Origin of the sequence: Vibrio sp. SALL6 (assembly GCF_002002385.1) — a bacterium.
Classification (GTDB): Bacteria; Pseudomonadota; Gammaproteobacteria; order Enterobacterales; family Vibrionaceae; genus Vibrio; species Vibrio parahaemolyticus.
The window spans coordinates 57,030-98,088 of record NZ_MQVK01000021.1 but is presented as its reverse complement, the minus strand read 5'-3'; the positions used below and the strand labels follow the sequence as shown (position 1 = coordinate 98,088).

40 protein-coding genes are annotated in these 41,059 nt (G+C 44.6%); 18 read left to right on the top strand and 22 right to left on the bottom strand.

Features of this window, described 5'->3' with window-relative positions:
* Window positions 1-198: 198 nt before the first annotated feature.
* Complete coding sequence (locus BIW15_RS13785; RefSeq protein ID WP_025526521.1) at window positions 199-819, top strand: LysE family translocator; 621 nt, start codon at window positions 199-201, stop codon at window positions 817-819.
* 16 nt (window positions 820-835) lie between these two features.
* Window positions 836-1,102, top strand: a complete 267-nt coding sequence (locus BIW15_RS13780) for a hypothetical protein (RefSeq protein ID WP_005477321.1) — start codon at window positions 836-838, stop codon at window positions 1,100-1,102.
* 61 nt (window positions 1,103-1,163) lie between these two features.
* On the opposite strand, the gene secF is transcribed toward BIW15_RS13780, so the two are convergent.
* The 4 genes from secF to BIW15_RS13760 form a co-directional block, all read right to left on the bottom strand.
* Window positions 1,164-2,066, bottom strand: a complete 903-nt coding sequence (secF, locus tag BIW15_RS13775; protein WP_005463489.1) for a protein translocase subunit SecF — start codon at window positions 2,064-2,066, stop codon at window positions 1,164-1,166.
* A 2-nt stretch (window positions 2,067-2,068) separates the two neighbouring features.
* A complete protein-coding gene (gene secD, locus BIW15_RS13770) occupies window positions 2,069-3,907 on the bottom strand; it encodes a protein translocase subunit SecD (RefSeq protein ID WP_005373570.1) in 1,839 nt (612 codons plus the stop codon).
* 164 nt (window positions 3,908-4,071) lie between these two features.
* Entirely contained in the window at window positions 4,072-4,551 is a 480-nt protein-coding gene (locus BIW15_RS13765) for a hypothetical protein (RefSeq protein ID WP_005477272.1), read from the bottom strand.
* A 168-nt stretch (window positions 4,552-4,719) separates the two neighbouring features.
* Complete coding sequence (locus BIW15_RS13760; protein ID WP_005477076.1) at window positions 4,720-5,391, bottom strand: SH3 domain-containing protein; 672 nt, start codon at window positions 5,389-5,391, stop codon at window positions 4,720-4,722.
* A gap of 76 nt (window positions 5,392-5,467) precedes the next feature.
* Here BIW15_RS13760 and BIW15_RS13755 point away from each other — a divergent pair, with 76 nt between their 5' ends.
* Together BIW15_RS13755 and BIW15_RS25425 are read left to right on the top strand one after the other, a co-directional pair.
* Entirely contained in the window at window positions 5,468-6,016 is a 549-nt protein-coding gene (locus tag BIW15_RS13755; RefSeq protein ID WP_015313424.1) for a hypothetical protein, read from the top strand.
* 176 nt (window positions 6,017-6,192) lie between these two features.
* Window positions 6,193-6,423, top strand: a complete 231-nt coding sequence (locus tag BIW15_RS25425; protein ID WP_025621960.1) for a hypothetical protein — start codon at window positions 6,193-6,195, stop codon at window positions 6,421-6,423.
* Between the two features lie 24 nt (window positions 6,424-6,447).
* Here the strand turns inward: BIW15_RS25425 and BIW15_RS13745 are convergent, their stop codons facing one another.
* Together BIW15_RS13745 and BIW15_RS13740 are read right to left on the bottom strand one after the other, a co-directional pair.
* On the bottom strand, window positions 6,448-7,071 hold the full coding sequence (locus BIW15_RS13745) for a bifunctional 2-polyprenyl-6-hydroxyphenol methylase/3-demethylubiquinol 3-O-methyltransferase UbiG (protein WP_077281174.1): 624 nt from the start codon (window positions 7,069-7,071) through the stop codon (window positions 6,448-6,450).
* A gap of 39 nt (window positions 7,072-7,110) precedes the next feature.
* A complete protein-coding gene (locus tag BIW15_RS13740; protein ID WP_005485150.1) occupies window positions 7,111-7,560 on the bottom strand; it encodes an Lrp/AsnC family transcriptional regulator in 450 nt (149 codons plus the stop codon).
* Window positions 7,561-7,709: 149 nt separating this feature from the next.
* Between BIW15_RS13740 and BIW15_RS13735 the strand changes: the two genes are divergently transcribed.
* Window positions 7,710-8,636: a DMT family transporter gene (locus BIW15_RS13735; RefSeq protein ID WP_179115289.1), complete on the top strand. Its 927-nt coding sequence runs from the start codon at window positions 7,710-7,712 to the stop codon at window positions 8,634-8,636.
* A 95-nt stretch (window positions 8,637-8,731) separates the two neighbouring features.
* Window positions 8,732-9,394 (top strand): flagellar brake protein, encoded by a 663-nt coding sequence (locus BIW15_RS13730; protein ID WP_005499292.1) that lies wholly within the window; start codon window positions 8,732-8,734, stop codon window positions 9,392-9,394.
* A gap of 25 nt (window positions 9,395-9,419) precedes the next feature.
* On the opposite strand, the gene BIW15_RS13725 is transcribed toward BIW15_RS13730, so the two are convergent.
* The 8 genes from BIW15_RS13725 to BIW15_RS13690 all read right to left on the bottom strand — a co-directional run bounded on the left by BIW15_RS13725 (window position 9,420) and on the right by BIW15_RS13690 (window position 17,613).
* A complete protein-coding gene (locus BIW15_RS13725; RefSeq protein WP_077281172.1) occupies window positions 9,420-10,457 on the bottom strand; it encodes a DUF2955 domain-containing protein in 1,038 nt (345 codons plus the stop codon).
* A gap of 12 nt (window positions 10,458-10,469) precedes the next feature.
* Window positions 10,470-11,525 carry an HlyD family secretion protein gene (locus tag BIW15_RS13720; protein WP_045604125.1) on the bottom strand — a complete coding sequence of 352 codons (1,056 nt, stop codon included), beginning with the start codon at window positions 11,523-11,525 and terminating at the stop codon, window positions 10,470-10,472.
* A gap of 37 nt (window positions 11,526-11,562) precedes the next feature.
* Window positions 11,563-12,018, bottom strand: coding sequence for a MarR family transcriptional regulator (locus BIW15_RS13715; protein ID WP_005477342.1), 456 nt, complete (start codon window positions 12,016-12,018; stop codon window positions 11,563-11,565).
* A 211-nt stretch (window positions 12,019-12,229) separates the two neighbouring features.
* Entirely contained in the window at window positions 12,230-14,806 is a 2,577-nt protein-coding gene (gene luxQ, locus BIW15_RS13710) for a quorum-sensing autoinducer 2 sensor kinase/phosphatase LuxQ (RefSeq protein WP_045626465.1), read from the bottom strand.
* Window positions 14,806-15,903 carry an autoinducer 2-binding periplasmic protein LuxP gene (locus tag BIW15_RS13705; RefSeq protein WP_021484469.1) on the bottom strand — a complete coding sequence of 366 codons (1,098 nt, stop codon included), beginning with the start codon at window positions 15,901-15,903 and terminating at the stop codon, window positions 14,806-14,808. The genes luxQ and BIW15_RS13705 overlap by 1 nt, the downstream gene beginning before the upstream one ends.
* A 350-nt stretch (window positions 15,904-16,253) precedes the next feature.
* Window positions 16,254-16,574, bottom strand: coding sequence for a GIY-YIG nuclease family protein (locus BIW15_RS13700; RefSeq protein ID WP_005463466.1), 321 nt, complete (start codon window positions 16,572-16,574; stop codon window positions 16,254-16,256).
* The gene (locus BIW15_RS13695; protein WP_017447360.1) at window positions 16,571-17,221 is read right to left on the bottom strand and encodes a YceH family protein; all 651 of its coding nucleotides are present in this window, start codon (window positions 17,219-17,221) and stop codon (window positions 16,571-16,573) included. Before BIW15_RS13695 ends, BIW15_RS13700 begins: the two co-directional genes overlap by 4 nt.
* Window positions 17,222-17,397: 176 nt before the next feature.
* Window positions 17,398-17,613, bottom strand: coding sequence for a hypothetical protein (locus tag BIW15_RS13690; RefSeq protein ID WP_005477197.1), 216 nt, complete (start codon window positions 17,611-17,613; stop codon window positions 17,398-17,400).
* A 326-nt stretch (window positions 17,614-17,939) separates the two neighbouring features.
* Here BIW15_RS13690 and BIW15_RS13685 point away from each other — a divergent pair, with 326 nt between their 5' ends.
* Window positions 17,940-18,254 carry a DUF496 family protein gene (locus BIW15_RS13685; protein WP_005453573.1) on the top strand — a complete coding sequence of 105 codons (315 nt, stop codon included), beginning with the start codon at window positions 17,940-17,942 and terminating at the stop codon, window positions 18,252-18,254.
* Between the two features lie 122 nt (window positions 18,255-18,376).
* Window positions 18,377-19,714, top strand: a complete 1,338-nt coding sequence (locus tag BIW15_RS13680; RefSeq protein WP_025521024.1) for an MATE family efflux transporter — start codon at window positions 18,377-18,379, stop codon at window positions 19,712-19,714.
* A gap of 73 nt (window positions 19,715-19,787) precedes the next feature.
* Here the strand turns inward: BIW15_RS13680 and BIW15_RS13675 are convergent, their stop codons facing one another.
* Both BIW15_RS13675 and BIW15_RS13670 read right to left on the bottom strand, forming a co-directional pair.
* Window positions 19,788-20,765 (bottom strand): Gfo/Idh/MocA family protein, encoded by a 978-nt coding sequence (locus tag BIW15_RS13675; protein ID WP_015313433.1) that lies wholly within the window; start codon window positions 20,763-20,765, stop codon window positions 19,788-19,790.
* A gap of 58 nt (window positions 20,766-20,823) precedes the next feature.
* Window positions 20,824-23,460: an ATP-binding protein gene (locus BIW15_RS13670; RefSeq protein ID WP_179115287.1), complete on the bottom strand. Its 2,637-nt coding sequence runs from the start codon at window positions 23,458-23,460 to the stop codon at window positions 20,824-20,826.
* A 613-nt stretch (window positions 23,461-24,073) separates the two neighbouring features.
* Here BIW15_RS13670 and BIW15_RS13665 point away from each other — a divergent pair.
* Together BIW15_RS13665 and BIW15_RS25140 are read left to right on the top strand one after the other, a co-directional pair.
* Entirely contained in the window at window positions 24,074-25,507 is a 1,434-nt protein-coding gene (locus tag BIW15_RS13665; protein WP_005463456.1) for a glyceraldehyde-3-phosphate dehydrogenase, read from the top strand.
* Window positions 25,508-25,742: 235 nt separating this feature from the next.
* A complete protein-coding gene (locus tag BIW15_RS25140; RefSeq protein WP_029559601.1) occupies window positions 25,743-25,970 on the top strand; it encodes a hypothetical protein in 228 nt (75 codons plus the stop codon).
* Window positions 25,971-26,088: 118 nt separating this feature from the next.
* Here the strand turns inward: BIW15_RS25140 and BIW15_RS25135 are convergent, their stop codons facing one another.
* The 4 genes from BIW15_RS25135 to BIW15_RS13640 form a co-directional block, all read right to left on the bottom strand.
* Window positions 26,089-26,430, bottom strand: coding sequence for a hypothetical protein (locus BIW15_RS25135; protein ID WP_025500360.1), 342 nt, complete (start codon window positions 26,428-26,430; stop codon window positions 26,089-26,091).
* Between the two features lie 347 nt (window positions 26,431-26,777).
* On the bottom strand, window positions 26,778-27,392 hold the full coding sequence (locus BIW15_RS13650) for a LysE family translocator (RefSeq protein ID WP_077281170.1): 615 nt from the start codon (window positions 27,390-27,392) through the stop codon (window positions 26,778-26,780).
* A 93-nt stretch (window positions 27,393-27,485) separates the two neighbouring features.
* A complete protein-coding gene (locus BIW15_RS13645) occupies window positions 27,486-28,400 on the bottom strand; it encodes a LysR family transcriptional regulator (RefSeq protein WP_017447356.1) in 915 nt (304 codons plus the stop codon).
* A 19-nt stretch (window positions 28,401-28,419) separates the two neighbouring features.
* Window positions 28,420-28,875: an Lrp/AsnC family transcriptional regulator gene (locus BIW15_RS13640; protein WP_005463448.1), complete on the bottom strand. Its 456-nt coding sequence runs from the start codon at window positions 28,873-28,875 to the stop codon at window positions 28,420-28,422.
* A gap of 212 nt (window positions 28,876-29,087) precedes the next feature.
* Here BIW15_RS13640 and yjeH point away from each other — a divergent pair, with 212 nt between their 5' ends.
* Complete coding sequence (gene yjeH, locus BIW15_RS13635) at window positions 29,088-30,350, top strand: L-methionine/branched-chain amino acid transporter (protein WP_021484454.1); 1,263 nt, start codon at window positions 29,088-29,090, stop codon at window positions 30,348-30,350.
* A gap of 2 nt (window positions 30,351-30,352) precedes the next feature.
* Here yjeH and BIW15_RS13630 read toward each other — a convergent pair whose 3' ends face one another.
* Window positions 30,353-31,789, bottom strand: a complete 1,437-nt coding sequence (locus BIW15_RS13630; protein WP_025540887.1) for a PLP-dependent aminotransferase family protein — start codon at window positions 31,787-31,789, stop codon at window positions 30,353-30,355.
* A gap of 110 nt (window positions 31,790-31,899) precedes the next feature.
* Between BIW15_RS13630 and BIW15_RS13625 the strand changes: the two genes are divergently transcribed.
* The 5 genes from BIW15_RS13625 to BIW15_RS13605 all read left to right on the top strand — a co-directional run bounded on the left by BIW15_RS13625 (window position 31,900) and on the right by BIW15_RS13605 (window position 38,900).
* Window positions 31,900-32,571, top strand: coding sequence for a pyridoxamine 5'-phosphate oxidase family protein (locus BIW15_RS13625; protein WP_021821859.1), 672 nt, complete (start codon window positions 31,900-31,902; stop codon window positions 32,569-32,571).
* 141 nt (window positions 32,572-32,712) lie between these two features.
* Window positions 32,713-34,035 (top strand): AarF/ABC1/UbiB kinase family protein, encoded by a 1,323-nt coding sequence (locus BIW15_RS13620; RefSeq protein ID WP_077281168.1) that lies wholly within the window; start codon window positions 32,713-32,715, stop codon window positions 34,033-34,035.
* Between the two features lie 186 nt (window positions 34,036-34,221).
* The gene (locus tag BIW15_RS13615; protein ID WP_077281167.1) at window positions 34,222-35,568 is read left to right on the top strand and encodes a magnesium transporter; all 1,347 of its coding nucleotides are present in this window, start codon (window positions 34,222-34,224) and stop codon (window positions 35,566-35,568) included.
* An 806-nt stretch (window positions 35,569-36,374) separates the two neighbouring features.
* A complete protein-coding gene (gene codB, locus BIW15_RS13610) occupies window positions 36,375-37,613 on the top strand; it encodes a cytosine permease (RefSeq protein ID WP_020838069.1) in 1,239 nt (412 codons plus the stop codon).
* A gap of 9 nt (window positions 37,614-37,622) precedes the next feature.
* Window positions 37,623-38,900: a cytosine deaminase gene (locus BIW15_RS13605; protein WP_025542104.1), complete on the top strand. Its 1,278-nt coding sequence runs from the start codon at window positions 37,623-37,625 to the stop codon at window positions 38,898-38,900.
* A gap of 59 nt (window positions 38,901-38,959) precedes the next feature.
* On the opposite strand, the gene BIW15_RS13600 is transcribed toward BIW15_RS13605, so the two are convergent.
* A complete protein-coding gene (locus BIW15_RS13600) occupies window positions 38,960-39,142 on the bottom strand; it encodes a hypothetical protein (protein ID WP_005463425.1) in 183 nt (60 codons plus the stop codon).
* 433 nt (window positions 39,143-39,575) lie between these two features.
* Here BIW15_RS13600 and BIW15_RS13595 point away from each other — a divergent pair, with 433 nt between their 5' ends.
* Window positions 39,576-40,214, top strand: a complete 639-nt coding sequence (locus tag BIW15_RS13595; protein ID WP_025503715.1) for an HD domain-containing protein — start codon at window positions 39,576-39,578, stop codon at window positions 40,212-40,214.
* The gene (locus BIW15_RS13590) at window positions 40,215-40,973 is read left to right on the top strand and encodes a helix-turn-helix transcriptional regulator (protein ID WP_015313448.1); all 759 of its coding nucleotides are present in this window, start codon (window positions 40,215-40,217) and stop codon (window positions 40,971-40,973) included. It begins immediately after the preceding gene.
* Window positions 40,974-41,059: the final 86 nt, after the last annotated feature.

The window sequence follows — 41,059 nt, the reverse complement described above, 5'->3', positions numbered from 1 at the left end:
ATATAAGAGTTTGTCTCATACTGGTGCAATACGCACTATTATGACGCAGAGATTAAAATATAATTTCATTTTAATTTTAAATATCCGAATAACATCAGCTAACTAACACAAAAAGCAACCGTTCGCTTTGTAGTAGCATCCTCTCCCGCTTTGCACTATCTTTGTGGCTTCTCTTTAATCACTAAGTCATCAACAGATATGAATCTTGCATTGCTCAGTATGTTCATCCCCACTTTCTTTTTCGTCTCGATTACTCCAGGAATGTGCATGACGTTGGCACTCACATTGGGAATGAGTGTCGGCTATCGCCGGACACTGTGGATGATGATTGGAGAGTTAGCCGGGGTAGCTCTGGTTTCCGTCTCTGCGGTACTCGGCATCGCCGCAGTTATGCTCAATTATCCGTGGCTATTTACCGTCCTCAAATTTGCCGGCGGTGCGTATTTGCTCTATTTAGGTATCGAAATGTGGCGATCTCGAGGCAAACTCGCGATCAATTTGGAGAACTCAACTTCACCACCTAAAGGTAACTGGAATTTGGTTCTGCAGGGCTTCGTTACCGCCATCGCGAACCCTAAAGGTTGGGCGTTTATGATCTCGCTTTTGCCTCCATTCATCGACCAAAGCAAAGCCTTGGCGCCACAGCTCATGGTTTTAGTCTCGATCATTCTGCTGTTCGAGTTCATCTGTATGTCACTTTACGCGACAGGCGGTAAAGGGCTTAAACGTGTTTTAGGCCAATCAAAAAATGTACGTTTGATGAACCGTTTCGCAGGCACGTTGATGATGGGCGTTGGTATTTGGCTGTTTGTGAGTTAGAGCGGAACTAAAAGCAATGAAAAACCTCTTTCAAAAGTTCACGCAAGTGATGAGTGAAGTACTAGATTTTCAGGCCCGAATTTGGGTTGTGAACGTCTATGCAGGAGAGCATAAAGGCGAGTCTTATGTCGTTAATGAAGATGCTTTCTCTGAACCTCTTCAGTGGATGAAGAAAAAAGGCTACCAAGAGTCGATGTTGAATAAAGTCGAAGCAATGAAGCGCTCACAGATCTTAGAGTTCGATTTGGGACGGGTAAAACATCGCCTGATGCGCGTGAAATAAGCACAAAAAAAGCGCCACTCAAAATGAGTGGCGCAAGCACTTTTACCTTAAAAGAACGATGCTATGGCGCAGCGTCGATCTCAACAGGCAGATAATGTTTCGGCTCCAGTTTCAACCACTCTGGCAGCACGGTACCAATCGAAATCGATGACCATGTACCAGACAGAACGCCAATAAACATCGCGGTTGAGAAACCAGCCAAAGGCGCTCCTCCCATAATCCACAATGCTCCAACGGTGATCAGTGTTGTACCAGATGTCACCATGGTGCGTGAAAACGTCGCGATAACAGCTTGGTCATTGATGTCTTCTGTTTTCCAACTCTGCTTCGCAATCAACAGCTCACGGATTCGGTCTGCAATGATGATCGAGTCATTCAATGAGTAACCTAAAATCGCCAGCACAGCAGCAAAAACGGTTAAGTTGAACTCCATTTGAGTAATTGCAAAGAAGCCAAGCACTAAGATCACATCATGGGCCAAAGCAAACAGTGAACCGCTTGCTAAACGCCACTCAAAACGGAAACACAAGTAACCAAGAATACTCAACACACAAATCAACAGTGCTAAGCCACCTTGTTCAAACAAGTCTTGGCCAACTTGAGCGCCAACAATACTGTTGCTGACAACATCAACTTGGTGAGAGATTGGCTTAAGTACATCTGCCACGCTTGGTAATGTCTGCCCTTCTTCCGGCGCAGAGTAACGGATCACCCAACGGCCATCTTCACCAGAACGTGTTACTGACGTTGACTCACCAAGTTTTGGTTGCAGTACGTCAAGCAGATCATGGTTAGTTAGCTGCTTATCTACCTTTACTTCTGTCACCATACCACCAGTGAAATCCAAGCCGAGGTTCAACCCTTTAAAGCCTAGAGCGACTAACGCGATCACCGTCAAAATGATGGAAACTAGCGTAGTAAAGTAGCGAATTTTACGAATATTTTGTTTTAGCATTTCGACCATGATTAAACCCTCACATCACGACGGGCATCGCGGCCCCAAATTAAATTGATCATTGCTCGAGAGGCAAATACGCCTGTAAACATACTGGTTAACAAACCTAATCCGAGTGTTAAGGCAAAGCCTTGGATTGGGCCATTACCGATGGCGTACAAAATCACGGCGGTGATCATAGTAGTAATGTTGGCATCAAGGATGGTCGAGAACGCGCTGTCAAAGCCCAGATCAATCGCTTGAGCGAAGCTGCGGCCTTCACGCATTTTGTCCTTAATACGTTCGAAAATAATAACGTTGGTGTCCACTGCCATACCGACGGTTAACACTAAACCTGCAATGCCAGGAAGTGTTAACACAGCGCCTGGTAACAAAGCAATTAGGCCAAGCAAACAAAGCATGTTGGCACAAAGCGCCACGTTTGCTACCCAACCTAATCGGCGGTACCAAAGTGCCATAAAGGTCAGTGTTAAACCCATACCCAAAGCCAGTGCTGCAAAACCGTTTTCAATGTTTTCCGCACCCAGAGAAGCACCGATAGTACGCTCTTCCACAATAGTAACCGGCGCGGTTAGTGAACCCGCACGAAGCAATAGCGCTAACTGCTGCGCATCGTCCATGCTACCTGCTCCGGTAATACGGAACTGGCTACCAAGTTGAGATTGAATAGTCGCGACGCTGATAACGCGCTCACTACGCTCGGTTACACCGCGATCGTTTGTCTTGTACTCTCGGTAAACGGTCGCCATTGGCTTGCCGATGTGAGTTGCTGAGAAGTCGCTCATTTTCTTACCACCAGCGTGGTCAAGAGAAATATTTACTTCTGACATACCCATTTTGTCGACACCAGCACGAGCGTTTACGATATGCTCACCCGTTAGGACTGGTCGTTTTGCCAAAATCACCGTACGACCGTCATTGTCTTGAAGAACAAGATCTTGGCTGCTGTGTGCTTGGCTCGCATCTTTCACTTCATAAAACGCCAAGCTTGCTGTTGCACCAATAACGTTTTTCGCTTGAGCAGGATCTTGTACACCAGGGAGTTCAATTCGAATGCTCTCTTTACCTTGGCGTTGCACTAGTGCTTCTGTGATACCAAGTTCTTCAATACGACCACGCATGATCTTCAGGTTTTGTTGAAGAGTCGACGATTGAAATTCTTGGATATTTTGTTCACTCGGTTCAAGCACAAAGCCACGAGATGAACTTTTTGAAATCCAGCCAGGGTAGTTTTGACGCAAGAACTTGTTCACTTCCGACAATGCTTGCTCGCTGTCACTGTTTACCGTAATTCGGTTGCCGCTTTCTGCTCGAACTTGCACACCACGAACACGCTGATCACGTAGATTCGCTTTGATTTCATCAATCAACGCATCACGTTGCTCTTCAAACGCTTTATTCACATCAACATTCAACAAGAACTGAACGCCACCACGAAGGTCAAGACCGAGTTTAATTGGGCTAAAGCCCATCTCATTCAACCATTCTGGCGCAACCGATACGTATGAGAAAGTGATGCTGTCGTCTTTATTTAGCTCTTTGTTTAACAACGCACGAGCTTTACTTTGCGCATCTTCACCATCGAATACAATGGTTGTTTTGCCGTCTTTTTCGATGATTTTGTCGGCTGAAATATGGTTGGTTTTTAGCAGTTGATTCAGATGAACAACCGACATTTCACTGTTGTTTTGATCCGCAAACGTCAACTGGATAGAAGGCTGTTCGCCAAACCAAGTTGGGATCGCACTTAAGGTTAAGATAATGACCGTCGTGATTAATACGACATATTTCCAAGCTGAGTAGTGATTCATCAGCTTTCTGTTCTTTTGCTGCTTTGGTGTTTTTTTCATGTAAACATCATCCCTTCACGATGAGGTGAAGCTTTTAATAACAAGGCTTAACACACGACAGATGCTCCCAGAATAAATTCAGGGTATGAAATGCTCAGAACGCTCGCGCCCTGTCGAATACAATCGTCGTGTTAAGAGTGCACAATGGTGCAAATAGATGGTGTTTAGGCAGAGAACTGACTATTGAGTGCGACGTACATGGCATTGGTCTCTTTCCAACCAGAAATGCGATGATCGCTTGTGAAATGATAAAATGTGGACTGGTTGTGACGCCAGTTAATGTCCATCAAGCTGTATGCGTAACCCGCATCAGCGTAAAACGGAGTCGTGAGATCGCCGACAAAATCTACGTGCTCGTCATCAAGCCCTTCTCGTAAGTAAGACGTCCAGCGTTGAGAGTTAAACAAAGCAACGGAATCAAGACTTGCATGGCCTTCAGATACTGGAGATTGAGAACTTTCTTCTGAAACTTCAGAGAAATCGACGGAAGAGTTTGGCGATACACTTGCAGCTACAAAAGGTTGTAGCTTAGAAAAGTGCGGTACGTGAGCCTTGTGATCGATTTGCGCAGCAGATACATGCACTGGTAGCAATACCATTGCAAATAGCAGCAAAATCAATTTTCTAAGGTAAATCCAAGGCATAGGAACTCACTAAAAACACAAAGAGCCAAGTTAGGTCACTTGGCTCAATGATAGTATTCCTATTGATTATGGTTCACAACTAAAAAGTTATAAATCTCTGATTTCAGGTTTGTATCGTCATTGCTTTTATCAAAACGTCTTTAGAGAACCAATGTAATCGGTTGTAAGTTACCGATAAAAGAGCTCACCCTTATCAACATCTAAGTAGATCTTGTTCTCTTGCTCCAAACCGCCGCAATAGATGAAGTAAACATTGCGCTTTTTGAACGTCACAGAACGAACCCAACCACCGAGCTCTTCAAAATCACTAGGATCACACGTTTCATCTTTCAGCAATTGCTGGGTTTTGTTTCGGAACATATCTAAATGCTCCTTCAAGTCGTCTGACTTTTGCAGATAACCATCCAAGATCTCTAATCGCTCTTGCTCTTTGATGACTGGCTCAGCGTCAGAGAGACCTTTCGAGTTGACCCATTCCGCAGTCTCTTCTCCACCATCTTCGTAAACGATGTAGTCAGATAGACGAAACCAACCCTCGACCTTTTCCAGCACAGACACTTTTTCGCCTTTGTAAAGTGCATCAACTATCAAAGACTTATCATCAGGCTTGTTGTAAACGTTAACGCGACGCTCGATAACGTAATATTCCGTGATTTCAGGAGCTGGCGCTTCTAAATCCATGATGGGTTTGGAGGCATCCCCTTTATCTACAGGCGCCTTTTCCGTTTTAGCCGCAACAGGCTTTTCAGGTTCGTCTTTTTGCATAAAAAAGAAATAGTAACCAGCACCCGCGCCACCCAGCAGCAGAAGAATCAACACTGCGATGAGAACTTTTTTCATGTTCTTTTCCTTTTTATTCTTTGTGCTTATCTCGCCATCTATACTGTTTAGAGACGGTTAACTTACGTGAGCAATCATGATCAACAAACACTACTGGATGCTGATACTTATCTTGTTCCCTTTGCTAGGGTTCGCCAATGTTCAATGTAATCCATCTTCTTGGGATGACAATCTTACCCAATTCAACCGTTTAGAGTCCAACTACAATCAGCATGTTAAGGTGTTCAATACCTTGTTAAGTGAACACAAGCAGCGCCAACTGCTTTCGCAAACTTTTTCCACAGATGAACTCAGTTTGTTATGGCGCGCTAAGTACAATCAAAACCTGTTCCAAAATCAGCTAAAAGCCTCGGTTCAGTACAAAGAAGAGTTAACGCAAAAAGCAAATGAGCTTATCAAGCTTAGTACCGAGTCGCAGTGGGCAGCGAATGGCTGGGAAAAGCTCGCTCAAAGTTGCAGACATAATAATGAAACAGCGAACCAAATCAGTGCAGAATGGTATCGAGAAAACGCTCAACAACTGGCTAAAGACTATACGACCCTCTCCTCGCAATTTCTGGGATTAGCCCATCTTTATGACAAAGAAGCGAGTGCATTAAAATACGCCCAAGGCTCTCGCCATTAAACTGTTACAAAATGGGACTGTTCCCCTTAATAAAATTGATTAACCAATAACCAAACCAGCTATTTTATAGAGACATACGTCACAATAATGCTTTACTTACGCGCATTTTTTGGTTAATTTACCCATTAACAAAATTTAATAAAAAGTCACATTTGGCTGGAGATGATGCTACAAAAATGGTTATCAATCGATTAAGTAACAGGGATTGTCCTAATGCTACCAAAGCCAAGTTTTTGTCAGTAGTTAGGCACGTAAAAGAGTTCGGTTCAATTAGCGATTTGGACCTATGTAAAATCTTCGGAGAAACAATTTGGAGTGATGGAAGGGAATACCATTCAGCCGCGTTCTCATTTAAGGTTGATAGACAAACTGGTGACTGTAAGATCTCACAGTACAAACACCAATAAGGCTTAAAAGTTTATGAAGCGGAGTTAGGAAACTGGCTCCGCTTTTTTGATCATGATAATCGTGAAGTCGTGGTCGGAGTACCCCTCGATTAATTGTGCATCTGGGCATAGCCATCGGCAATAGCGCAACACCCCCACTTTGTTATGCGATTCTAGAATTCTCATGCTCGGCAGCTTTTCTTCATCGAGTAAGTTAAACACACAGCCTATTCGAGCCGCTCGATACATCTTCTCAATCATTTCAATCGTATGATTGGCATTGCTCGATTTGTAGTTTAATGAACCTGACGCGAACACATAATCACTTTGAGGAAGAACAAGCTTAGAAAAGTCGCCACAAATGAAATTAACAGGCGTTTTAAAGGCTTTCTTTCTGGCCTTTGTGATGAACTGCTTCTGCAGATCAATGCCGACATAGCGCGCTGGATATTGATTCTGGCTCTCAATATATTCAAGCAGATCACCAAAGCCACAGCCAATATCGAGAATACTAACTGCCTCTAAACAAAGGCTACGAGTCAGCGCTTCAAATCGGCTGATTTGGCTATATTCGTCCTGCCAACCCAGCGTACGCGCTTTATCATTACCGAATTGTTTACAACGCTTGCGGTGGTAGTTGGCAATCTTCAATCTATCGAGCCACTTCATTCATCTCCCCTCTTGCTCACTACAGGCACAATGATCAAATTAAATGGGTAAACAGCCATTTCCTTTTACCTGCCGAATAGCAAGGTGTGTGTGGATGTCTTTGACGTTTTCTAACCTTTGCAACTTTCTCGTGAAGCTTTCGTATCCGGGAAGATCTTTACTGACCACTTCCAATAAATAATCGTAAGCGCCAGATACGACGTGACAAGAAATCACCTCATCCATATCGACGATTGCGGTTTCAAACTCATCGATTGACGACGCTTGGTGGTTATTCAAACTCACTTCAACGAACACCGTCATCGCAATACCTACTGCGCCACGTGAGATCATTGCTCGATATCCGCTGATAACCCCCTCTTGTTCAAGACGTTTTAAGCGCCTCGCACATGGTGAAGCAGATAGCCCTACTTGGTCAGCAAGCTCCGCTGTCGTTAATGTGGCGTCTTTCTGTATGAGATGAAGTAACTGCCTATCAATTTTGTCCATGCCAACTCCCTTTGCCAAAAATCACTAAATTTAATTAATTAAACGCAGTTTAACACCAATACTGAAACAAAGTACGTCACATCTTGCCAACATGATGCGTCAGTTTCGTTCAATAATTACAGCGAACTTTACACATGGACGCGACAACGATGATTTTGGGATACGCTGCAATTTTAGTGACCGTACTGCTTTGGTCTGGTTTTTTCATTTCGCTCAAAGGTGGGGCAATTTCGGCACTACAACCTGCTGATATTGCTTTGGTGCGCTTTCTCGTTCCTAGCCTAATCTTGTTGCCTTTTGTAATGAAACATAAAGCCGCCCTAAAAGCCGTTCCCAACAAATACCTTACTGGTATTGTCTTGGGTAGCGGTTTACCTTATTTACTTGTAGCGGGCACTGCCATGCATTTCGCTCCCGTCGCGCATGGTAGCGCCTTAATACCTGGCACGTTACCATTGTTTGTTTCTGCCATTGCAGTCTTGTTCTATCAACAATCGCTGAGTCATCACCGCATTATTGGTCTTTCCACCGTACTGCTGGGTATTTTTGTGTTTCTGCTATCTAATATCGGGGAGGAATACAACTGGTCTCAACTTCAAGGGCACGCGATGTTTTTAGTTGGCAGCTTGATGTGGGCGGTTTTTACTATCAGTGCACGCGTAGCTAACCTCAACGCTTATGTATGCGCGGGTTTTGTCGCCATCGTCTCGTTACTTATGCTTATCATCGCAGTCGGGTTCGGTTGGATAGACAGTTATTTAGCGGTAACGCCTATCTCCAATTGGCCTTGGAAGGAGCTGTTTAGCCATGCAATGTTACAAGGTGTCGGCGCAGGGCTTATCGCATCGTTTACGTTTATCTATGCCATAAAAATCATTGGCGCCGAAGCCAGCGCCGCATTTGGGTCTCTCACTCCCGTTGTCGCAACGTTGCTTGCCGTTCCAATCTTTGGCGAACAACCGGATTCGCTAACTTGGATCGCGTTAATTCTGGTGACTTGCGGTAGCGTGGTCGCCAGCCAAATCTTTATGAAGCATGAACTTACTCAAACTTATCGCCCACCACTTCACAGATAGCGATTAATTGACAAAAACTTTTATAAACCACACTTGATGAGTAAAACGGCGTTTTGGTAGCCTCTTTTCAATCAGAAATTGGAACCTCAGATCTTATGCCAGCAACTCATACGAAAGATGTACTGCATAAATTCCTCAAACCAGGGATGAAACTCTCGATTAACTTCGAATTTGGACCAAAAGATAAATTCAGCTACTCAACCGTTTATTTAGGAATAAAAGAAAATTCTTATTTGATCCTCGATATTCCGATGCGATTGCTCGAAGATCAAGTGATGAGAAAACTGCATAACGCCGATGTGATTGTGCGCGGCGTTTCCGACACTGAGCTTGGTCACGTGTTGGCTTTTAAATCCAGTGTACTAATGACAGCCGTTCGTCCTTCCCCTCTGCTCTTTATTCGCATACCCGGTACGTTCGCAACTAAGCCTGTTAGAGAGCACGAGCGTTACAAGCTACAAATGGACTGTACCATCGATCACAGCGGCAATATTTATGACGGCAGTTTGGTTGATTTTTCACTGGCAGGCGTCGGTGTTCAGACCTTTATTGAACCTGAGTTTAAGGTTGGAGACCGAGTTTCGGTGGTATCACCTCTTAGCATTCATATAGGAGAGGAAAATCCTTGCTTGATCGCCAATATAAAGAAGCAACCCAAAGGCTGGGTGATAGGCATTCGATTCGAGCAACCCATTACTATGACTGAAGATTTGAAAACCAAGTTGCTGGAACAGTCCTTTCTGACCAGCAACGTATGATTTAGTGAACTGAGACGCATCAAGGCTATGATTGGCTAAAGCGCGTCGCGGCAAAACTGTTGAGTAACCGATGTACGGCATAAGTAACAAGCAAAGTGACCACGATGGCAAACAGTATGCTGCTGACTCGATACAAAGCACTAAAGATCAGATCACCATCGGGGGTGAGATACTGTCCAAATAAGATCCCTAAAGTAGTGAGGCCGCCAAAGCCTGCACCTGAACCACTGGATTCTTTCACATGCATGTAACTGAAGATCATCGCGCCAATCCAAAGTAACGGCACAATAAACAGCAAAGTATCTGACCAATCATACAAAATGAGCTGCCCGACGATACCAAAGGTCACGCCTAGCAATGTGCCCATCGCCCGTTTACGAGCGTAACCTAAGGCGCCATTCCAGTGCATTGGAAACAGGAGCAACAAGGTTGTCGCCTGCGCTGACATGGAATCGTTCAAATCAAAGATCTGAAACACCAAAAAGGACATGGTTGCAATACTCGCCCCCATAAGAGCCTCATGTCGCATCCGATGGCTTTGTTTGGCTTGTGAAGGCTTTGGCAGCGGTTGACGAGGTTCCGAATCTGGAATCAAAAACGTCACCAAATACGCCACAATGATGGACAAAACGTTCGCCTGTAAGTTACTAAAAATAAGATCATTCAGATCCGTTGTCGGGTAACTAGCAAAGTGCAGCATGATACTCAAGCTAAGCACACTGTTCGCGCCAAATAGAAACAAACTCCCTTTTGACATACAAGCAAACTTGTAAAGAAACAAGCCGAACGCAATCAAGGTCATCAACACCGGATGGCTACCAAACAAGCCCCCCAAAATGCCAACCTCTAGCCCACAAACAACAGCGGAGAAGATTAACTGTCTTGATGCATGCAAGTTCACTACTGGTACCATACCGAGCAAAAGCATGGGTGTTACGGTGAAAAACACACCGTAGTTCCAGCCAAACAGCTTACACAGTGTAAAGCCGGTGGTTGCGCCAGTTGCTATGCGTAGGCATTGTCTGAAATCGTTCTCAGACATGGGGTGGTCCCATAATTTCATACCACCTCCCAATTAATAGATGTAATGCAAAGTGCTCAAAAAACGAATTTGCAGACGAGCCAGCCAACCTGAAATCGTGCTATCAGGCAATAGTTGTACCGTCGCACGAGCACCCGCCGGGAAAGCTTGTGGCTGTTCGTTGATAGACAAATGCAATCTCAAACGCTGAGCATCCCTCACCCAGCGGTTGGAATCTGTTGGTGTCGCGAGGCGGCCGTCTGCATCAAATTGACCCGAGCTTACCCCGGCATCCAAGCTGGTAATGCGGGCTTCAAAAACCTCTCCTGGCAAACTATCAAAGGCCACCAGTGCTCGACTATCACGGTTAAAATGACGCAAACTTTTCTCGCGAAAGTCCGCAATAATATCAACTTGATCCGAAACCAGTGCGATAAGTGGCGTCCCCGCAGCGGCGTAAGCACCTGTCTCTAACTGCAAGTTCGTGATAACACCATCGTGCTCGGCACTCACTTGAGTGTAAGAAAGGTTAAGCTCAGCTTGTTTTAGCTGGTTCTGAGCAACACGCACGTTGACGTTAGCTTCGCCGAGCTCGCCGCGGCTTACTTCTAGCTCTTTCAGGCGGGCTTTTGCTGCTAGCAAATTCGCTTTTGCCGCTGTTGCACTACTCTGCGCATCATCACGTTGTTGTTGAGACGTACCGTTTCGGCTGAACAATGTATTCAGTCGATTGGCTTCACGGATTTTTTGCTCAGCGACGATTTTACTCGCTTCCACATCCGCTTTGGCTGCCGTGATAGAGGCATCCAACTGCTCATTGTTTTGGATCACTTGTTGTAAGTTTAATTGCGCTTTTTCTACCGCTAACTTGTATGGCTGCGGATCGATTTGGAACAACAAGTCGCCTTTTTGAATGTCTTGGTTATTTGCCACATAAAGATGGGTGATTTGTCCATTAACACGGGGGGCGACCTTAGTTACCACTCGGGTAGCCATCGCCTGAGGAGTTAACGGCATTGCTAAATCAGCAACAAGAAAATAGGCAAAGACAAGGACAAACGCGACGCAAGAATATTTGATCCAACGCGCGAACTTTTGGTCTGGAGTCATAGGCGTTTACTTCTCTTTTTTATTAGGATTTCTGACTTTATTCGCCAAGTGAATCGAGCGCATTGTGAGCAATTTGCTCTAGGATCAAGCCCAATTTCTTTAGCTCTTGGTCATTGATTTCTGAGAGCAGTTTTCGACGAACCTGCAAGATGCGTTCTTCCATTTGTATCAACAGCTCTTTGCCTTCGTCCGTTAAGCTGACAATTCGTGCTCGCTTGTCATGCTCACAACAACGTCGCGTAACGAGCGATTGCTCTTCGAGTAGTTTTAGCGTGCGCATCAACGAGGCAAGCTCAATCTCAAGCGCTTCAGCAAGTTGCTTTTGACTGATGTTGTCGCCCATTCGATACAGCTTCCAAAGCGCCGTCCAGCGCGGGTAAGTTAGGTTTAGCGGTTCGAGCTCACGGTCGGCAACCATCTTCCATAAACGAGCGACACGAGACAGTTTTTCGGCAAGGGACAGATCTCTCAAAATGTTGATGTCTTGAATCATAAGATGCACTCTATTACTTAGCGTGCTAAGTAATATAATTTAGTTAGCACGCTAAGTAAATATTTTTGTGATTTAAATCACAATGAATTTTTGCGCATTTAAAAGGTTGCGAAGAATTAAGATCTTCAGATTGCAGGAAAGAAAAAGCCCAACTCAGAAAAGCTAAGTTGGGCTAGGTAAACAAAGAAACTACCGTAAATGTGGCAGCAGACTATGTCCGTTCAATCAAGAAGCGCTGCTTGAAGTCAACAAAAGCCTCGTGGAGTACATTTTCTTTAATGGGTTTCAGCAAAACATAGTTCGCGCCTGCTTCCATAAATGCATCACTGGTTTCTTGCGCAGTGTCGGCGGTGCAGGCGTAAATTGGCGTCCCCAATTTCAAGTTTTGACGAATCTCTTTCGTGGTTTCGATGCCACCAAGATGCGGAAGTTGGTTATCCATCAAAATCAAATCATAAGAGTGATCTTTTAAGAACTCCATGGCTTCTAGCCCATCCTTCGCCCAATCAACCTGCATCTTGTATTTGGTACAAAACGCTTTAAGAATAAAGGCGTTAGTATGGTTATCTTCCACCAGCAACACTTTCAGACTTTCATCAAACAACTCTGCAGGTTTTACGCGTTGGCTCGAATCCAACGGAGCCAGAACTCGCTCACGATCTTTTACTGGCAGCGTAACAACAAATGTGGTTCCTTGCCCTTTTTGACTGCGAACTTGTACATCCCCGTCGAGCATATCGACCAAGTTTTTCACGATGGTCAAACCAAGGCCACTGCCACCGTATTCGCGAGTTGTGGTCGCTTCTTCTTGAACAAAAGGTTCGAACATTTCATCCAACTTGTCGGACTCAATACCGATACCCGTATCGCTGATTTCAACCACTAGCACACTATTGTCTGCGCCATAAAACTGCTCTAACTCGGCATGTAAACGCACGCAGCCCGATGGCGTGAACTTCACCGCGTTACTGACTAAATTAAACAGAATTTGATTCAGACGAACTTGGTCGGTGAAAATCTCTACATTGCCATCAAGCCGGTTTTCAATGACAAGTTCAACCCCTTTGTTTTCACAAATAGGGCGATAGATGTTTTCTAGCGTTCGCATGGTATCAGCGAAGGAGAAAGGATGTTTTTGGATATTGAACTTGCCTTGTTCAATCTTTGAGAAATCCAAAATATCATTCAATACAGCAAGTAAGTGCTCACCACTGTGGCGAAGAACATCGATTTGATTCTTCTGCTCTTCCGCTTCCACGGAATCTTTGAGTAGCTGCGCAACACCCAAAATACCATTAATTGGTGTGCGAATTTCATGGCTCATTTTAGCCAAGAAGTCAGCTCGCGCTTGCGCGGATTTTTCGGCTTCTCTGCGTGCTAAGTTACTTTGCTTTTCTGCTTCGATCAGCGTTGTAATATCTTGCCCTTGAACAATGATGCCGCTGATATCACCATCGACGCGAATTGGCGATAAGTTCCAACGAAAGACTTTATCACCAATAGGCACGTTCACTCCCGTCAGTGTCGCGCCCTGCGCTGCCATTCTTAAATGTGGTACCAGTTTGTCTTTGAATCCTTTAAATACAGGATGCATGGTTTCGATGTCATTTTCGATAACCAGTTCTTTGCGAGCTGCGGGGTTGATTTGGATCAGCACGCCCGCTTCTGACCACACCATGATTGGCGATAACGCGAAGTTAAACAGGTCTCGAAACGATCGCTTTTGAGCTTCTAATTCTTCAAACGTGCTTTCCAGCGTCGAACCAATGTGGTCAAACTCTTCAATATCCGACCCACCAAAACGCTCAAAGCCTTTTTCTTCCCGAGCAGAACGCGTGTAAGACATGAGCGAACCCAGCTCTTCCACAACTCGGTTTTCAATCCACTCTTTGGTCATCAGCGCAATCATAATCATGCCAATAACAGATGCTAACATCGCCAAAAAGTGTTGAATTTGCAGCGTAACAACACTCTGGTTGTCTTGCACGGTAAGTAACTTCAAGTTGGTGATGGCCGCGTTCACTTCAATCGGTGTTTGGATGATCAACAACTGATCTAACTTCTTCTGGGTCTCTTTGCGTTTCAACACATCGAAGATTTTGTATGACTCATCCCCCGCCAGTGAACTTGCTACAGGAATGTCGTTCGCCACCAGCACAACATTGTCGACGTTGCCTTCGTTTTTTAACTTTTCCATCAAGGCGAAGTTATTATCCAAGACGACCGCGTTGTACGAATACCCCATCACTTCGCCCGTTTTCGGCTCTAACACAGGAACACGGCGTAGCAACAAGTGACGAGCACCCATTGACGTGATTGATGTGACGTAATACCAATTATTACTGAACGTAACTTTGCTAGTCAGGCCGTCCAGCATTGAATCGTTGATACCATAAAAATGCGCGTTCCCATCGTCCCAAATAATACCTTGATGGTCGGTGAGAAAACGAAATTCAGGTGTGTGCGAAGGATCACTCTGATCAATGCTGAGAAAGAAGTAATTTAAGGCTTCTTCATTTCGCTCCGAGTAAAAATCCAAAATCACATCACTTTTCGAATTGCTGTCGTGATGGATCTGAATCGCTGCAAAATGACTTTCAAAAATATTCAGAATCAACGCAGACGTTTGCTGCTTGGTTCGGTCGACCTCCTGCCAAATGATCTGTTTGGAGAAGTAATAACTCTGAACGAAAATGCCTAAAATGATCGGAGCAAGAACGAGAATAATAATTTTAGTTATAAGCGTCGACAGCGAGCGACGCTTTTTTAGCTTTGATGTAATTGTCATCAATTGTCTGAGTATCTAAATGCACGTTTTCTGAGAGCTTCAATTCGCTCAGGGGAATCTGATTTGGTCACAACTTCGAAGTCCCCAGAGTACACCGTTGGTACAGGTTTACCTTCCAAATCCCATTTAATCGCCTCTGCCATAGCAATGCCAGTATCATCATTCATACGCATGACGGTGATATCTAACTCCCCTTTTAAGATAGCGTCTAGCTCAGCAGAACCACCGCCCCAGCCATTAATCATAACGTCTTCACGGCCAAGTTCAGACAGTGCTTCGACGGCACCTAACGCAACGTCGGTAGAACAAGCATAAATGAACTCGACATCTGGGTACTTTTTCAAGCTCGCTTTTGCAGCTTCATACCCGGACTGTTTTGTCGCTTTTGTATAGTAAGCAGATTGTAGTTCAAACTGACTGTCTTGGTTCACTTGGTGAATGAATGTGTTACCACGGATATCGCTAATGTAGCCTTCAGAGAAGTACAAAACGCTGTAATGGGTATTTTTCGGGAACTGCTTGCCAAACTCCACAGCGAGTTCGCGACTGCCTTCAGCGTGATCGAAACCGACGTACATAAAAGGCTGTCGAGTTTCCCATTCACGGACTGGCGTCGTGATATTTTGCAGGATAAGTTTGGTTTTGGTGGAATCTAAAACGTGTTCGACAAACTTACGATGTCGGGTCGTATCGAGTGTAAAAATTAAGTAGTCGGAATTGCTTTTCAGTGCTTCCATCAAAGAAAGGCTTTGTTGTTTGATATCGGCGTTTGGTCGCGTAAACACTTGATTGATTTGGTAATCAATATTGAGTTTATCTAAGCGCTTCTCAAACGCGTCGATGTTTCTTATCCAGTAATCGGAAATCTGCTGCCCTGGATAAACAACGGAGATTTTTAATGGGTGTCTTTTTTCAGGGGTAATAGGTACAGGATCGTCTCTCACAGCCGCAGCCAGAGCATCCGTTAAGTGTTTCTGTTCTGGGAATTCATTTAAGAATTCTTGATACGCCCAGTAGCCGTTAAGAACCTGAGAGGCTTGTGAAGCCGGAGACATGCCGGCAATTGAAATCAGGGACAATACTAACGCTTTATTCATTTATTGCTCTTTTAGCTTTTTTATTGAGCCTACTTCAGCTCTGTTTGTGACCTAGCCGAGTCATCCTTTACTCTTGTAATCTACCTTCCACTGAGTGTTTGTTTCAATAGTAAATTTGTCTACTTGGAACAGAACATCGGGCCATTATGCGTCAGAATAGCCATACATGATATACCCAAAGTCCATATGGTATTCTGCTTTTATCTCAAGAAGCTTGGATGTATCAGGCTCGGCCGTATTAGTCAGCTGTATCAATAAATATAAATAAGCCGCCAATGTTGGCGGCTTATAAAAGACAATTGAAATTTAAGAATCCGAAAAACAGGCACTCAAACGGTCACGATGAACCGTTAACTTTGAGAGCAAGACTCAAACATCACTTGCTGATTGTCATCCACGGCAATCAAAGCTTTGAGTTCAACCAACTGCTCTTTCTTGCTCTTGGTTAGTTGTTTGATGAAATACTCAGCACGCATTGCTGTTACTTTTGAGTCGAAGCTAGTCGACCACTCTAAAACAAGAGGCCCTTTACCCTTGAGCGCTTTTGCGCCTTTGCCAAGTTGGTGCTGTTTAAATCGCCTTTCGATGTCATTGGTAACACCGCAATACAGTGCATTACGGTTATTGCGGATCAGATAAACGCTCCAGTGCTGCTCAACGCTTTCACTCATGAAAGTAGAGATTCTACCTGCGCTTTCAATGCATCGAGTTCTTCTCTTAACTCGGCAACTTCTTGCTCTAACTGAGCGACACGTTCTGAGCTTGATGAAGTAGCTGGAACTGCCGCAGCCATTGCTGACACATCGACTTCACCACAGAACAAGTGCATGTAACGAGATTCACGTTTACCAGCTTCACGAGGTAACTTCACCACAAGCGGGCCTTTCTCTTCGCTAGCAAGATGCTCAAGTACAGCTTCTACTTCTTTTACATCGTGGAAAGTGGCAAGGCGGTTGGTTCGAGTGCGGATCTCGCCTGGCGTTTGCGCTCCACGCAGCAACATGCAACAGATGATGCCCTTCTCTTGCTCCGACAATTTAAGATCGCCAAACTCGGTGTTGCAAAAACGATGTTGGTACTTGCTAACACGGCTATTGAAAGCGCTCTCATCGCTGACAAGTCGACGCTCAATCAACGCATCAACAGCATCAAGGACGTCAGATTCTGACAGTGCCATCACTGGCTCACGGTTGCTTTTTTGGTTACATGCGTTGGTCAACGCGTTCAAACTGAGGGGATATTGGTCGGGGGTGGTCACTTCTTTTTCAATCAAGCAACCAATTACTCGTGCTTCAATTGCCGTTAGCTCAACTTTCATAATGCATTTCCTTATTATTTTTGCATTTGAATTTATACCTAAACCGCATCTAAGTCTTTTATGTCTACTTTGCACCGTCGATTCAAAACGCTGCACGACTTGACGCTGTTTAGGTATAGGTGTCAGGCTAAAGCATAGCGCAAAGACCTGGCACCCATCGCGAATCGGGGTCGGTCTCAATGCTCCGAGAGAATCGGCACTTTTCTCATATTGCCGTCTTCATCAATCATCATGATTTTCGAACGATTCAGTTCGACTTCCGTGATTTCAAGTTGGCTTCTCTCTTCAATGTACGCCGCTTTTAACTTTTCAGCCAAAGAGCTGGTGACTTTCTCATTCTCTTGACTGTCGGCTTGCTCCGCAGTGTTACCAGAGTCCATATCAAGTTTCATCATTTTTCATTTAATGACGCTGATGATATAGCGAAGGTCTCGCCATGACAACGTATCGATTTGTTCATAAATGCAAAATGCTATCCACTTATCGACAATAACCGTCGCAGAAAGACGCATTCGTACCCCCTCAATAACCCGTTCATGGTGCAAATTTTTTCATCTTCGCTCCCTCTAGTGACCCGACCAAAGGGCAGTTTGTCAGCGAGATATGAGAATTGGTTGAGATTTGGTCAACTCTGCATTGTGATTGATCTAAAGACTGTTATGCCACGGGATGTTGTGCTTTAATCGAGGCAGATATTCACAAATTAGGAAAGGGAACCATGAGTAGCGTATTTGAAATCGTTAACCAAGCTCGTCGTAAAAACAAACTAAAACGTGAGCTACTTGATAACGAAAAGAAAGTTCGTGATAACCGTAAACGTGTAGACCTTCTAGAAAACCTACTAGACTACATCAAACCAGAAATGTCTCACGATGAAATCGTCGCTATCATCAAAAACATGAAAGCTGACTACGAAGACCGCGTTGATGATCACATCATCAAAAGTGCAGAGATTTCTAAAGCACGTCGTGACATCAGCCGTCGCATTCGCGAACTGACTGAAGAAGACAAGCAAACTAGCGGCAAAAAATAAGTCCGATTAGTTCAAGTTTCAAACCCCGAGTGAGCATTCCTTACTCGGGGTTTCTTTTTGTCACTTTGTAGTCCAGTGTGTACAATAAAACCATTCTCGAATCCCAACACACTCTAATTCCAATGCCTTCAACTTCTACTAACGCACAACCTACGTTAGCAAAACAACTGTTTACGATGACATGGCCAATGCTGTTTGGTGTGTTGTCCTTAATGAGTTTTCAGCTTGTCGACAGTGCATTTATCGGTCAGCTTGGCGTTTTACCGCTTGCCGCTCAAGGTTTCACCCTACCGCTTCAAATGGTCATTATCGGCATTCAAGTAGGCTTAGGCATCGCGACTACCGCAGTGATCTCTAAAGCCTTGGGCGCGAATGATGCTCGCTATGCCAAACAACTTGGCGGATTGGTCTTAATGATTGGTTCAATCGGTGTTGCGGTATTCGGCCTCTTAATTTGGCTGCTGCGTTACCCGATTTTATCTCTGCTCAGCGCGCCAGAAACTGTTATGCCTATCATAGATAGTTACTGGCCTTGGTGGCTGCTGAGTTCATGGGCTGGTGCAGTCCTTTATTTTTACTACAGTATTTGTCGTGCCAATGGCAACACTATGCTTCCGGGCACGATGATGATGGTGACAAGTGGTGTGAACTTGGTATTAGACCCGCTGTTCATTTTCACGCTCGATCTCGGCATTAATGGTGCAGCGTTGGCAACCTTAGTTGCATTTGGGTTTGGTATCCTTGTCGTTGCGCCAAGAGTGAAGCGCAACCACTGGGCTACAACGCAATGGCAAGATCTGAATGTGATGAAAAGCGTCTCTTCGATAGGTAACATCATGGGGCCAGCCATGGTCAGTCAATTGCTGCCGCCGCTCTCTTCAATGTTAGCGACCAAGTTGCTTGCCAGCTTTGGAACTGCCGCAGTCGCTGCTTGGGCGCTAGGCTCACGTTACGAGTTTTTTGCCATTGTGTCTGTATTGGCACTGACCATGTCGATGCCTCCAATGGTGGGGCGCTTGTTAGGTGCAAAGAACTATCGAGACATTCAATCTCTGGTTGGAATAGCGGTTAAGTTCATTCTTGGCTTCCAGCTTTTGATTGCAGCGATTACCTTCTTGCTTGCAAACCCGCTCGCATTGTTAATGACAAGTGATACCCAAGTAGAACAAGTGCTCCACATGCATCTAATGATTGTGCCGATAAGTTTGGGCTCTCTTGGCGTTTGTATGCTGATGGTGTCGATTTGCAATGCGCTAGGGAAATCGTACACAGCATTAACCATTTCGGCATTACGCTTGTTTGTTTTCTTCCTACCTTGCCTATGGCTGGGTGCACAACTGGGCGGTATCAGAGGTCTGCTGTTTGGTGCGTGTGTGGGTAATATTATGGCGGGTATTTCTGCTTACCTTACTTACCGTAAAACCATACACAAACTTGCGATAAAGCAAGCTACAGCCTAAGTTTTAGTATTAACAAAGAAGCCCTCAACTGAGGGCTTCTTACTATCAGCTTTTGGCTATACCATGCACAAGTTTACTGGTCAGCAGGGAATACTACGCCAGTTTGTTTGCGTACTTCAGTCAATACTTTTGCAACGGTCAACGAACGTTGTTTCATTTGTTCATCAATCACACCAAGCTTTAACTGCTTCGCAAATGCTTCTGCTTCGTAGAACATATGATTCTCGGTTTGAGGCAAAGTTAGGGTCTCTTTTTCTTCACCACGAAGAATACGCTCTACACCACGGCCTGTGGCGATCATATCGACCAACACACTGCCTTGCTCACCTTGAAACTCGCTTGGGATAAGAGAATCACTGACTTTCGAGTGCAGAAGATTTACGTTAAAGCCATCATACGCCAGCGTTACGCTGCCGCATCCGTCAACGCCTGATGGAAGCACATGTGCACTGGCTTGAACAGAGTTCGGCTCACCAAACAACTCTATCGCAGAACCCACGCAGTAATAACCGATGTCCATGATGGAGCCATTGGAAAACGCAGGATTGAATGTGTTTGGATTTTCTCCATTTAGATATTTTTGGTATCTCGATGAATACTGGCAATAGCTAATCGTCGCATGTCGTAACGGAGCGATAGACGGTAAGCTCTCTTTCAATACTTGGAAGTTTGGTGTGTAAGGCGACATAAACGCTTCAAACAACACAACGTTGTTTTCCTCAGCACAGGCAAACATCTGTTGTGCCAATGCGTAGTTCGAAGCCATTGGCTTTTCACAAATGACGTGTTTGCCCGCTTTTAACATTTGAATAGCTTGAGGAGCATGAAGCGAATTCGGACTGGCGATGTACACCGCATCAATGTCTGCATCCTGACCTAATGCTTCTAGGCTGTCGTAATAAGTATCTGCATCATAAGGCGTGCCAAACAAACGCGCTTTTTCTATATCTCTCGAATACACAGCTTTAAGGCAAAACTGCTTGGTTTGGATTGCCGCTTCAACAAATTGTTGCGAAATCCAGTTAGTCCCGATAACAGCGAGTTTAAACATGTCACTTCCTTTATATTCGTTCTAAAAAGCCGTAATGAATTCGGCTTATCAGTGCGATTTAAGCAAGCTTTAGTTCATTAAACAACTCAAATAACTGGTTAGATTTATACGGCTTTGGCAAATACGCATCCATACCCGCAGCAAAACAATTGTGAATGTCCTCTTCCAACACACTCGCGGTCAAAGCAATGATGGTTGTTTTCTTGCAGCCCACTTTCTTTTCCCAACGGCGAATCTCTTTTGTCGCGGTTAGGCCATCCATCACTGGCATCATACAATCCATCAAAATGGCGTCAAACTGCTCACCTTTGGTGATGGCATCCAGCGCTTCTTGCCCGTTACTCGTAATTAAGTAGTCGTACCCTGCTTTATCTAAGAAAAAGCTCGCGATTTTTTGGTTCATTAGATTGTCTTCAGCAATCAATATTCTTCGATGAGTTCGAGATATTTTAGATTCAGCGCGAGATGCAATATTTGTGACATTGTCACGCAATGTATTCTTTTCGAGCTTAGCTAGCTCTTCGATGGCATGTTTGAATCGATTACCCAAGAATGGTTGAGTCAACACGGCATGCACGTTTTCCGCGTTTGTGTAAGAACTCGTCAAATGGTGCTGGCACACTACTACTCGACGAACATCATAAACTTCAGCCAGTTCACTCAAACAGCTATCGATATCCATCTGACCGTCATTACATAAGAAAATGACATCGAAATCTTCATCTAGCGCTTTTGCTTCCGAAAGTGAGTTAACGCCTACCAGCTTAATTTGAGCTAAACGACACTCTTGGACAATTTGCTCTGTATAAGCATAGTTATCACATATAAAGAGCCCTCTTTTGACCACATCGGAATGCCAACCAAAGAGAGGTAACGCCTCTACTTCTATTGAAAAACCAAAGCATGTGCCCACCCCCTTGGTCGAGGTTGCCACTAGCTTGCCTCCCATCATTGACACTAATTGGCGACAAATAGCAAGCCCTAGCCCTGTCCCGCCAAACTGTCTTGAAACGCCTTCGTCTTCCTGAGTAAACGGCTCAAAAATGGTCGCCAGTTTGTTCCTTTCAATGCCGATGCCCGAATCCTTGATAAGGAATGTGAGCGAACCTCGCCCTTGCTCTAACGCTTCTTCGTAGCTCACGTCGACTGAGATATAGCCTTGTTCAGTAAACTTAACGGCATTGGAAACCAGATTAGTAATGATCTGTTTGATGCGATGATCATCGACCATCACGCGAGCCGGAATGTTTTCATCCAATGAAATATCGAGTTCAAGCTGTTTAGACGTGGCTTTAGATTGAAACAAAATCACCGATTGATAAACGACTTCGCGAATGTCAGCTTCAACCAACGACAATTCGAGGCGCCCCGACTCGATCTTAGACAAATCTAGAATATCGTTTAGCAATGCAAGCAACGTGTGGGAAGAGGTATCGATGTCATCCACGACTTCTTGCTGATGAGGCGATAGCTCACTTTGCGACAAAATTTCAGTCATCCCCATGATGCCATTCAGCGGCGTTCGAATCTCATGGGACATATTGGCCAGAAATACAGATTTTGCTCTATTGGCTGCCACTGCCGACTCTTTGGCGTGCAGTATTTCGTGAGTTTGTCTCTGCTTTTCTTCCACCACACGATTGACTTGCTGCGCAAAGAGAGTGAACTCGTCACTACCATCGACTGCGACTTTTTTCTCTTTTTCTTCCTCATTAACAAGGGCATTAAGAGCATGAATGATCGCGCCAATCTTGCTGTTAACACGATACCAAGTGGCAACCCCCAGCCAGCCAAGCAAGAGAAGAACTACCGCAACACCACAGGTAATGAGCAATACATTTCGTTTTTGCTCATTGACTTGAGTAAGTAGGGATTGCTCAGCTTGACGAGTAAATCCTTCAATCATCATTTGCAATCGCTGAACCCGAAAATCGAGTTCGTCAAGGTAAGCCGCATAATCGCTGCGTGGCATGTCGCCATTCATCAGCCTCGCTCTTGATTCCAAATTACGTTGATAGCGGGGGGAGCTGAAAAGGCCAAGCAGTTTATCGACATGCGCATAAGATGCCCCCAAATGCAAAAATGCATCTAGATTTTGCTGCTGACGATCAATGGTTTGAAAAAAAACGCTTTGGTTCAGCTTCGCATCTGGATCCATCACTAAACGGTAGGTCAGCCAAGCCTCTTTTTGCGTCCAATAAGATAATTGAGCAAGGTAAGCAATAAAGTTCTGCATGGCGTGCCCATCGCTATTTCCATACAGCTGATAGTTTTGTAGCAAGGAAAGCGACATTTCTTGCAACAACTGAAACGCCCAATCACCCACTTCATCTGTGTTGGTAAGATCCCCAGACACCATACCAAGCATCGCCTCTTTTAAATCATCGGCGTACTCGGAAGTGTGTGGATTAGTGGAAAATTTATGATGCATGGAGAGCACCACATTATTTTGGACATCCACTTCGATGCTTAAAGGCGTTTCCTGACCGTATTGGCGTCTGTCTTTTTCCATGCTGTAGATAAAGTGCGAAGCCTGAGATATCAGCTGGAATCCCTGTATGTTGCTTACGGTTTGATTGAGGTGATCGACTCGCACCGAATTGGCATAAAACTGGTGGATCGCAAAAGCAACGATCACCACTGCGGGTAATAACGCTAACAACGCTAAACGTGTTTTGATTGATAATCTCAGCATCCATCTTTCCATGTGTTACGAACGCCTACTGATTTAATACTAGACTAGTTTCACACATTAATAATGGATATTGATGAGTTAAAAAACACCCTCATTTCACCTAGTAACACTAGGGATATAGGGTTACGGCGGGTTTAGGTGCCTGTTTTAAACTGTGATTCAAAGCAAGTTTTTTGATCATCAAAAAATGACCTAAACGCTCAAATCCAAGTCATACCTAAGCAGCAAAATGTAAAACAGACATTTATCATTTGAATGTTTACCACTCCCGTTGTCTTATCGAGTTAGATCACATTAATCTAGAAAAGAATCGAGGCTATTTACATTTAGATTTTGAAGCTATTCGTTATCGTTACAAAAAAAGTCAGCAAGTTATTAAAAGTCAATAGTACAAACACCCCGCTTTAGTCACATTAATCAACCAGAAATAATGCCCTACTTAGCAGTTTTAACTGGTATTAATTTTCCTAGCAGAATAAGAACTCTCACCTTAGAATCCGCACACATAATTATTACAACCCGATTACATAACCCACCAAACTCCACACTCTACCGTTGAGGTAACAGTAGTGAGTATGGTTAGCCCTCAAAACGTGAAAGGTCCAATACAACAATGAGTCCAGAGAAATATCTCCAAGACTGGCAAACGAGCCAAACGATTGCTGAATCTATCTCCCCTCTTATTGGTAAGCTATATCGTCAAAAAGGAATCGAAGTGGTTCTGTTTGGTAAGACGCTTATCAACGCCACTACTATCGACATTCTCAAAACTCACCGCGTAGCAAGACGATACACTGGAAACCCTCTTTCTCTAGAGCACACAATGCCGATCATCCAAGCATTGTGCGAAATGAGCATTTCTTCATGTCGCGTTGATGTTGGTCAACTGGCAACTAAGTATTGGAATGAGCACGAAGATACAGCAGCACTAAACGATTTCCTACAAACTGCACTTCAAGGCGCGCGTGATGCCGACTCTTCTCTAGCCGCTCGCGATGTTGTACTTTACGGTTTCGGTCGTATTGGTCGCCTACTGACTCGTCTTCTTATTGAAAAGAGTGGCCCAGGTTACCCTCTTCGACTGCGCGCAATTGTTGTTCGTGGCGGTAAGAAAGGTGATTTAGAAAAACGAGCTAGCCTACTTCGTCGTGATTCTGTACACGGTCAATTTAACGGCAGCATCGTGATTGATGAAGAGCGCAAAGCGCTTATCGTTAACGGAAACTACATTCAAATCATCTACGCAAACAATCCTAGTGATGTAGATTACTCTGTGTACGGCATCAACAATGCACTTGTTGTTGATAACACAGGTGTGTGGCGTGATTCTGAAGGTCTGAGCCAACACTTAGCATGTAAAGGCGCAGAGAAAGTACTACTAACGGCTCCGGGTAAAGGCGACATCAAGAACGTTGTATTCGGCGTTAACGAATCTGTGATTCAAGAAGATGACACCATCATCTCTGCAGCGAGCTGTACCACCAACGCAATCACACCAGTTCTAAAAGCATTGAACGACAAATACGGCGTACTTTCGGGCCATATTGAAACCGTTCACTCTTACACGAATGACCAAAACCTGATCGATAACTTCCACTCAGGTGACCGTCGCGGTCGCAGTGCATCTTTGAATATGGTTCTAACTTCAACTGGCGCAGCTAAAGCAGTAGCAAAAGCACTGCCAGAGCTAGCTGGTAAGCTAACAGGTAACGCAATTCGTGTACCTACGCCAAACGTATCAATGGCGGTTGCAAACCTTAACCTAGGAACAGATGTTGATCGCGACTCTCTGAACGATTACCTACGCGAAATGGCTCTCAACTCTGAGCTTTCAGCGCAGATTGATTACACAGATTCAACTGAAATCGTTTCTACAGACTTAGTGGGCTCTCGCCATGCTGGCGTTGTAGATGGTCAAGCGACTATCGCACAAGACAAGCGTTGCGTACTGTACATTTGGTACGACAACGAATTCGGATACAGCTGCCAAGTTGTGCACTGTATGGAACAAATGATGGGCGTTCGTTATCAAACATTCCCTCGATAGGTGAACTTTGCTCCACAACGTTAACCACAATGGGTAACGAGCAATAACCCAACATTTGTTCTGATAATAAGCGCTTTGCGCAGTACTAATATTGATTCCCCGTTTATGCGCCTGATGACCCTCAGGCGCTTTTTCGTTCGTATCATTTGACAATCTCCGGACAAAGCAAACAGAACCATTCATGTTTTGTTCATGTTCGCAGCGTTAATCTGAACACATAGATTGAAAAGAGGTCATGATTATGAATCGAATTATTGTTACTGCACTGGCACTGATTACTGGCTTTTTCGCATTAGTATTTAGCCTAATCATGGCGATTCCATTGACCATCGCAGCCCTGATCACAGGCAAACGAATTGAAAAACGCGTACGGAAAATGCAAAAAGAAATGCATGAAGAGTATGAGTTTAATACTGGCAAAGCCGATGCCATCGAAGGTGAATTTGAAGAGGTTCGCCGATAACGAAATTACTGTGTTTCTCTTCCCCCTAATGTTCCTGAGAAACTTCTTGCTTACACCCAGACTTGCCCCACAAGCTGGGTGTTTTTTTATTTTGTAGGCGTATTTTCCCAGTACACAGTTAAATAGATTTTTTCTCGCCAGAGGCACGTCTACTCATCTCATCATAGCCAGTATCCCAAAGCTCTCCATCGACTCCAGCGTACGGGTTGGACTCTTTAGAGCGTCCTTCTAAAAAAGCGTCTCTACCTTCATTTTTAATCTCGCTCACTTTATCTAGAACGAAATTGAAGTGCTTAGGATCCACTCTAAGCAAAACCATAGCTAGAAGCCCTATACCAGCTAATATAAATGCAAGAAGAGTGAAGAACTCAAATGCACTCTTTCCAGTTAAAAATATCCACCCAGCACTAAATAGGCCAAGTAAAACAACGATCGGAATCAAGCTAGTTACTTTTTGCACTTTTCTCTCACTTTCTTCAACAATTGTAAAATCTCTATCCCAAGTAGGGATAAGTAAGAGGAAAATCCGTTTACTTAAACAAGTTTTCTCACCTTAATAAGCGACTGATTCGCAATAAGTGTTAAGTGAGCTCTTGCTTTGATTATAACTTATGACTTCCAAGTCATAGCTGCAATTGACGTTTTGTTTACTTTAAAATGAACCAAAGTAACATTTATTGATAAAAATAATTTTTAATTATAAGCCACATTTACTATAAGTAAATGTCTCATAAACAACACTTGAGATAACAAAAAGGCAGCTCATTGGCTGCCTTTGGGTTTGTTATATCGAGCGTCTTGAAAGTCCTAAACCGTAACCACCACTCTTAGTGCTAAGAGCATAAGCACAACGCCAGATAATCGGTCAATGAGAACCGCTTTGGAGCGAATTTTATCGACCACTCTGGAGCTTGATAACACCAACGTAATAAAGGTGTACCACAAGCCATCGACAACAAAAGGGGTCGCAACAATGATCATTTGGTTACTCAGATCATTTCCAAGCGCGACAAACTGGCTAAACAAAGCAATAAAGAACAGTGCGATTTTAGGACTTAGAATAGAGATAAGGAAACCTTCTCTAGCAGATTGAAGTACGGTCGTTTCCTCACCAGATTCCAACTTGGCGGCCACTCCACCTTTGGATCGCAGCGCGTTAAAACCTAAGTAAGCCAAATAAGCTGCGCCCGCTAAACTGATGGTTTTGAACAGCATTGAGCTCTGCTGCAGCACAACCGCAAGACCGATCAACGTGATAAACGCATAAATCCCGATCCCAAAAGCATGCGCCCATGCCGTTGCCAAACCATTCATTCGTCCACCAGCCAAAGCATGTTTAGCAACGATCGCTAAGCTAGGCCCTGGCGACATAGCCCCTAATAAACAGACTGTAAAAAGTGATAACCAAACTGTTAGTGTCATAAAAATCTCCCCTCTTTGACGTTAATTTATCAATAGAGGTGATATAAACTGAAATCAAAGTTAATCATGAAAGTCATGATTGAAACTCATAGTCTAGTGAATAGAGTATTCTGATTGCTGCATAACGCTTTGCATCGTTTCCCGTATCCAACGATGCGCAGGATCGTTATCGTACTTTGGATGCCACATCAGCCAGTATTGATGGATTTGAGTATCAAATGGCAGAGGTTTATGTGCCAAACTCCAATGCTTAGCGAGGTTCACCGCGATATGCTCAGGGACGACCATCAAATGTTCACTTGAGACTAGGCGATTAACCGCCGCCGAGAAAAATGGGACTTTAAATGTGATATGTCGCGCCAACCCCATCTCTTTTAAAACCGTGTCGGTGCTTGAATCTTTATCGCCACCACCCGTGACTTTTATGTGCGAATAGCTGAGTAACGCATCCACCGTCAGCTCTTTACAACTCGCTAGCGGGTGTGACGCTTTCATCAAACACACCGAGGTATCAGAACCAATGTTCACGCTTGAAACGCCTTCTGGTTTTGAAGGGTACATGGACGATGCGATGTGGATACCCAGTTCATGCAACTTATCGAGAAAATCTGGTTGCCATAAGCGATAAGCCATATCCAGTTGCGGCGCGAGTTGACTGAAATGAGAAGCGATATCTGGAAGGACGTACTGAGCAACATAGTCACTAGACGCGACAACTAACTCACCTTGCCAATCTGCCGGTTCGAACGGTTTATCATCAAGCAGATGATCAAACTCAGACAGCAAATCATCAAGTTTAGCTTTTAACGCTAACGCTCGAGGTGTGGGTATGAGCAAGTTCCCCTGACGGACAAGTAATGGATCGCCACAAAGCTCTCTAAGCTGGGCTAATTGGCGGCTGACCGCAGATTGAGTCACGTGCAAGCGCTCGGCAGTGCGGCTTACATGACATTCCTCAAGCAGCACATGCAACGACCTCAGCAGATTTAAATTGATGTTGTTTAACATACTCGACCCACTTGATGCTTCACTTTACGAACTTGTTTCCGGTCGTATTAAAAAACTCGGTCAGAACCGTATGCGTCATCAAATGACGCAGTTCTGGAAAGCGTTGAATTTGGTCTCGAATTTCATTGAGCCGGTTCATGTTAGGGACTTCCACAAATACCATCATGTCAGTTTCGCCGCTGATTGCATGGCACCATTTCACACCATCAATTTTATACAACTCATCAGCATAGGATTCACAGTAGTAAGATGATATGGATGTGTCGAATTTCAATGCGAAGTAGGCACAGATCGAATCCCCCTCTGGAGGCGCAATTTCAGCGTGATAACCTAAGATGACTTTGTCATTTTCTAACTTGCGAATACGAGCCGTGACGGCTGAGCGAGATAAATTGACCTTCTCCGCAATCTCGGTGACCGACAACCGCGCGTTATGCCGGAGGATATCAATGATCTTGTGATCAAATTTGTCCATAAATATACCAAGCGTCCCTTAATTTTCTTATTCTATACCGATTCTAAATGCATAAGAAACCAACATTTTGTTGGATTTATTTAAAACAACCGTCATATTGACGGTGAACAAGCGCATTTTGTTTTTTGGAGTTCAGATATTCTATCTTCAACCCAAAGTCCAATTAAGGCGCAGCATGGAACGCGCACTAAAATAAAACCTCCGAGAAACGCATGGAACAGCTAAAAAAAGACATCTCTCTTATCTCCGGTATCGCCCAGTTGTCCACAACCTTGATGGGAACAGGCTTGTTTATGATTCCCGCTATCGCGGCAGGAATCGCTGGCCATTTTTCTTTGTGGGCTTGGGTCCTTTTATTCATCGCGATTTGTCCAATTGCACTGACTTTTGCCCAACTAGGTAAGCGCTACCCGAATGCTGGCGGCACGGCATTCTTTGTGCGTCAAGCTTTTAACTCGAGATTGGAAAGCAGCGTCGCTTGGCTATTTGTCAGTGTAATTCCCGTTGGCGTACCTGCCGCGATTGCTCTTGCAGCAGGTTTTCTTCAACAACTGCTTCCTACTCCAATCAACAACCACTTATTTGCGCAAGTATTGACGGTTTTTCTGCTCATCTTGGTCAACCTATTGGGCACCAAATCATCAGGGCGCTTGCAAACCGTCATCGCATTGAGTGTTTTTGCTTTGGTTGGTGCATTTTTGTTTAAAGGCGAAATCAATAGCGCAGATCTTTCAATGCCGACTCTCACAACAGAGTCCATTTGGCCTATCACCGCGGCACTTGGTGTGATGTTCTGGTGCTTTGTTGGCATCGAAGCCTTTGCTCACATGGGGGAAGAGTTTAAGAATCCGCAACGGGACTTCCCGATCGCGATTATCGTCGGCTGTTTTGTTGCTGGTGCAACTTACTGGGCTTGTTCTGTTGTCATCTTAAAGTTTGGTGCTTATGGCAGCGCACAATTCGATAATGCTTCCATCCCTTGGTTAAGCGCCCATTTATTGGGAGATAGCGCAAAGTGGCTCATCAGTATCATTGGATTTTCTGCTTGCTTTGCCAGCGTTAACTTATATACCCAAAGCCTATCAAGAATGGTTTGGGCTCAAGCGCGCGAACATCGTCCAAACAGTCCACTGGCTAAAATTTCGCGTAGAGGCGTACCTTCATCAGCAACGGTTTTAGTCGGTGCGGTGCTACTTGCGTCTTGTGTGATTGGGTCGTTATCCAAACTCGATTTAGAGTTTTTCCTTAAGCTGGCCAACAGTATTTTTGTTTTGGTTTATCTATTGGCAATGCTAGCTGCATACAAATTGCTGCACGGACTAGGAAAAGCCCTCGCGGCGATTTCTTTAGTGTTATGTACAGGCGTGTTCATCTGTTTAGGTTGGTCTATGCTTTACGCTCTTGGCATTTTTGCGCTGCTCTCTCTGCCGTGGAAACAATGGCGACAAAAACGACACTCGAGCATTGTCGAATAACTTCAGACGTCAAATAGCTCAAAGAGGCGTTTAATCAGCGGGTCAATGTTATCAAGACGAACATTTCCATATCCGATCACGACGCCCTGCCAATCTCGTGCTTTAAAATCGGGATGCTCATAAAAACTGACTGGGCGCATCACGATGCCCGCCTTTTTGGCTCGTTGCGTCCACGTGTTTTCATCAATCCCTTGTTGCCAGCTCAACGTAACGTGCAACCCCGCCGCTTGGCTGATAACTCGAACTTTGTCACCAAAATAATGCTGAATAGAGAAACAGACTTGTTCGTGCTTCGACTTGTACACTCGCCTCATTTTACGAATATGTCGCAGCAAGCTTCCTTCTGAGATAAAGTCCGCCATCGCGGCTTGAATATGACTTGGTGTGTCACCACTAAGTGCGTCTTTCACCATCAAACATTTATCTACCAGCGATTCAGGCACAACGAGATAGCCAAGCCTCAAACCATTAAACATGACTTTACTAAAAGAGCCGATGTATAACACTCGCTCGTCTCGGCCCATTTGTGCGGCTAACCCTTGCAAACTGGTGTATGGACGATGTGCAAATTGGAATTCACTGTCGTAGTCATCTTCAAGAATCCAAGCCTCTTGGTTCGATGCCCACTCAATGATTTGTGCTCGCTGCTCAGTGTTTAAAGTCGTCCCCATCGGATATTGGTTACTTGGCGTGATATAGAGTGCATCTGCAGTACTTTGCGTGACGGAATCAATATCAAAACCCACTTTTTGTCTTACGAATAACGGTTCAAATTGATATTGCTGAAACAGGATCAACTTGCGCATCTGCGCATAACCCGGTTGTTCCATGAGCACTCTACTTCCTGCCGTTAATGTTGCCATGGTGGCGATACACAACGCTTGCTGCGCGCCTGACGTGATGATGATTCGACTAGGCGTGCAGTTCACTGAACGGCTCGACGCTAAGTAATCCGATAAAGCGCATCGAAGCTCCCAGCTACCTTGAATGTCTTGATTGCCTAGCAGACACGTACGGGATAAGTGACGATTGAGATATTTTTGCCACAAAGCGGTTGGAAAAAGCGATAAATCGGGTACACCGGGAGCGAAACTGGCATTCACATCCAACGCCGCTGGCGGAAGGTTGGCAGCTTGAGTTGGCAACTTTTCAGGCAAGTATTGTTCTGGCAACTCAACAGCAACAAAAAAGCCTGAACCGCGCTGGCTGACCAAGTACCCTTCAGCAACTAACTGTTCGTAGGCAGAAATAACCGTGTTGCGGCTAAGGTTCAACTCTTGCGCCAGTTTACGAGTCGACGGTAGCTTGCCGTTCTTGGGCCAAAGCCCTCGAACAATCTTATCCCTTATTGCAAAAAATACAGACTGCTGGCGCGTACCGCTGCCTGTTTTTACGCACAAATCACCCACATCGATTAACGACAAATTGGATCCATCCATAGTTTAAAAGTGGCTCTCTCTAAGCTACCAGTTAAACGCTACATTGCAACGACACGCTTAGGAAGAAAATGACTATTTCTCATTACTGTGAGTTGGTTAGGGAGACCACCATGCTATCGAATACAAAAAGAACAGAAATCAAAAAAGGCGCTCATAAAGCGGTGACTGAAGTTGAAAAGCTGCACACGATTATTGATGAAAGCCTAATTGCCCATATTGCAATCACCAACGAGTCAGGGCCAGTGGTTATCCCTATGTTAGCTTGGCGCGTCGATGATTTTATATACATCCACGGCGCAAATAACAGCCGACTGTTACGCTCCCTCAAACAAGGCCAACCGACATGTCTCACCTTCACCTTGTTTGATGGTTGGGTATTGGCGCGTTCCGCATTTCACCACAGCGCGCATTATCGCAGTGCGGTTGTGTTTGGTCAGTTTGAAACTGTTGAAGACAATCAGGAAAAAGATCGTTTACTGAATCACTTTCTCGAACAAATCGCGCCGGGAAGAACAGAGCATGTCCGTTTGAGTAACGAGAAAGAGCTCAGCGCCACCATGCTTCTGCGTATTTCTTTAGAGGAAGCATCGGTAAAAATCAGTCGTTTTGGTGTCAACGACGACGCTCAAGATATGGATATTCCGGTTTGGGCGGGGGTACTGCCATATCGAACCGTCGTGGGGCCTCTTGAACCATGTTCGGATTTGTATGAAGGCATCGAAGAACCCGATTACAGCAGCGCCTATCCTAACCGCTGGTACGCTTCGGAGAAACTCAGCTAAGAGCTCCTGTTGCTAACGCTCTCAATAGCAACTTTCATCCAATCTCCTAAATCACCGCTGGTCCTGCCAGCGGTGCTCGTAACTTTGTATCCAAAGGCTTCAATTTCCCGTATAACAAACCATGAGCAATAGGAGAGAGTTATGTCGGGAAAGGAAAGAAACCTACCAACACACCGTATTTCTAGATTCAGCAAATTTGCCTCGCTTGCAACAAGAGTTGCGGGCAATGTTATTGCTGAAGGCACCAAGCAAATCGCCAAAGGCAACCGACCGAAAGCGAAAGACCTTTTGCTCACCCCTCAAAATATTGCACGGCTGACCGATCAACTGGCGCACTTACGCGGCGCAGCGATGAAACTTGGTCAAATGCTGTCGATGGATGCGGGAGACATTCTAGAACCGGAGTTGGCCGAGATTTTGGCCAGATTACGTTCAAATGCCGATCCAATGCCATCAAAGCAGCTCAACAGCGTGATGGTAAATGCACTTGGTGAACAGTGGAAATCCGCGTTTCTTGCTTTCAACTTCAAACCTATTGCGAGTGCATCCATAGGGCAAGTTCACCAAGCCTACAGCGATGCTGGCGATAATTTGGCAGTAAAAGTGCAATATCCCGGTATCAGAAAGAGCATCGAAAGCGACGTCGATAATGTCGGTACGCTTTTGAAAATTGTTGGCCTTATCCCTGAGTCTGTTGACTATAAAGGACTGTTGGAAGAGGCGAAAAAACAGCTGCACGACGAAGCCAATTATGAGCGAGAAGCTCAGTTTGCCTGTAGATATCACGAGGCTCTACAAGGCCATCCGCATTTTGTGGTACCAAAAATCTACCCGGAAATTTCATCCCAATCCGTTCTGGCTATGTCGTTCATTCAAGGGACGCCCATAGAGAAAATCGCAAACTACGATCAAGAAACTCGCGACTTTGTAATGCACAATTTGTTGGAACTGCTGTTTAAAGAACTGTTCGAATTCAAAATGGTGCAAACCGATCCAAACTTCGCAAACTATCTCTATCTTGAACAAAGTAAACAAATCGGGCTGTTAGATTTTGGCGCAACTCGCGAATACAGTGAACGTTTTAGTTCCGGTTATCGCCAAGCCTTTTCATCTGTCGTGAACGATGACGAACAAGGGCTCAACGATGCTTTAGAGCAAATAGGCTTTTTCGCCCAAAGCATCAAACCAGAACAGAGAATGGCGATTTTAGATTTGGTCAAAATGGCATGCGAACCCATGCTAATTGATGAAGCTTATAACTTTAAAGCCAGCGGACTGGTGCAAAAACTGCGAGAAGCTGGAACAATTCTGAGTATGGAGCAAGATTATTGGCATACCCCACCAGCCGATGCCATATTCTTGCACCGAAAAATTGGTGGCATGTATTTGCTCGCCGCTCGAATCGGTGCAAAAGTAAACATTCGTCGATTAGTGCAACCATATCTCAAGATCAATAGTGGATAGCCTATTGTTTTTCTGTCACTTTCAAGTACCTTGAGCAGTTATTCTGCGTCATCAACAGCCCACTTTATTGAGATTTATTGACTATGGTTAATGAACATAAGGTCAATAAGCAAAGTTAGCTGGCTGATTTGTCACGTATGACGCCACAACTTTATCCATGAAAACGAATTAACTATCGGGGGCTCGGTGAGCAAGTTTCAAGATCTCTCCACTCTAATCCAACAAATTGGCCAAGCCGAAGAATCGGATCAAGTCGCAACGCTCAATGAATCTATCGAAGCGGGTCTCGAACCCGGCGCGGTTGCGCTTATCCTCGAAGCTTTCCCTATCGAAGACCGTGTTCGGTTATGGAGAGCATTGCCGTTAGAACTTCATATCGACGTTTTGACAGAGATGCGTGCCGATGTACGTTTCTCTATCATCAATGCGTTATCTGAAGTCGAACTGAAACTCACCCTCGCTAAACTCGACAACTTATCGTTGATCGAATGGGCAGACTCGTTACCAGAATCCATCATCAATGAAGCACTCGTTTTAATTGAAAAAGACGAGCTTGAACTGTACGACCAAGCGAATGAATATGAAGACGATGAGCTAGGTCGCTGGGCGGAGCGTAAAATCATTACGCTGCCGTTCAATATTACGGTCGGAACCGCAAAGCAGTTGATGGAACGCTACAGCTACGATACGCCGCAGCAAGTGTACCTGATTAACCGAAACAAACAGTTCCGTGGCGCAGTAAACTATTACGAGATCTTAAGAAGTGATTCAGGCGTGCGTTTGAAAACACTTGAGATTGAAACCGTTACCGTGTTGGACAGCAAAATGACACTGCCAGAGGCGGTAGAGGCGTTAGAGCATAGCGCCCTACCCGCGCTCCCCGTAACAGATGCTGACCAAACTCTCATTGGTGAGGTCGATTGGCAATTTGCATTAAGTACGCAACGAGAAATCTACGAAGCGCGCTTAATGGCCGGTACTGGTATGGATGAAGGCGATGACTTATTTGCGCCAGTACTAAAAAGCTCACAAAAACGTGGCGTGTGGTTGGGCATCAATTTGCTGACTGCAATTTTAGCCTCTGTCACTATCGGACTGTTTGAAGATGTGATTGCTCAAGTGGTGGCTTTGGCCGTGCTCATGCCAATCGTTGCCTCGATGGGTGGCATCGCGGGCAGCCAAACGCTCACTCTGATGGTTCGTGCGATGGCGCTTAATCAGATCACTCCAGGTAACCGTTTCAAGCTATTGAAAAATGAACTGGGTATTGGCTCTCTGAACGGCATTGCTTGGGCACTGATTATCGGCGGGTTAGCCGGATTGTGGTTCCAATCGCCAGTTTTAGGCGGAACCATCGCACTGGCCATTATCGTCAACATTATTACCGCAGCTTTGTTTGGCGTGTTGATACCCATTATTCTGGATAAGTTCAAATTGGATCCAGCCTTAGCAGGCTCGGTTATTCTAACGACAGTGACAGATGTGGTTGGTTTTTTCGCCTTTTTGGGAACGGCGAGTTTAGTCATGCTCTAAAAAGCCCACTGTTTATTAATCAATCATTAGCATAATAGAGACAAATTGCATAACGCACTTGCAAATTGCAAAAACATTCAAAGTTTAAGCAACGTATGTCACAGAAACCACGATTTTCGGGCATATAAAAGTTGGCACAGTAACTGCATTATATAAATTGACCCTTCTTAAGCCGAGGGTCACCTAGCCAACTGACGTTGTTAGTGAACTTGATTTTGTTTACATGTATATAAGCCAATCGCACTCTTTGCGGTTGGCTATTTTTTTATGCGGCTACTGCTCTCCTTTATCCTCTGACAGAGCTCTATTGTACTTTTCTTGCCCTCAACCGACTGTTTACTGTTTATAAAATTCAAAAATTCCTTCAATAAACCATCATAAATACCGACTTCAACAAAAACAAACTACCCAACCCAAATAAAACCAAGAAAACACACCAAAAAAAGAACAAATAACGCCCAAACCAAAACACTCATCATGAAATCGTTTTCTTTTCATAGAAATCGACTGAAAAATCTAGAGTTATAGATAAATTTCATCCATAAGCACAAATAGTAGTAAAAAACATTCATTTCACACAGAAAACTCGTCAAGAAATCATAAAAACACACGTAAAAATACATTTTTCATTTTTAGAAAAAGCCATTCAACTTATTGTTATTTAACAATAAAAAATAAAAACAAAACCAAGTAAACGTTTAAATTTCAATTTTATCATTGACTATCGAATTTACATCACGATAATACGCGCCGTTTACCTGAAAATCAGGTGCTATAATTTAATCTTTTACTTTGCGGAGGTAATAATGGCTGGAGACAATAACTACAGTCTTGGACCAGTTCCCAACACGGCCAGAAAAGGCGTGGCGTCACTAACCATGGTGATGTTAGGACTCACTTTTTTCTCCGCAAGTATGTGGACAGGTGGTTCTCTCGGTACTGGGCTCTCCTTTAATGATTTTTTCCTCGCTGTTCTCATCGGTAACCTAATCCTCGGTATTTACACTTCTTTCCTCGGTTACATCGGCGCTTCTACTGGTCTCTCTACTCACCTTCTTGCTCGTTTCTCTTTTGGTTCTAAAGGCTCTTGGCTTCCTTCTGCTCTTCTTGGCGGTACTCAAGTTGGGTGGTTTGGAGTTGGTGTCGCGATGTTTGCGATTCCGGTGCATAAAGCAACGGGCATCGATACCAATACTTTGATCCTTGTCTCCGGTTTGCTCATGACCGCGACCGTTTACTTTGGAATCTCAGCACTGATGGTGCTGTCAGCAATCGCCGTTCCTGCTATTGCGCTACTTGGCGGTTACTCTGTCGTAGAAGCAGTAAATAGCGTTGGCGGTATTAGCGAACTACAACAAGTGCAACCAACCGAACCACTCGACTTTTCAATGGCTCTCGCGATGGTTGTAGGCTCTTTTGTTAGTGCAGGCACATTAACGGCAGATTTCGTACGCTTTGGCAAAAAGCCGCGCAGCGCCGTGATGATCACCATGGTGGCATTTTTCATCGGTAACTCGTTAATGTTTATCTTTGGCGCGGCAGGTGCGTCAGTGACTGGTCAATCAGACATCTCTGAAGTGATGATTGCGCAAGGTTTATTGATTCCTGCCATCATCGTACTTGGGTTAAACATTTGGACGACCAACGACAACGCGCTCTACGCATCAGGTCTTGGATTTTCCAACATCACAGGCTTACCAAGTAAATACATCTCGATGGCGAACGGTCTTGTTGGCACACTTTGCGCTCTCTGGCTCTACAATAACTTTGTTGGCTGGCTGACCTTCTTATCGTTGGCAATTCCACCGATTGGCGGCGTGATCATCGCTGACTTCTTCACAAACCGTAAACGCTACGCAAACTTTGAAGCCGCCCAGTTCCAAAGCGTAAACTGGGCTGGCATTATCGCTGTAGCGATTGGCGTTGGTGCGGGACACTTCCTTCCTGGCGTAGTACCGATTAACGCTGTACTTGGCGGCGCAATTAGCTTCCTAATTCTTAATCCTATTCTCAACAAAAAAGCACTGGCTACACAGCCAGCGTAAGGAACCATCATGACAACACTACTGATCAAAAACGTAACGCTAAAAGGACAAGAAGGTCTGCAGCAAATTTTGATTGAAGATGGTCAATTCAAGCGCATTGAAAGCAACGATGTGGAGCTTAATCACAACGGTGACACCATCGATGCTGAAGGCGGCATGGCGGTTGCACCTTTCTGCGAGCCACACATTCACCTAGATACAACGCAAACCGCTGGCGAGCCAAGCTGGAACATCTCTGGCACATTGTTTGAGGGTATTGAACGTTGGGCTGAGCGCAAAGAAATGCTGTCGATTGAAGACGTGAAAGCGCGCGCAAAACAAACCTTAAAATGGCAGATCGCAAACGGCGTACAACACGTTCGTACTCACGTCGATGTTTCTGATCCAACACTTATTGCTCTCAAAGCGATGCTAGAAGTACGTGAAGAGATGAAAGAATGGGTAGACATCCAAATCGTCGCCTTCCCGCAGGAAGGTATTCTCTCTTACCCAAATGGCAAAGAGCTGCTAGAAGAAGCCGTCAAATTGGGGGCGGACGTGATTGGCGCGATTCCCCACTTTGAATTCACACGCGAATATGGCATTGAATCGCTGCACTACGTGTTCGAATTGGCGCAAAAATACGACCGTCTGATCGACGTACATTGTGATGAAATCGATGACGAGCAATCTCGCTTCGTTGAAACACTGGCAGCATTAGCGCACAAGTTTGATATAGGGAATAAAGTCACGGCAAGCCACACAACGGCAATGGGTTCCTACAACGGTGCGTATGCATCTCGCCTGTTCCGTTTATTACGCATGTCCGGTATCAACTTCGTGGCAAATCCATTGGTGAACATTCACTTACAAGGCCGCTTTGATGATTACCCAAAACGTCGCGGCGTAACACGAGTGAAAGAGATGCTAAATGCAAACATCAACGTTTGCTTTGGACACGATGACGTATTCGACCCATGGTATCCACTTGGTACAGCAAACATGCTGCAAGTGCTGCACATGGGCCTGCATGTATGTCAGGTCATGGGTTACGAACAAATTAATCACTCACTCGATCTCATCAGCACCAACTCAGCGCGTACATTGAACATTCAAGACAAGTACGGAATTGAAGAAGGCAAACCAGGTAGCCTACTGATTCTTCCTGCTGAAAATGGCTTTGATGCAGTACGTCGCCAAGTACCTGTTCGTTACTCGGTTCGTCACGGAAAAGTCATTGCAGAAACACAACCTGCGACAACTCGTATTCATCTTGAACAATCAGAACAAGTGACGTTCAAGCGCTAAAGTTCTTAAAAAGACCGACCGAAACGAAAAGGGCCTGACTATTTAGTCAGACCCTTTTACTATTTTTTAGTACGTTGCGTTAATTGTCTTCGACAACTAATGATGTTTCTGATCATGGATGGACTATTACCCAGATAAACAACATGCCCTTCTTCATCAACGACCGCGGGTACCACTTTTAAGCCTTTCATATCTGCGCCATTTTCGACCAGTTTACGCTCTAGCTCATATAAATCCTGCATATCATCGACTCAGTTAACTCACCATTTGCGCGGAATCCTATCGCTCTGAAAGCAAAAATATCATGATCAAGATCACAAAAATCACACTAAACAACTATAAAAATGGAATTGAGATCACCCAAAAATGCAATGTATAGACCCAAGTTTTCTGTGCTACTGAGTCACATTTATAAAATTAATGACTCATAGAAACACTGATAAAAATGTCTGTTTGAAATAGTCTTGTCTGGAGAGAAACCTTCGAAAAGTTCAGTCATTTCACTGCGTATTAACCTTTCAAATGGAATCAGTGACAGCGCTCTTAATCCCACTTCTTGACATCACTCAGGTATTCAACAATCTGGTGGCTAATTCTCAATTACACCATCGCACTTGGAAATTCTTCTTAGCGTTGGGCATACTTCTGGCTTCATTTTAGTTGTAGATATTAACCATGACGTCATTAAGCCAGTTAGAGCCGCTGTTTTTGGAATTTATGCAGCAAGAGATGCAAGTTGATGCGGCCCATGATATTGAACACGTAAAACGCGTGGTCAAAACAGCGAAACAGCTCTGCGACGAAGAAAATGCAGACATAGCCATTGTGTTACCAGCGGCCTATTTGCATGATTGTTTCACCTACCCGAAAGATCATCCAAATCGCAAGCAAAGCTCTGCAATTGCAGCCAAAAAAGCCATCGCGTATTTAGAGAGTATTCAATACCCTCAGCACTACCATGATGCCATCGCTCATGCGATAGAGGCGCACAGCTTTAGCGCCAACATCAGGCCAAACACGTTGGAAGCACAAATCGTCCAAGATGCTGATCGTCTGGACGCTTTAGGCGCCATTGGTGTTACGCGATGCATTCAAGTCAGTACTCATTTCAACGCTCAGCTTTACAACGATAACGACATATTTGCTAAAGAGCGCGAACTCAACGACAAGCAATTCACCGTAGATCATTTCCAAACCAAGTTGTTTAAAATTGTCGACACCATGAACACGGAGTCTGCAAAACTTGAAGCCAATAAACGGAAAGCCTTTATGCAAACGTACCTAAAACAGTTATACGATGAGGTAACCGCGTAAATGTCTGAAAGCTATACGCTAATTAAAGAGCTTAAGCGCCAGCTAAAGTTAGCCGGGCTGCATTATGTCGATGTTGCACAACACCTTGATTTAAGTGAAGGAAGCGTCAAACGTTTACTTGCGGAAGGTCAACACATTAGCCTTGAGCGCTTAGAACGAATTTGCCAACTGATTGGTTTAGAAATGGCGGAACTGTTTAAGCTCGCGGCTGCGCACAATAAAGGTCTAGAGTCGCTAACGTTAGAGCAAGAAAAGCAGTTGGTTGACGATAAAGCCCTGCTACTCGTGGCGATCTGTGTTGTAAATGGCTATCAGTTTGAACAAATCGTTCAGCAATACACCTTCAATGAGTTGGAACTGGTGCAAAAGCTTGCTCATTTGGATCGTCTGAACATCATCGACTTACAGCCAAATAACAAAATTCGTTTGCGTATATCTCCGACATTTAAGTGGCAGATGGGCGGCCCTATTCAACGGTTCTTCCAACAGCAAGTTCAAGACGCCTTTTTCCAAAGCTACTTTTCGGGTGAAGATGAACAGTTGTCCATGGCAACAGGATTGATGAGCGTACCAACCAACAAGAAGCTGCAACAGAAACTGCAAAAGGTCATCGATGAGTTTTATCAGGCTTGCCAAAGTGATAGCTCTCTCGATATGGACGAAAAGCACGGCACCTCTCTGATTATTGCGATGCGTCGTTGGACGTTCCCTCTGTTTGAACCATGGGAAAGAAAACCTACACAGAAGTCTCGAAATTAGTAACTCAATAAATAAATGGAGATGAAAGTAACGCATTTGGTTACTTTTGGTGGCATACAACGTCACTTGAAAGAGAAAGCTGGTTT

Bases quoted from the DNA above. Each gene is read 5' to 3' on its own strand.
- BIW15_RS13685 (WP_005453573.1), top strand. From the start codon at position 17,940: ATGAGTAGCGTATTTGAAATCGTTAACCAAGCTCGTCGTAAAAACAAA.
- BIW15_RS13595 (WP_025503715.1), top strand. From the start codon at position 39,576: ATGACGTCATTAAGCCAGTTAGAGCCGCTGTTTTTGGAATTTATGCAG.
- BIW15_RS13735 (WP_179115289.1), top strand. From the start codon at position 7,710: ATGATTTTGGGATACGCTGCAATTTTAGTGACCGTACTGCTTTGGTCT.
- BIW15_RS13700 (WP_005463466.1), bottom strand. From the start codon at position 16,574: ATGAGTGAAAGCGTTGAGCAGCACTGGAGCGTTTATCTGATCCGCAAT.
- BIW15_RS13760 (WP_005477076.1), bottom strand. From the start codon at position 5,391: ATGAAAAAAGTTCTCATCGCAGTGTTGATTCTTCTGCTGCTGGGTGGC.
- BIW15_RS13730 (WP_005499292.1), top strand. From the start codon at position 8,732: ATGCCAGCAACTCATACGAAAGATGTACTGCATAAATTCCTCAAACCA.
- BIW15_RS13675 (WP_015313433.1), bottom strand. From the start codon at position 20,765: ATGTTTAAACTCGCTGTTATCGGGACTAACTGGATTTCGCAACAATTT.
- BIW15_RS13645 (WP_017447356.1), bottom strand. From the start codon at position 28,400: ATGTTAAACAACATCAATTTAAATCTGCTGAGGTCGTTGCATGTGCTG.
- BIW15_RS13665 (WP_005463456.1), top strand. From the start codon at position 24,074: ATGAGTCCAGAGAAATATCTCCAAGACTGGCAAACGAGCCAAACGATT.
- BIW15_RS13755 (WP_015313424.1), top strand. From the start codon at position 5,468: ATGATCAACAAACACTACTGGATGCTGATACTTATCTTGTTCCCTTTG.
- BIW15_RS25425 (WP_025621960.1), top strand. From the start codon at position 6,193: ATGGTTATCAATCGATTAAGTAACAGGGATTGTCCTAATGCTACCAAA.
- BIW15_RS13720 (WP_045604125.1), bottom strand. From the start codon at position 11,525: ATGACTCCAGACCAAAAGTTCGCGCGTTGGATCAAATATTCTTGCGTC.
- BIW15_RS13745 (WP_077281174.1), bottom strand. From the start codon at position 7,071: ATGAAGTGGCTCGATAGATTGAAGATTGCCAACTACCACCGCAAGCGT.
- BIW15_RS13670 (WP_179115287.1), bottom strand. From the start codon at position 23,460: ATGCTGAGATTATCAATCAAAACACGTTTAGCGTTGTTAGCGTTATTA.
- secF (WP_005463489.1), bottom strand. From the start codon at position 2,066: ATGGTCGAAATGCTAAAACAAAATATTCGTAAAATTCGCTACTTTACT.
- BIW15_RS13625 (WP_021821859.1), top strand. From the start codon at position 31,900: ATGCTATCGAATACAAAAAGAACAGAAATCAAAAAAGGCGCTCATAAA.
- BIW15_RS13695 (WP_017447360.1), bottom strand. From the start codon at position 17,221: ATGAAAGTTGAGCTAACGGCAATTGAAGCACGAGTAATTGGTTGCTTG.
- codB (WP_020838069.1), top strand. From the start codon at position 36,375: ATGGCTGGAGACAATAACTACAGTCTTGGACCAGTTCCCAACACGGCC.
- BIW15_RS13605 (WP_025542104.1), top strand. From the start codon at position 37,623: ATGACAACACTACTGATCAAAAACGTAACGCTAAAAGGACAAGAAGGT.
- BIW15_RS13780 (WP_005477321.1), top strand. From the start codon at position 836: ATGAAAAACCTCTTTCAAAAGTTCACGCAAGTGATGAGTGAAGTACTA.
- BIW15_RS25140 (WP_029559601.1), top strand. From the start codon at position 25,743: ATGATTATGAATCGAATTATTGTTACTGCACTGGCACTGATTACTGGC.
- BIW15_RS13785 (WP_025526521.1), top strand. From the start codon at position 199: ATGAATCTTGCATTGCTCAGTATGTTCATCCCCACTTTCTTTTTCGTC.
- BIW15_RS13680 (WP_025521024.1), top strand. From the start codon at position 18,377: ATGCCTTCAACTTCTACTAACGCACAACCTACGTTAGCAAAACAACTG.
- BIW15_RS13690 (WP_005477197.1), bottom strand. From the start codon at position 17,613: ATGAAACTTGATATGGACTCTGGTAACACTGCGGAGCAAGCCGACAGT.
- BIW15_RS13590 (WP_015313448.1), top strand. From the start codon at position 40,215: ATGTCTGAAAGCTATACGCTAATTAAAGAGCTTAAGCGCCAGCTAAAG.
- BIW15_RS13650 (WP_077281170.1), bottom strand. From the start codon at position 27,392: ATGACACTAACAGTTTGGTTATCACTTTTTACAGTCTGTTTATTAGGG.
- BIW15_RS13630 (WP_025540887.1), bottom strand. From the start codon at position 31,789: ATGGATGGATCCAATTTGTCGTTAATCGATGTGGGTGATTTGTGCGTA.
- luxQ (WP_045626465.1), bottom strand. From the start codon at position 14,806: ATGACAATTACATCAAAGCTAAAAAAGCGTCGCTCGCTGTCGACGCTT.
- secD (WP_005373570.1), bottom strand. From the start codon at position 3,907: ATGAAAAAAACACCAAAGCAGCAAAAGAACAGAAAGCTGATGAATCAC.
- yjeH (WP_021484454.1), top strand. From the start codon at position 29,088: ATGGAACAGCTAAAAAAAGACATCTCTCTTATCTCCGGTATCGCCCAG.
- BIW15_RS13705 (WP_021484469.1), bottom strand. From the start codon at position 15,903: ATGAATAAAGCGTTAGTATTGTCCCTGATTTCAATTGCCGGCATGTCT.
- BIW15_RS13765 (WP_005477272.1), bottom strand. From the start codon at position 4,551: ATGCCTTGGATTTACCTTAGAAAATTGATTTTGCTGCTATTTGCAATG.
- BIW15_RS13600 (WP_005463425.1), bottom strand. From the start codon at position 39,142: ATGCAGGATTTATATGAGCTAGAGCGTAAACTGGTCGAAAATGGCGCA.
- BIW15_RS13740 (WP_005485150.1), bottom strand. From the start codon at position 7,560: ATGGACAAAATTGATAGGCAGTTACTTCATCTCATACAGAAAGACGCC.
- BIW15_RS13715 (WP_005477342.1), bottom strand. From the start codon at position 12,018: ATGATTCAAGACATCAACATTTTGAGAGATCTGTCCCTTGCCGAAAAA.
- BIW15_RS13640 (WP_005463448.1), bottom strand. From the start codon at position 28,875: ATGGACAAATTTGATCACAAGATCATTGATATCCTCCGGCATAACGCG.
- BIW15_RS13725 (WP_077281172.1), bottom strand. From the start codon at position 10,457: ATGAAATTATGGGACCACCCCATGTCTGAGAACGATTTCAGACAATGC.
- BIW15_RS13620 (WP_077281168.1), top strand. From the start codon at position 32,713: ATGTCGGGAAAGGAAAGAAACCTACCAACACACCGTATTTCTAGATTC.